The organism is Myroides sp. LJL116, assembly GCF_054871685.1.
This window is the reverse complement of record NZ_JBTXLR010000002.1, coordinates 115,344-173,014: the sequence shown is the minus strand read 5'-3', so window position 1 is coordinate 173,014 and position 57,671 is coordinate 115,344. Positions and strand designations below refer to the sequence as shown.

The window sequence follows — 57,671 nt, the reverse complement described above, 5'->3', positions numbered from 1 at the left end:
AGGATAATACTTTTGGAAGGGTTGGTATTGAAGGGGCGTTTTCTGAATATCTTAATGGGGTAGACGGTAAAAGAAAAATGCAAAGTCTAGGTAAGGATCAATGGAAGCCGATAAATGATGAAAACGAGGTTGAACCTATTGATGGTAAAGATATTGTTTCTACTATCGATGTTTTTATACAGGATATTGCCCATCATGCTTTACTTAAGGCCTTAGAGGATTTCAATGCAGATCACGGTTGTGTTATTGTTATGGAGGTTAAAACAGGAGCTATCCGAGCTATTTCTAATTTAGGAAAAAGCACACCTTCAGGAAATTATTTTGAATCAATTAATTATGCCATTTCCGAGAAACACGAGCCAGGCTCCACTTTTAAAGTGGCAGCCTTATTAGCTTTATTGGAGAAACAGAAAAGTGATACTGCCCGAATCTATGATACAAATGGAGGGGTAGTTAAGTTTTATAATGCTAGAGTTCGTGACTCTAAATGGGGAGGATATGGAAAAATCTCCTTAGCAAGAGGGATAGAAGTATCTTCCAATACGGTAATTACTCAAGCTGTTAATGAAGCATTCAAGGATAATCCTTCCGAGTTTACCAATTACTTAGGAAGTCTTTGGATGGATAAACCTTTAAAATTGCCATTAAAAGGAGAAGGTATACCTTATATCCCACAACCTGGTCAAAAAGGTTGGAGTGGATTAGCCCTGCCTTGGATGGCATTTGGTTACGGTTTATCTGTTACACCAATGCATACACTTACTTTATATAATGCTATTGCAAATGATGGGGTTATGGTTAAGCCTCAATTTGTATCTGAAGTAAAAGAATTTGATCAGACCGTTTTAGAGTTTGAACCAGTTGTTTTAAATCCACAGATTGCTTCTTTAGATGTAATTAAGCAAGTACAAGATATTTTAGTTAATGCTGTTATTCGTGGAACTGGTAGAAAGGTAAGTTCTAAGAACTTCACTATGGCGGGTAAGACCGGTACAGCTCAGGTTAACTATGGTGGAGGAAAAGGAAAAGATATGTATTACTCCTCTTCTTTTGCAGGGTTTTTTCCTGCGGAAGATCCTAAGTACTCTTGTATTGTAGTTATTCATCGGCCAGATCGTACTAAAAGCTATTATGGGGCGGATGTTTCTGGACCAGTATTTAAAAAAATCGCTCAAAAAATTTATACAGATGTTCCTGTTAGTACACAAGTAGATGATTTTGGAGATATCCCAAGTCTAATTGTGGATGATTATATGTATTACGATACTTTAGTTGAGCAAGACAATCAAGATATAATGCCTGATGTTAGAGGTATGTATGTTATGGATGCTTTACCACTGCTTGAGAATATGGGATTAGAGGTAGAAGTAAAAGGAATTGGCAAGGTTAAAAAGCAATCTATTCCAAAAGGAAATAAAATAGAAAAGAATAAGAAAGTCATATTAGAATTATCGTGAAGTTATTAAAGGACATATTATATAAAGTTACTATAAAATCTATAGTAGGTACAACTTCTCTACCAATAGAGTCTATTGTTATGGACTCTAGACAGGTACAAGCAAGCACTTTGTTTGTTGCAGTAAAAGGTACTCAAATCGATGGACATGAGTTTATAGAGCAATCTATAGCAAAGGGTGCAACGGCTGTGATCTGTGAAGATTTACCTACACAGCTAAATCCTGGGGTTACTTATGTTTGCGTGGAAGATACCAACGAAACTCTGGCATTAATTTCAGCCAATTTTTACGATAATCCTTCTTCTAAACTTAAATTAGTTGGAATAACAGGTACTAACGGAAAAACTACTGTTGCTAGTTTGCTCTATCAATTATTTACTAACCTTGGTTATAAGGTTGGTTTGTTATCTACTGTTAAGATAGTCATAGGACAAGAAATCTATTCTGCTAGCCACACCACACCGGATAGTCTTACTATTAATTATTTTTTAAATAAAATGGTTGAGCAAGGATGTGAATATTGTTTTATGGAGGTTAGTTCTCATGGTATTGTGCAAAAAAGAGTATGGGATTTAAAATTCCAAGGTGGTGTTTTTACAAATCTAAGTCACGATCATTTAGATTACCACAGTACTTTTGCCAATTATAGAGATGCGAAAAAAAGTTTTTTTGATCATTTAGATGCCAATGCTTTTGCCTTGACTAATAGTGATGACAAGAATGCTAGTATAATGGTGCAAAATACCAAAGCAAAAAAATACACTTTTGCTTTGAAAAATATAGCTGATTTTAAGGGAGTTGTTCTAGAGAGTCAGTTCACAGGAATGTTGATGAAAGTTAATCAACAGGAGGTTTGGGTACAATTAATAGGGGAATTCAATGCTTCTAATTTATTGGCTGTTTATGGTTGTGCTATCAATCTTGGACAACAAAAAGAAGAGGTTCTTGTTGAATTGAGCAAACTAAAGAGTGTTAGTGGTAGATTTCAATATTTTATATCTAAGAATAACATTACTGCTATAGTAGATTATGCTCATACTCCGGATGCATTGAAAAATGTATTAGAGACAATTAATTCCATTCGTTCTGGAAATAATAAATTAATTACTGTAGTAGGTTGTGGAGGTAATAGAGATGCTACAAAGCGACCTATAATGGCCCAGATTGCAACTGAATTAAGTGATAGGGTTATTTTAACCTCAGATAATCCAAGATTTGAGGAGCCTAGTAAAATATTGAAGGACATGGAGAGTGGTGTTCCTATGCAATATTCAATGAGAGTAATTTCTTTAGAGGATAGAAAGCAAGCTATCAAATTAGCTTGTCAACAAGCTCAAGATGGTGATATCATTTTAATTGCAGGTAAAGGGCATGAGACGTATCAAGAAGTTAAGGGGGTTAGAACCGATTTTAATGATCTTGAGATAGTAACGGAATTTTTAGAAAATTAGAAATAGCAGAGAAAGATTATGTTGTATTATTTATTTCAGTATTTAGACCAATTTGTTAATATCCCTGGAACAGGTGTGTTTCAGTATATTACATTTCGTTCTGGTTTAGCCGTTATTATGTCTTTGTTATTCTCTATTATATATGGAAAGAGAATAATTAATTTCTTACACCGTATGCAAGTGGGAGAAACAGTAAGAGAATTAGGTTTAGAAGGACAAAAGGAAAAATCTGGAACTCCAACTATGGGAGGAGTGATTATTATTTTAGCCACATTAATTCCTGTGCTATTATTAGCTAAGCTAGATAATATCTATGTTTTACTTTTAATACTTACCACTTTATGGATGGGGGCAATAGGATTTTTAGATGATTATATAAAAGTATTTAAGAAAGATAAAGACGGTTTAAAAGGTCGTTTTAAAGTAGTGGGACAAGTAGGTTTGGGATTAATTGTAGGCTGTGTTCTATATTTTAGCCCTGAGGTAACCGTGAGAGAGGCGCCTAGTAAAGATGCATTAGTTGAAACTGTTGTTAGTAAATACGATGTGAAATCAACAGCTACTACTATACCTTTTTTTAAAGATAATGAATTTGATTACAGTATGTTAATTAGTTGGATGGGGCCTGGAGCGAGTAAATATACTTGGCTTGTTTTTATTCCAATCGTTATTTTTATTATTACGGCAGTTTCTAATGGAGCGAATTTAACCGATGGAATAGATGGGTTAGCAGCAGGAACTTCCGCCATATCCACCTTTGTCCTAGGTATTTTTGCTTTCGTATCAGGTAACGTTATTTTTTCTACTTATTTAGATATTATGTATATACCTAATTCGGGAGAAATGACTGTATTTATTTCCGCCTTTATGGGGGCATTGATCGGGTTTTTATGGTATAATACTTATCCTGCTCAAGTTTTTATGGGAGATACAGGAAGTTTAACTATTGGGGGAATTATTGCTGTAATGGCATTTGCTGTTAGAAAAGAATTATTGATACCAGTATTATGTGGAGTGTTCTTAGTAGAGAATCTTTCTGTAGTATTACAGGTTTCTTACTTTAAGTATACAAAGAAAAAATATGGAGAAGGTAGGCGTATATTTTTAATGTCACCTTTACATCACCACTTTCAGAAGAAAGGATATCACGAGAGTAAAATAGTTACCCGTTTTTGGATTATTGCAATTCTATTAGGGGTGTTTTGTTTAGTTTCTTTAAAACTTAGATAGTTATGAAATTAGCCATTTTAGGAGCCGGGGAATCTGGTGTTGGTTCAGCTATTTTAGCCAAAACAAAGGGCTATGATGTTTTTGTAAGTGACTTTGGAGCTATAGCTTCACGTTACAAAGAAATATTAGATAAAGAAGGTATTTCATGGGAAGAAAACGGCCATAGTTTAGATAAGATATTAGCTAGCGATTTAGTGATAAAGAGTCCAGGAATCTCTGATAAAACACCTATTGTAGTTCAGATTAAAGCAAAAGGTATAGCCATTATTTCAGAAATTGAATTTGCTAGTTCCTTTAATAAAGAATTATCTATTGCAATTACGGGAAGTAATGGTAAAACAACAACTAGTTTATTGACCTATAAACTGCTAAAAGATGGTGGTTTAAATGTTGGGTTAGCTGGGAACATAGGCTTTAGTTATGCTCAACAAGTGGCAGTAGATCCTGATAAATGCTATGTATTAGAACTGAGTAGTTTTCAATTGGATGGAATAGTTGACTATAGGCCTAATATTGCGGTTTTAACCAATCTTAGTCCAGATCATTTGGATCGTTATGATTATAAATATGAAAACTATATTGATTCAAAGTTTAGAATCACTATGAATCAAACAGAGAGTGACTATTTTATCTATGATTACGATGATAAAGAAATCCAGAAATGGCTAAGTAACAATCAAATTAAAGCAAAGACAATTCCATTTTCTTTGACCCAAAAATTGTCAGAGGGAGCTTATGTGGATCAAGATAATATAGTGGTAGCTATGGAAACAGAAACATTTGTAATGCCAATCAAAGAATTAGGAGTTGAAGGGCCACATAATGTGAAGAATGCAATGGCAGCTACTACCATTGCGCAATTAAAGCGTATTAGAAAAGAAAGAATTAGAGAAAGTCTTTCTGAATTCCAAGGAGTAGAGCATAGGTTAGAAAAAGTAGCTAAGGTGAATCAAGTACAATATATAAATGATTCTAAAGCTACTAATGTAAATGCTACCTTCTTTGCCCTGGAAAGTATGAAGAATCCAACGGTTTGGATCGTTGGAGGTGTAGATAAAGGAAACGATTACTTAGAACTAATGCCTCTAGTAAGAGAAAAAGTAAAAAGTATTATTTGTTTAGGATTAGATAATGAAAAATTAAAGCAGACTTTTATCAATGTAGTCGATGAAATGGTAGAAGCCAATAGTATGCAAGAAGCCATTGTTTTCGCTCAAGAATTAGCAGAGCAAGGTGATACTGTATTATTGTCTCCTGCTTGTGCAAGTTTTGATTTATTCAAAAGCTATGAGGATAGAGGTAATCAGTTTAAAGTATTGGTAAACAATTTATAAATAGGATAAAAGATGATGCAGATTTTTAGTACAAGTAAGAAATACATGCAAGGGGATTTTACCATTTGGGCCTTAGTAGGACTATTGGCTTTATTTTCCTTTATGCCTGTATATAGTGCTAGTACTAACTTAGTGTATACTGTAGGAACAGGACATAATACTAGTTACTATTTATTTAAGCATTTTTTGCATGTAATGGTAGGTTTTGTTTTTTTTCTATGGGCTGTACATCGATTAGATTATAAATACTTTCGAAGTATAGGCGTCTTTGGCTTACCTATTGTAGTTGCATTGTTAATTTATGCTCTAACAAGAGGAACTACCATTGGGGGAGCAAATGCCAGTAGATGGGTTAGCGTAATGGGAGTTCAATTTCAGCCTTCTTCTCTAGCAGCGGTTATCCTTTTGATGTATGTCGCTCAATATTTGGTGAAAGTTAAAGATCATATAGGTAGCTTCAAGGCTTCATTTATAGAATTATGGATTCCAGTGTTTCTTGTTGTTGGTTTAATTTTCCCTGCGAACTTCTCCACTGCAGCACTGATTTTCTTTATGGTATGTCTACTTGTATTTGTAGCTAAATACCCTCTAAAGTACCTTTTTAAAGTATTGGGGATTGGGGCAATATGCGTGAGCCTATTTGTTAGCTTAGCGTTGCTATTTCCTGGATCTTTCAATAATAGGGTACATACTTGGGCGAGTCGTATAGAACGATATACAAAGAATGATGGCTCACAAGATCTATATCAAGTAGAGAACGCAAAAATGGCAGTAGCTCTTGGGGGGATCTTCGGAGTTGGTCCGGGTAAGAGTGTGCAAAAAAACTTTCTTCCTCAGTCTTCTTCGGATTTTATTTATGCCATCATTGTAGAGGAATTTGGGATTGTGGTTGGCTTAGCAGTTTTAGGAGTGTATTTACTACTGTTTATACGGTTTTTAATAGCAGCCCATAAAGCGCCTACTTTATTTGGAAAGCTATTGGTTATTGGTCTTGGATTTTTATTTACTTTTCAAGCATTAATCAATATGGGGGTAGCAGTTTCTTTATTACCAACAACTGGGCAAACCTTGCCACTAATTAGTAGTGGAGGAACGGCCATTTGGATGACTTGTTTTAGTCTAGGAGTAATCCTTAGTGTAACTAAGAAGGAAAAGGAAATACAAGCTCATAATTTGGCACAGGCTTTACTTAAAGAGAAGGAGCAAGAGGAGTTGGCAAGAATGGAGGCTGTTCGTTTACAAGAGCTATCCCAAAAAGAACAATAGACAAAGAAAAGTATTGAATTGTAATAAAAACAAAAATGAAGAAAGCAATGCGTGTAATTATTAGTGGTGGAGGAACAGGAGGACATATCTATCCTGCTTTAGCTATTGCTAATGAGATTAAATCACGAGATCCTTTAGCCCAAATTTTGTTTGTAGGGGCCAAAGGACGTATGGAGATGACAAAAGTACCTCAAGAGGGGTATGCCATCGAAGGTTTGCATATTTCTGGTTTACAGCGAAAATTGACATGGAAAAATTTAAGTTTTCCATTTAAAGTTATTGGAAGTTTGATTAAATCGTGGAAGATACTTAAAGAGTTTCGTCCCGATATTGTTATAGGTACAGGTGGTTATGCAAGTGGAGCAGTAGTAAAGGTAGCCAATTGGTTAAGTATCCCTACTGTAGTCCAAGAGCAGAATTCCTTTCCAGGGATTACTAATCGCCTTTTAGCTAAGAAAGCTAAGTTAGTGTTTGTTGCATATCCTGGTTTAGAGCAGTACTTTTCTAAAGAGAAGATAGTACTCTCTGGTAATCCAGTAAGACAAGATATTGTAGCAATTGGTGACAAGAAAATAGAAGCATTAGAGTATTTTAAGTTGGATAAAACTAAGAAAACTTTACTTGTTTTAGGTGGAAGTCTCGGTGCGAAGAAAATTAATGAATTAATTGACGAAAATATTGATTTTTTTACGCAAGAAAATTGGCAAATATTGTGGCAATGTGGTAAATTGTACTATGTACAATTTAAGGATAAAGACAGAGAGGGTATCCGTATTTTAGAGTTTATTGATAAAATGGATTTAGCCTATAGTTGTGCCGATATTATTGTCTCTAGAGCGGGAGCTTCTTCGGTGTCGGAATTAATGTTAGTTGGAAAACCAGTTATATTTATTCCGAGCCCTAATGTAGCGGAAGATCATCAAACCAAAAATGCGATGAGTGTTGTAGAAAGACAGGCTGGAATATTGTTAAAAGAGAAAGATTTGGATCAGTTTCAAGAGGTTTTTAGTTCTCTAAGTCAAGACCCACAGAAGATGGCACTTTTAGCAGAAAATATTAAGGCTTTAGCTAAACCATTAGCCACAAAAGAAATTGTAGATAAAATTCAAGAGTTAATAAAATAAAAATATGTTAGTGGATAAAATAAAGAGCGTTTACTTTATAGGAATTGGAGGTATTGGAATGAGTGCCTTGGCTCGATATTTTAAATTTTTGGGTAAGGATGTAATGGGGTATGATAGAACACCTACGCAATTAACTCAAGAACTTAATCAAGCAGGTATTCAGGTAGTTTTTGATAGTGAAGTTAAATGTATTGAACAAAACTTCACTAATCCAGAAGATACTTTAGTTGTTATAACGCCTGCTATTAAAAAGCAAGATCATCCACAATGGATGTATTTTGAAGAAAATGGGTTTACCATTAAGAAGCGCTCAGAAGTTCTGGGGATTATTACAAAGGACACGTACTGTTTTGCAGTTGCAGGAACCCATGGAAAAACAACTACAACTAGTATCTTAGGACATTTATTATTTGAAGCAGGACTTGATGTTACCAGTTTTGTTGGAGGTGTAGTTGAAAATTACCAAAGTAATTTAATAGGGACAGGAAAAACGATTACTGTAGTTGAAGCGGATGAGTTTGATCGTTCCTTTCTAAGGTTGTTTCCAGATACAGCTTGTATAACAAGTACGGAAGCGGATCACTTGGATATTTTTGGAGATGCACAATCTATGCTAAAGGCTTTTGAGGATTTTAGTGATCTAGTCGAAGATAAATCAAAGTTATTCGTAGTTGAGCAAGTTGGTATCCCTGGGATTAAGGTTGGATTTGGAGAAAATTGTGTTTATAGGATAGAAAATATTGTTATTCAAAATGGATGGTATATTTTTGATATTATTACACCAAAGCAGATCATAAAAGGAGTTCGTTTTGCCTTACCTGGAAGACATAATCTTTCTAACGCATTAGTTGCTTTTGCAATGGCGTATAATTATGGAGTTTCTCCAGATTCATTAGTTAAATCTTTGGAGAGCTTTAGAGGGGTTAGAAGAAGATTTTCTTATGTGCTAAGGAAAGATAATTTTGTTTATATTGATGATTATGCACATCATCCAACAGAAATCTTAGCAGTTAGTCAAGCGGTACATGAAATGTATCCAGATAAGGAGATTTTGGCGGTTTTTCAACCGCATCTATTCTCTAGAACCAAAGATTTTATGGGAGATTTTGCAAAGGCATTGTCTAGTTTTGAGTCTGTTGCTTTAATGGATATTTATCCTGCGCGTGAATTGCCAATTGCAGGAGTAACCTCTGAAGTACTTTTAGAGAAAGTAACAGCTAAGAACAAAGCATTGGTTAGTAAAGAGAATTTGATTCCGTTTATCAAGAATTCAAAAGCTGAGGTGGTATTAACCATTGGAGCAGGAGATATTGGAGAGATGGTAATTGACATAAAAGAAGCATTAAAATAAAAAGAATAAAGTGAGAAAGAGTCTTAAGTTTATAAAATGGTTGGATGTACGTCTATTTTTAATAGTAGTACTCGCTTTTGTTTTATATTCTTTTGCGAACCATAAGAATAGAAATAGGGATATTCAAGGCATTGAAATTAATTTTAAAGGGAATCAAAGTCACTTTGTTACTTCCCAACAAGTTAAGAAGGGCATTGAGGAACAATTAGCTTGGCAGGCAGGAGTAAATAAAGAACAAGTACAACTTAAACTTTTAGAAGAGTCGGTATTGGAAAACCTTCTAATAAAAGATGCGGATGTGTATTTAACTTTAGATGGAAAACTGCAAGTTGATGTATGGCAGAAAGATGCGATAGCTCGACTAGTTGAACAAGGTAATAGCTATTATTTAGATCAAGTAGGTAATCAAATGCCACTTAGTTCAAATTTTTCAAAGCGTGTGCCTATGGTCTCAGGTGAAATTACTGAGGATATAAGGCCTAAGCTAAAAGAAATGTTAGATATAATAGCCAAAGACGAATTTTTGAATAATGATATCACAGGTATTTTATTGTTGCCAGATGATTCCATTCAATTAATGAGTAGATCGAATTCTTTTGAAATTCACTTTGGAGATTTTGAAGAAATGCAAAGGAAACTAGATAATTACAAAGCTTTTGTTCAATATAGCTTACAAGATGGAGTTTCCTTGGAAAAATATAAGAAAATAAACCTAAAGTTTACCCAGCAAGTGGTATGTGCCAAATAAAAAAATAATATGGAAAAAGAAAATATAGCTGTTGGTTTAGATATTGGAACAACAAAGATTGTTGCAATGGTTGGAAAGAAGAATGAGTATGGTAAACTTGAAATTCTTGGGCTTGGCAAGGCCAAGAGTTTAGGAGTTAAACGTGGGGTAGTAAATAATATTACACAAACTATTCAATCTATTCAAAATGCTGTTGCAGTAGCTGAGTCAGAAGCAGAGTGTAAGATTAAGAAAGTTGTTGTTGGAATAGCAGGACAACATATACGAAGTATTCAACATAGTGATTATATAAGTAGACCTAACCCAGATGAGGTTATAGGTGATAAAGATATTGAACAGTTAATCCACCAGGTGCAGAAACTAAATATGTTACCCGGAGAAGAGATTATCCATGTTTTACCTCAAGAATTTAAAATTGATGGGGAACCAGGTATAAAGGAACCTATTGGAATGTATGGTAGTCGTTTAGAGGCGACTTTTCACGTAGTGGTAGGTCAAGCAGCTTTGATAAAAAACGCTGGACGTTGTATTAAAGATGCAGGGCTTGAGCTATCTGGAATTACCTTGGAACCTTTAGCTTCGGCAGAAGCTGTTTTAAGTCAAGAAGAGAAAGAGGCAGGGGTAGCTTTAATTGATATTGGTGGTGGTACAACAGATTTAGCTATCTTTAAAGATGGTATCATCCGTCATACTGCTGTAGTTCCTTTTGGTGGGAATGTTATTACAGAGGACATTAAGGAAGGTTGCTCTATAATCGAAAGACAAGCAGAGATTTTAAAAGTGAAATTTGGATCTGCTTGGCCAGGAGAAAATAAGGATAACGAAATCGTTATGATTCCTGGGCTAAGAGGTAAGGAACCAAAAGAGATATCTTTGAAAAATCTTTCTAAGATTATTCATGCTAGAGTAGATGAGATTATACAGTTAGTATTCTCAGAAATTAAGAGCTATGGTTATGAAAATCCGCAAAAAAAATTAATAGCTGGTATTGTTTTAACTGGAGGAGGTTCTGAATTAAAGCATATAAAGCAATTAGTAGAATATATTACAGGAATAGATACTCGTATTGGGTATCCAAATGAACACCTAGCTGGAGATTCCAATCCTGAAATTTCTAGTCCTCTTTATGCTACGGCAGTAGGATTAGTGATGGAAAGTGATCGTAACGCAGTTATGGGGGCAATTTCATTAGATGAATTGAAATTGATGATGGAACAAGAACTAGCAGAAAAGCAAGAACAAGAAAAGTTGCAAGCTCAAGCAGAATTGGAACTTAAAATGCAACATGAAGCTAGTTTGAAACAGCAGGAATCTTTGGAAAAAGATCAACAAGCTGCCAAAGAAGAAGAAGAGATGCAAAACACTACTTCAGAGACTTCTAAAGAAGAGGTGGAAGAACCTGAGGTTACTACTACGGTAGAGCGTTTTGAACGAAAGTTTTTAGGAAACTTCGTAAGAAAGATTAGAGAATTTATTGAAAAGCAAGAATAAAAACGATACGTATATGGAGAATACAGATTTCGGAGGAATACAATTCGATTTACCAAAAAATCAATCAAATGTGATTAAGGTAATTGGTGTAGGTGGGGGAGGTAGCAATGCTATCAACCACATGTTTAAACAGGGTATTAAAGGGGTTGATTTTATAGTTTGTAATACAGATTCACAAGCTTTAGATAATAGTACTGTACCAAATAAAATCCAGTTAGGGGTAAACTTAACGGAAGGACTTGGTGCTGGATCTAATCCAGAAGTAGGACAGCAATCCGCTTTAGAAAGTATTGAAGATATTGAGAAAATGCTAGATGGGAATACTAAAATGGTATTCATTACTGCTGGTATGGGTGGTGGTACTGGTACCGGTGCTGCTCCTGTAATTGCTCAACTTTCTAAAGAACGCGACATCTTGACTGTAGGTATTGTTACTATTCCTTTTCAATTTGAAGGGAAAGTTCGTATTGATCAGGCTTTCAAAGGAGTAGATAGATTGCGTAAGCAAGTGGATTCTTTAGTGGTAATTAATAATAATAAGCTAAGAGAAGTCTATGGTAACTTAGGTTTCAAAGCTGGTTTCTCCAAAGCCGATGAAGTATTATCCACTGCAGCTAGAGGAATAGCGGAGGTAATTACTCATCACTATACGCAAAATATCGATTTAAAGGATGCTAAGACAGTTCTTTCTGATAGTGGTACTGCCATTATGGGATCAGCAACTGCTTCAGGTGAAAACCGTGCAAAAGAAGCAATTGTTGCAGCTCTTCATTCTCCATTGTTAAATGATAATAAGATTACTGGGGCTAAAAACGTTTTACTTTTAATCGTTTCAGGTACAAGTGAAATTACTTTAGATGAAATAGGTGAAATCAATGATCATATTCAAACAGAAGCTGGACATAATGCTAATATCATTATGGGAGTTGGTGAAGATGAGAGTTTAGGTGAAGCTGTTGCAGTAACTATTATCGCTACTGGTTTTAATATTGAGCAACAGACAACTATTGCAACTCCAGGTAAACCAGATACCATTATTCACGTTTTAGGTGGAGACGAAACAAAAGTTCAAAGAGAATTAAACGTCGGGGGTCAAGCTGCAGTATTAGGGGCTTCTTCTCCTGATCAACCTTTACATAGAGCAGAGCAATCAAGTGAAGTACAAGTAGAGGAGCAAGAGCAAGTAAAAATTTACTATCCTTTTGCAGAAGATACTCCAAAAGAGAAAGAAATATTAACACAAGCAAGTTCAGAGGCTAGTGCTGAGGTAAAAGCGGTAGAGGATATTGAAGATCAACCTATCAGTGAATCTTTACCAAGCGAATCTTTAAATAATGCAGTAGATAATCCTAATGGATTAGATTCTTTTTTCAAAATTGTTTCACCTTCTAGTGAAGTTGAAAATGAAAGTAAAGAACAAACGATAGAGCAAGTTGTAAATACTTCTAACCTAAAGAGTAATGAAACTAGCGATATAAGAGATATAAAAGTAGTCGAGCCAGAAATTGTACTTGCTAATTCAGCAGCAGCAGCAGCAGAGGCAACTATTAATAAGCTTGATGTAAAGAAAGCTCCTATTCAACAAAACAACACTACAAGTGTTTTAGATGTTGAGCACAAACAAGATCATCAAGTGCAGTCTCTTGGAGCTAAAGTGAATTTAACAGAGGATGCTCCGGAACCAACAAAAACAGAGGATGTTGTTTATTTTACTTTAGAGGACAATCTAGAGAAAGAACAAGAAGTAGCTACAGCTAAGCCTACATCTCCTCATGTTGAAGATATTGCTCAAGGATTTGAATTAGGTGTTTCTTCTAAAAATGAGATTGAGCAAGCAAAGGAATTAGAAGAATTAGCGGCTAATTTTGATGAGTTTGAAAATGATGAGGTTAATCCATTAGAGATGAGTTTAGAAGAATATAGTCTTCGTTCTCGCACTGCAGAGCGCAGAAAGAAAATGAAAGACTTTAATTATAAATTCAATACGGATGCTAGCAATAGTTTAGTAGACAAAATGGATGCTGAACCAGCATACAAACGAACTGGGATTAGCTTAGAATCTACATCTACAGATAGCAGCGATAAATCTCGTCTAAGCGTTAGTGTAGATAGTAATAATGATACTAAATTAAGAAGTAATAATTCTTTTTTACATGATAATGTAGATTAAAGAAATCTTAAATATTAGAGATAAGCCTGAAAAAAATCTTTCTTTTTCAGGCTTTTTTATATATTTGCAAATCTAAAAATGGATGTCATGAGTTTACAATCTAAGATTACCGATGCGATAAAAAGTGCAATGAAAGCTAAAGATACTTTAGCATTAGAATCACTAAGAGCGATTAAATCTGAGTTATTATTAGCTCAAACTCAGGCTGGGGCTCAACAAGAATTAAATGATGAGCAAGAAATTAAAATACTTCAAAGATTAGTGAAGCAAAGAAGAGACAGTGCTGCTATTTTTACTGAACAAGGTAGAGCAGATTTAGCTGAGCCGGAAATTGCGCAAGCTGTAATTATTGAAGGGTTTTTACCAAAGCAATTAACACCTCAAGAAGTTGAACAAATTATAAAGACCATTATCTTAGAAGGTGATTTTTCTTCTATGGCTTCTATGGGGCAGGTAATGGGATTAGCTTCTAAAGAATTAGCTGGTAAAGCAGATGGAAAGACTATTTCAACTATCGTTAAAGCGTTGTTGACAAAATAAAAAAATGGACTGTCCGTGTAGTTCAACTGGATAGAATATCAGATTTCGGCTCTGAGGGCTGGGGGTTCGAGCCCCTCCGCGGACGCAAACGTAGGTTTATTAAAGTTTTAGCGATTTGTATTTAAACTAACACAAATCGCTTGTAACCTACAGTATCATAGAGTTTAATGAGTTCTCTAAAAAAATATCATCTCCTAAATTTTCAAAAGTATATTCTGGTACTTGCCAGAGCTCTTAATGAATTCTATAGGAAGCTAAGTAGAGTACTGAGCTTTTATAGTTCCTTTTTTAAAGGGAAATTTTCCTTTGGATTAAATCTATCCTTCTTTTACTGACTTTTCTTTGTTTATTTTTTACTCTATGTATAGTAAGCTAGAGAACAATGGTTAACAAAATGTCTCATAATCTTTGGTATTGTTTGAATTGACCATAGGAAGAGGATATTATAGTCGGTTTTTTTAGTAGGTGAGGGAATAAAAAAAAAAGGATTTTTTTTAAAAACTGATATTTATCATGTTTTTTACTTTTCTACTTACTTATATTTGTTTTTGAATTACTGAAAGATAGGATGCAATAAGGTACTAGAACCTTTTTTAGTATAAGTATTGCTGACTCATTTGATAGAATTTTTTATCCCTTTTCATAAGGTTAGTCTTCAATTGAGCTTTAGAGGTGGAGATCGCTAAAGAACAATAATAATAAGATTAATATTTTCATTATGTCCTGTGGAGAATTTTTGTAGTTTGTGAGTTTGACTACAACTATTCATATTGTTGTTAAAAAAGCACTAGTGTTAAGGCATTAGTGCTTTTTTTTGTGTCTGTTTATAGGTTATTCTTTACCTTAGATTATTATTAGCTAAATTATATAAAGAATTATGAATCAAGAATACCAAGTGCTATTACAGCAATGTATAGCAATTATAGAACAGGATAATAAAACTGTAGAACAGCGCTTATTGGATATTTGTACTATTTTAAATAAAGAATTAGAATATTATAATTGGGTTGGTTTTTATATGGCTGATCATTCTACTCGTACGTTACACTTAGGACCTTATGTGGGTGAGCCAACAGATCATACTGTTATTGACTTTGGAAAGGGAATTTGTGGACAAGTAGCTCTAAGTAATGAGACTTTTTTAGTGGAAGATGTTAAAGCTCAGGATAATTATATTGCTTGTAGTATTACCGTAAAATCTGAAATTGTTGTACCTTTATTTGTTGACGGTGTTAATATTGGGCAAATAGATATAGATTCAAACACTTTAAATGCCTTTACACAAGAAGATACTGTGTTCTTAGAAACACTAAACTCTTATATTGCAAGACTTTTTTAAAGTTTGGTAGCTTATGCTACGTTTTAATGTTCTTTGAAGATAAAAAAAAAGCTTAATGTGTGTTGTATTTTGAAAATAAAAATTACCTTTGCAACGAATTGTAGAAACACTGCAGTTCGCGCATAATAATTATTAAATCAATATTGGCATGTATTTAACTAAAGAAAAAAAGGCTGAAATCTTCGCTCAACATGGTGGAGCTGTAGCTAACACGGGTTCTGCTGAGGGACAAATTGCATTGTTTACTTTCAGAATTTCTCACTTAACAGAACACTTAAAAAGAAATCGTAAAGATTATAATACAGAGCGTTCATTAGTACTTTTAGTAGGTAAAAGAAGAAGACTTCTTGATTACTTAAAGAAAACTGAAATTAACAGATATCGTGAGATTATTAAGGTATTGAATATTAGAAAATAATCAATAGAGAAGAGGTGCCCTTGTGCGCCTCTTTTTCTTTTTAACCTTTTTAGCAGATAACGCTGGTTTTTCATTGGGTTTCATTCAACTACACAACAACACACACACACACACAACACAGAATTATTAAAGCCTCTTTTTTTAAAAAAGAGGCGAAACCCTAAAGTATTAAGTAATTATGATTCCTAAGGTAACAAAAGAAATTATCGATTTAGGAGATGGGAGAACTATCTCAATCGAAACGGGAAAATTAGCCAAACAGGCAGATGGGTCCGTAGTAGTAAGAATGGGTGACTGTATGCTTTTAGCTACAGCTGTTTCTGCACGTACTGCAAACCCTGGTATTGATTTCCTACCTTTAACTGTAGATTACAGAGAGAAGTTTTCTGCTGCTGGACGTTTTCCAGGAGGTTTTTTTAAGCGTGAAGCTCGCCCAAGTGATCAAGAGATTTTAACAATGCGTCTTGTAGACCGTGTTTTAAGACCTTTGTTCCCTGACGATTACCATGCTGAAACACAAGTTATGATTCAATTGATGTCATATGATGAAAATGTGATGCCTGATTCATTAGCTGGTTTAGCTGCTTCAGCTGCATTAGCAGTTTCAGATATTCCATTCTATAACTATATTTCAGAAGTAAGAGTTGGACGAGTAGACGGTAAATTCATTATTAACCCTACTAAAGCACAGTTAGAAGTGTCTGATATCGATATGATGATCGGTGCATCTAAAGATTCTGTTGCAATGGTAGAAGGAGAAATGAAAGAAATTTCTGAAGCTGAAATGATCGAAGCAATTAAATTTGCTCACGAGGCAATTAAATTGCAAGTGGAAGCTCAAGAAAAAATGCGTGCGGCTTTAGATTTAGAGTACCGTACTTATGAAGGTGAAGAGGAAGATGCAAATATCGAATCTGCTGTTCATACAGCAGCTTATGAAAAGCTTTACGATATCGCTTCGCATGCAAGTGCAAAAAGCGAGCGTGGAGAGAAATTTGCTGAAGTTAAAGAAGAAGTATTAGCGTTATTTTCAGAAGAAGAAATCGAAGAGAAATCAGAGCTAATTAATAAGTATTTCAACAAAGTTCAAAAAGAAGCAGTTAGAAATCTTATTTTAGATCAAGGTATTCGTCTTGATGGAAGAAAAACAACTCAAATTAGACCAATTTGGTCTGAGGTAGATTACTTACCTTCAGCGCATGGTTCTGCTATTTTTACAAGAGGAGAAACCCAAGCTTTAGCAACAGTAACTTTAGGTACTTCTAGAGAAGCTAATATTATTGATTTACCAAGTGATCAAGGAGAGGAAAGATTCTACCTACATTATAACTTCCCTCCATTTTCAACAGGTGAAGCTAAACCTCTAAGAGGTGTATCTCGTCGTGAGATTGGACATGGTAACTTAGCTCAAAGAGCTTTAAAAAATATGATTCCTGCTGATTGTCCTTATACAATCCGTTTAGTATCTGATGTATTAGAATCGAATGGTTCTTCTTCTATGGCAACAGTTTGTGCTGGTACATTAGCATTAATGGATGCTGGTATTCAGGTAGACAAACCAGTTTCTGGTATTGCAATGGGATTAATCAGCGACGCTAAAACTAACCGTTGGGCTGTTTTATCGGATATCTTAGGTGATGAAGATCATTTAGGAGATATGGACTTCAAAGTAACTGGTACAAAAGATGGTATCACTGCTTGTCAAATGGATATTAAAATTGAAGGTTTAGCATACGATATCTTAGAGCAGGCATTAAACCAAGCTCATGAAGGTCGTCTTCATATTTTAGAAAAATTAACCGATACAATTGCTCAACCAAATGTACAAGTTAAGCCTAAAGCTCCAAAAATTATTACTGTTGAAATTCCAAAAGATTTCATCGGTGCTGTTATTGGTCCTGGAGGAAAGAATATTCAAGCTTTACAAGCAGATACTCAAACTACTATCGTTATTAACGAAGAAGGTGATTTAGGTATCATTGAAATTTTAGGAACAGATCAAGAAGGAATGGATAAAGCTATTGCAGCAATTCAAAACACTACATTTGCTCCTGTAGAAGGAGAGGTTTACAAAGTTAAAGTTGTAAAAATGTTAGATTTTGGAGCAGTTGTAGAGTTTGTTCCTGGTAAAGAAACTTTATTACACGTATCTGAGTTAGATTGGAAACGTATTGAGAATGTTTCTGATGTTTTAGCATTAGGAGATGAAATCGAAGTGAAATACTTAGGTATCGATCCAAAGACTAGAAAAGCAAAAGTTTCTAAAAAGGCTCTAATGCCACGCCCTGCTCGTCCAGAGAAAAAGGCTGAAGCTACTCCTAATAAGGAAGAAGTAAATAAAGATAAATAGTATTTTTTATACTAAGTATTATAGAGAAAGCACCCTAATTTAGGGTGCTTTTTTTGTTAAAATTACTTTTTTTCCCTTTTTATGATAAAACCAATATTAGCTTTTATATATTGGTTTTTTGTTATTTTTGACTATTTAATTTTGAGTATATCCCCCTTGTTAGCTTTATCTGCTTGGGACATTCCAATTGTAAAATAATGGTTATAGTCAATTGTTTTTGGCTAACAGCATAATTTTTAGTATCTTAGCCTAGTTACGAAAAGGTGATGTGCATTTCTTAAGAGTAAATGCCCTCTATTATTAGAGTTTAATCATCCATCTCATATTGTAGTTTTTTTACTACACCTATTCAAGAAATCAGATAGTATTTCTTTCATTTTACACTCTTTATTTGATAGAGTGTCCTTTTTAGAACTCAAGTTATATGGTTCTATCTCGGCTGAGTGTTCAGTAACAATCTTTTTTATTAATTTCTTATAAGTTCGCTTATAAGGACAAAAATATTTTATTTAGTTATGTCAAATTTCAAAGTAGGAATTATTGGTGCTGGTCCCAGCGGATTAGCCATGTTAAGAGCTTTCGAATCGGAACAAAAGAAGGGTAATCCCATTCCAGAGATCAAATGTTATGAAAAACAAGATAACTGGGGAGGAATGTGGAACTATACTTGGCGTACTGGTGTTGGAAAATACGGAGAGCCTATTCATGGAAGTATGTATAAGTACCTATGGTCGAACGGTCCTAAAGAATGTTTAGAGTTCGCTGATTACACTTTTATGGATCACTTCAAAACACCTATTTCTTCTTTCCCTCCACGTGAGGTATTATTTGATTATATACAAGGTAGAATTAAGCAAAGTAATGCTCGTGATTTTATTAAGTTTAATACTGTTGCTAGATGGGTGGATTATAATGAAGAAACTAAACAGTTTAGAGTTATTTTTGACGACTTGGTAAAAAACGAAACATTTGAAGAAATTTTCGATTATTTAGTGGTAGGAACAGGACATTTCTCTACTCCAAATATGCCTTATTTTAAGGGAATTGACAATTTCCCAAATGCAGTAATGCATGCACACGACTTTAGAGGTGCAGATCAATTTGTTGATAAGGATGTTTTATTAATTGGGAGTAGTTATTCTGCTGAAGATATTGGAGTTCAATGTTTCAAACATGGTAGTAAATCTGTAACAATTGCTTACCGTACAACTCCAATTGGAGCTAAGTGGCCAAAAGGGATAGTGGAGAGACCTTCCGTTACTCATTTTGAAGGAAGTAGAGCTTTCTTTAAAGATGGGACTAGTAAAGAGTTTGATGCGGTTGTACTTTGTACAGGATACCAGCACAAGTTTCCATTCTTACCAGATAATTTAAGATTGAAAACTAAAAACTGTCTTTACCCAGATAATTTATACAAAGGAGTTGTATTCAATGAAAATGAGAAGCTTATTTTCTTAGGAATGCAAGATCAATGGTATTCATTTAATATGTTTGATGCTCAAGCATGGTTTGCTAGAGATTATATGTTAGGTAGAATTGAATTACCAAGTAAAGAGGAAAGAGAACAAGATATTGCAAATTGGATGGAAGGGGAGATTAAAGCTGAGACAAGCTGCGATCAAATTACTTTTCAAACAGAATATATTAAAGAGCTTATTTCTTTAACAGATTATCCGAGTTTCGATTTGGATAAAGTATCCGATATGTTAAGAACTTGGTTACAAGATAAAGAAAATAATATTTTAAACTATAGAGACCAGGTATTTACATCAGTTATGACTAATGTTACAGCTGAAGTGCACCACACTCCTTGGATGAGAGAGTTAGATGATAGTCTTGAGCGTTATTTAGATGAGGTAGAGGCAGATGAAGTTGAATTAAGTAAAGTTAGAAACTACTAATTATTAACCTAGTCTAGTTGCTAAATATTTGTTAATATTGAGTTTTATTTTAATTCCTTGTAACCTTTTGGGCTTTATCTACGTATAACTATATGTAACCTGAAGAAGAGTAATCTTAAAGGGTTAGTTAAACGAATAAAAGGATAGAAATAATATGAGACAACTTAAAATTACCAAGCAAGTTACCAATCGTGAAACTGCATCATTGGATAAATACTTGCAAGAAATTGGTAAAGTAGATTTGATTACGGCAGATGAAGAAGTAGAGTTAGCACAGCGTATTAAAGCTGGTGATCAAAGAGCTCTAGAGAAGTTAACAAAGGCTAACTTACGTTTCGTTGTATCTGTTGCAAAACAATACCAAAATCAAGGGTTAACACTTCCAGATTTAATTAATGAAGGAAATTTAGGGTTAATCAAAGCTGCTCAGCGTTTTGATGAGACAAGAGGTTTTAAATTCATTTCTTATGCTGTTTGGTGGATTCGTCAGTCTATTTTATCTGCTTTAGCAGAACAATCTAGAATTGTACGTTTACCTTTAAACAAAATTGGTTCGATCAACAAAATTAACAAGATGTATGCTTTATTAGAGCAATCTAATGAGCGTCCACCTTCTGCCGAAGAAATTGCTATCGAATTAGATATGACAGTAAATGATGTAAAAGAGAGTATGAAGAACTCTGGACGTCATTTATCTATGGATGCTCCTTTAGTTGAAGGGGAAGACTCTAACCTTTATGATGTATTGCGTAGTGGTGAGTCACCTAATCCTGATAGAGAGTTAATTCATGAGTCATTACGTACAGAGATAGAAAGAGCTTTAGAAACTCTTACTCCTCGTGAAGCAGATGTGGTTAGACTGTATTTTGGACTAGGAGATCAACATCCAATGACGTTAGAAGAAATAGGAGAAACTTTTGATCTTACTCGTGAGCGCGTCAGACAAATTAAAGAAAAAGCTATTCGTCGTTTAAAACATACTTCTAGAAGTAAAATATTAAAGACGTATTTAGGCTAAATAATATAGAATGCACTAAGTTGTATTTTACAAAAAAAACCAGTGAAATATTTTCACTGGTTTTTTTATGCTTAAAAAAATAAAGCCTTTTCATTTTTGAAAAGGCTTTATTTTTATTTATTGTGTAACAACATATTTAATATCTTGTTCTGTAATTACTTTAGTAATGTTATGAGAAGCTAGTGACTTCATAGCTTTATCCCATTTCTTACCACTTAATCCAGCTTGTTCTTTTAATTGAGCTAACTCTAATTTGTTTTCATTCTTTTCTAAGATAGCAAGAATATCTTTTTCTTCTTGAGTCAATTCTACCTGAACTTCATTTTTCTCTGGTCTCATTTGAGGGAAGAAAAGAACTTCTTGAATTGAAGGGTTATTTGTTAAGAACATAATTAGGCGGTCCATTCCAATTCCCAATCCTGAAGTAGGAGGCATTCCGTATTCTAAAGCTCTTAGGAAGTCTTGGTCAATAAACATTGCCTCATCATCTCCTCTATCTGCTAAAGCCATTTGTGCTTCAAATCTTTCTCTTTGGTCAATAGGGTCATTTAATTCAGAGTAAGCATTAGCAATCTCTTTTCCACAAACCATTAACTCAAAACGCTCCGTCAAATCAGGATTATCTCTATGCATCTTTGTTAGAGGAGACATTTCTTTTGGATAGTCTGTAATAAAGGTTGGCTGGATATAGTTCCCTTCACACTTTTCTCCGAAGATCTCATCAATTAGCTTTCCTTTACCCATTGTTTCATCTACAGCAATACCCATAGAAAGAGCTGCTTCTCTTAATTCCTCTTCTGATTTGCCTGTAATATCAAATCCAGTGAATTCTTTAATAGAATCGGCCATTGTAATGCGTTTAAACGGAGCTTTAAAGCTAATTTGGTGTTCTCCAAAGGTTGCTTCTGTAGTACCGTTTACAGCAATAGCACAATGCTCTAATAGCTTTTCTGTGAACTCCATCATCCAATGGTAGTCTTTATAAGCTACATAGATCTCCATAACCGTAAATTCAGGGTTATGAGTTCTATCCATTCCCTCGTTACGGAAGTTTTTTGCAAACTCATATACTCCATCAAATCCACCAACGATTAATCTTTTTAAATATAATTCATTGGCAATTCTTAAATATAAAGGAATATCTAAGGCATTGTGATGAGTAATAAATGGTCTTGCTGATGCTCCACCTGGGATAGATTGTAAAACTGGTGTTTCCACTTCCATATATCCAGCATCATTAAAGAACGAGCGCATAGCATTGAATAACTTGGTTCTTTTGATAAATGATTCTTTGATAGATGGGTTTACCACTAAATCCACATAACGCATTCTATAGCGTAATTCTGGATCTGTAAATGCATCATAGGTTTTACCCTCAGCATCTGTTTTTGGTAATGGTAGTGGTCTTAATGACTTACTTAAAAGAGTAAGGTTTTTCACTCTAATTGTTTTCTCACCTACTTGAGTAGTGAAAAGTTCTCCTTCAATTCCAATGATATCTCCTAAATCTATTAACTTTTTGTAGATTTCATTGTAAAGTGTTTTATCTTCTGTAGGACAAAGTTCATCTCTATTGATATATAGTTGAATCTTTCCTTGGCTGTCTTGTATAGTTGCAAAAGATGCTTTTCCTTGAATTCTTGAGGACATTAGACGTCCTGCTACAATTACCTGTTTACCTTCTTGAAAATCGTTCTGTATCTGCTTCGATGTTTGGTCAACAGGGAATAGGTTTGCAGGATAAGGATTTACACCAAGCTCTTGTAGTTTGCTCAGCTTTTCTCTTCTGATGATTTCTTGTTCTGAAAGTTGCATAATAATTGATTATTAATTTTATAAGGCAAATATAGTTAATCTTTGAAAATGCAACAATTACAAAGTCTTTTAAAACACTTAAATTAGCAAAGAATTAGGTAATTTGAGATAAAATAAATCTATTGTACTAAATTTATCGGCGCATAGTAAAAAATGTCGAAATTTGTCTGTCGTTATTAGGTTTTAGTAAAAGGCTAAATAGATTGATATTAAGACAAAACAGGGCCAATTAACCAAGTAACTAATTTTTTAGATTAGTTATATTATCACTATTTAAAACCAGAAAAGAAAATACTTATGAATAATAAAATTCAACTCATCGATTTAGGGTTAAAGGATTATAAACAAACATGGGATTATCAAGAAGAGTTGTTTCAGTCTATTTTGGACACTAAAGTGCAGAATCGCCGTTTAAATACCAATCATATTACTAATAATTATTTTCTTTTAGTCGAGCATCCTCATGTCTATACGCTAGGAAAGAGTGGTAACGCATCTAATTTATTATTAAATCAAGAGCAATTAGTACAAAAAGGAGCTAGTTTTTATAAGATAAATAGAGGAGGGGATATCACTTATCACGGTCCAGGTCAACTTGTAGGATACCCAATTTTAGATTTAGAGAATTTTTTCACAGATATACATAAGTACCTTAGGTTGTTAGAAGAAACAATTATTCTTGTTCTTAAAGACTATGGAATTCATGCCAGTAGAAGCCAAGGAGAAACAGGTGTTTGGCTAGATGTTGGTACTCCATTTGCACGTAAGATATGTGCTATTGGTGTAAGGGCTTCACGTTGGGTAATTATGCATGGATTTGCATTTAATGTCAATGCAGATTTAGGGTATTTCGACAATATTATTCCATGCGGAATTAAAGAAAAAGGTGTTACTTCTTTACACGTAGAGCTTGGTGTAGATCAAGTAGATATGAAGGAGGTTACCGATAAAGTATTGTTTCATTTTAGCAATCTATTTGAGAGTGAATTTTTTAAATAATATAATTCTGAGCAATCGCTTTTATTGTCTTATATAATAATGGTAAATTTGCATGGATAACATATACACAACAACACTATGAAAAATACAATAATTGCTCCTTCTGTTTTAGCAGCTGATTTTGCAAATTTGCAAAGAGATGTTGAAATGATTAATAATAGCCAAGCAGATTGGTTTCATATCGATATTATGGATGGGGTTTTTGTACCTAATATCTCTTTTGGTATGCCAGTTCTAGAGGCTATTGGTAAACATGCTAATAAGACTCTTGATGTGCATTTAATGATTGTTGATCCAGATCGTTATATTACTACTTTTAAAGAATTGGGGACAGATATTCTAACGGTTCATTACGAGGCTTGTAATCATTTACATAGAACTATACAGGCTATTAAGGCACAGGGAATGAAAGCTGGTGTAGCTTTAAATCCTCATACTAATGTTAATGTGTTAGAGGATGTAATTAAAGATTTAGATTTAGTACTTATTATGAGTGTAAATCCTGGTTTTGGTGGTCAGAGTTTTATAGAAAATACTTTTGATAAAGTGCGTAAATTAAAAGCAATGATTCAAGAGAAAGGATCTAATGCTCTTATTGAAATTGATGGGGGAGTAACTAGTAAAAATGCAAAAGAGCTTGTAGAGGCAGGAGCTGATGCGTTAGTTGCTGGTAGCTTTGTTTTTAAATCAGAGAACCCAACCCAGACTATAGCAGAGTTAAAAGAAATTTCCTCAAAATAGAATTTTATATTCTTAGATATTATCAATAAAAAAAGCGGTTTATAAAAACCGCTTTTTTTTATTTATATAAGGTTTGATCTTACATCATCCCTGGCATAGCTCCACCCATTGGCATAGCTCCTTGACCTTCTTCTTTAATGTCCACTAAAGCACATTCAGTAATAAGAATCATTCCTGCAACAGAAGCTGCATTCTCTAAAGCTACTCTTGTTACTTTCTTAGGGTCAATTACTCCTGCTTGAAGCATATCAACATATTGATTTGTTTTAGCATTGAAACCTTGGTTTCCTTCTACTTCTAAAACTTTAGCTACAACAACTGATCCTTCTAGACCTGCGTTTTCAACGATAGTTCTAAGTGGTGCTTCAATTGCTTTTGCGATAATTGCAATACCTGTTTCTTCATCTGCATTTACAGGCGTTAAAGTAGATAAAGCAGCTTTTGATCTAAGTAAAGCAACTCCACCTCCAGCTACAATTCCTTCTTCTACTGCCGCTCTAGTTGCATGTAAAGCATCATCTACACGGTCTTTTTTCTCTTTCATCTCTACCTCTGAAGCTGCTCCAACAAATAAAACTGCAACTCCACCAGCTAATTTAGCTAAACGTTCTTGAAGTTTTTCTTTGTCATAGTCAGATGTAGTAGCTTCCATTTGAGTTTTGATTTGATTAACTCTATTCTTAATCATTTCAGCATCTCCATCACCACTAACAATAGTAGTATTATCTTTATCAATGTTTACTCTTTTACAAGTACCTAACATCTCTAAAGTTGTATTCTCTAATGTATATCCTTGCTCTTCAGAAATAACTACTCCACCAGTAAGGATAGCAATATCTTCTAACATTGCTTTTCTTCTGTCTCCAAAACCTGGTGCTTTAACAGCAGCAATTTTTAAAGCTCCTCTTAATTTATTAACTACTAAAGTAGATAAAGCTTCTCCATCTACATCTTCAGCAATAATTAAAAGTGGTTTACCACTTTGAGCAATTGGCTCTAAAATTGGTAATAATTCTTTTAAAGAAGAAACCTTTTTATCATATAATAAAATGTATGGAGTCTCTAAGTCTACTTCCATTTTATCTGAATTTGTTACAAAGTAAGGAGATAAGTATCCTCTGTCAAATTGCATTCCTTCTACAACGTCCACATAAGTTTCCGTTCCTTTAGCTTCCTCTACAGTGATAACACCTTCTTTTCCTACTTTTTCAAAAGCTTTTGCAATTAACTCTCCAATAAAGTCATCGTTGTTTGCTGAGATAGAAGCAACTTGTTTGATTTTGTCCATTGAACCTCCAACCTCTTGAGATTGTTTTCCAAGTTCAGCTACAATAATTTCAACTGCTTTGTCAATTCCACGTTTTAAATCCATTGGATTCGCTCCAGCAGCAACGTTTTTCAATCCTTCTTTAACGATTGCTTGTGCAAGTACAGTAGCTGTAGTAGTACCATCTCCTGCTAAATCATTGGTTTTAGAAGCAACTTCTTTAACCATTTGAGCACCCATGTTCTCAAGAGTGTCTTCTAATTCTACTTCTTTAGCTACAGAAACTCCGTCTTTAGTTACAGTTGGCGCACCAAATGATTTACCAATGATAACGTTTCTTCCTTTTGGTCCTAATGTAACTTTAACTGCATTTGCTAAAGCATCCACACCACGTTTTAATCCTTCGCGTGCTTCAATGTCGAATTTAATATCTTTTGCCATTTTCTTTTCTTTATATTATTTGTTATTCAATTATTATACGATTGCAAGAATGTCTTCTTCTCTCATGATTAGGTAATCTTTACCTTCAAATTTAAGATCTGTTCCTGCATATTTTCCGTATAAAACAACGTCCCCAACTGTTACACTCATCTTATGGTCTTTCGTTCCATTTCCAACAGCTACCACTGTTCCTCTTTGTGGTTTTTCTTTTGCAGTATCAGGGATAAAGATACCTGAAGCTGTTTTTGTTTCTGCTGGTAGTGGTTCAATAAGAACTCTGTCTGCTAGGGGTCTAATATTTAGTGCCATATTGTATAGTTATTAAATTGAATTTTAGTTTTGTTAAAATTAAAAACGCATAAAGTATGCCAAAGATAAGCTTTGTCATATATAGCAAAAAAAAATGCCAGCTTGACAGCTAGCATTTTTTTATTTTATATGTAATAGTATACTAATGAACTTATTCTTGAATAGTTTCATTTGTAGCCTCTTCAGGTTGATCTGTGTTTGAAACCGGTAACGTCATTGTTGGCTCTGCAACAGCATTAGGGTCAAGTAATTTTGACTCACCACCTACGCCTCCGCTAAAACTTAAACTAGACATTAAAATTAATATAATTAATATTCCTCCTAATACCCAAGTACTTTTATCTAAGAAATCATTGGTGTTTTTTACTCCTCCTACAACTGTTGAACCACCAAAAGAAGAATCTAAACCTCCACCTTTTGGATTTTGTACCATTATAACTACAATAAGTAAGAAGCAAACGATTGCCATTAATACTAGGAATATTGTAAATTCTGTGTTCATAATTATTAATTATTATGTTGTTGTAATACTTTTATATCTGATATTTGGTCTGCAAAGAAACTACTTTTTTCTGGATATTTCAAAATTAAAATCTCATAAGCTTGGATTGCTTTTTGATATTTTTTTTGATCTAGATAAATTTTCGCCAAGGTTTCAGTCATTATACTATTGTTGTCTACTAGTGAATCCTCAATGTTTATGCTAGTTAAGGATGGTTTTTTAGTTGGGACAATTTTAGGATTTGTTTCTATGAATTTATCAATTAAACCTTGTTTTTTTTGTTTTTCTGCCTTGTTAATTTTTTCATTTGTCTCTAAAAGTTGCGTTTCTAGAGGTATGTTAGCTTCTTTTTCAACAGAATTTAACCTTTCTTTTAAAGGTAAGGAAGTGTTTTTTTCTATTTCAAGTTGTTTAGCAGCTTTTTGATTATTAGAAAGGCGGTCAAAACTTTCTATTAAATCATCAATAGTACTAGTAGGCTTTAATTGGATTACTTTTAAGGCCTGTGAAGCTTCTTGAGTTGCTTCTTGTGAAAGCATCCCTTTGTAAGTTTGAAAATCCTCTGATGTGATATACTCAAATAAAACATCTCTATCCAAAGTATAGCAAGCTGTTTTTTTCAAAGCAGCATTATAAGATTTACTGTTTTGTAAATACAACGTTTTCAAATGTAAACATCGAACACTTTGTAAATAGGGATATTTATTCAATATCTTTTCAAAAGCAAGTGTATCCTCTTTTTGGATCTCCTTTGGATTATGCAATAGGGATATTAGTTGTTCTGTATTCAAAGCTTTTGTGTTATAATTACCATTTTGCTAGGGAGTCGTTGAATATATCTTGAGTTATTCTTTCATAGATAACGTCAAGAGCTTGTGATAATGAAGCCCCCATAAGAATTTCATTTGCCCCATAATCGTAGTAAAAAGAATATCTTTTTTCAAAATCATCCTCTGGTTTATTAACATTAATAAATCTCACATTAATGGCAATATAAAGTCTGTTTTGTGCGGCTCTTTGATCTGCTGTAGCCGTTATAGGACTGATTCTATACTCTACGATTTCTCCTTCATAGATTAAATCTCCTCCCTCATTGGTTAAACTTAAGCTTGTTTGATTCTGTATTAAATCCTGCAAACTAGTAGTAAAGGTACGCTCAATTCCAGGTTCAACTAAAACAGCATGATTCTGAAAATAGTTAACTTGAAAGCTATTGGCATCAATCTTACCTGTTCCAGTGAAGTTATAATATTTACAACTAACCATCGAAAAGGCTACTGTAAGTAGAAGTAATAAACTTTTTATATGTTTCATTATAGATTATACTGTTTTATTTTACGATACAAAGTGCGTTCAGAAATACCAAGTTCTTTTGCAGCTAACTTTCTTTTGCCTTGACTTAGATCTAAAGCTCTTTTTATTAAGCCAATCTCATTTTCTTCGATGTTTAAGTCTTCCTCTTCCACCGTTTCTGCTAAAAGGTAGTCGTCCTCCTCTTCTTCGTCTAATTGCTCTATATTTTGAACGGCATGTTCTAAAGTAGAGGCAATAGAGCTCTGATTGTGCTCCTCGAAAGGAACAAGGTCAACATTCGTTAAATTAGTTGAAAGATCTTGTGTATCTGTTTTCTTTTGACCGTATATTTTTTGAATAAGAACTTGATTAGATTCTACTACTTGTTTGTTGTCATGCTTAAGTAATTCAAGGGTCAATTTTTTTAAGTCTGTTAGATCACTCTTCATATCAAAGAGAACTTTATATAAAATTTCTCTTTCAGTGGAAAAGTCAGACTCTGCCTTTTTATTATTTACCACGGAAGGGACTTGTCTTTCCCACTGTGGTAAATAAGATTGTAAGGTTTTTAAAGAAATTAATCGATCTGTTTCTAAAACTGAAATCTGCTCTGCGACGTTTCTTAATTGACGTATATTTCCATCCCACCTATATCTCAATAGATAAGAAATAGCTTCAGGTTCCAACTTAATTGGAGGCATTTTGTATTTATGAGAAAAATCTGAAGCAAACTTTCTAAATAACAAATGTATATCTTCTCCTCTTTCTCTAAGAGGAGGTAAGGTAATATCTACTGTACTTAATCTATAGTAAAGATCCTCCCTAAATTTTCCTTTTTCAATAGCTTGCAGCATATTAACATTAGTAGCAGCTATAATACGAATATCTGTCTTTTGTACTTTAGAGGAACCTACTTTAATAAACTCTCCATTTTCTAAGATTCTAAGTAACCTTACTTGGGTAGTTAAAGGTAATTCTCCAACTTCGTCTAAAAATATTGTTCCCCCATTGGCTTCTTCAAAATAACCTTCTCTAGTGCTTATCGCTCCAGTGAAGGCACCCTTCTCGTGTCCAAATAACTCACTGTCTATGGTTCCTTCAGGAATTGCACCACAGTTAACTGCTATGTACTTTCCGTGCTTTCTATGGGACAAAGAGTGGATGATTTTAGGAATACTTTCCTTTCCCACACCACTCTCTCCAGCAACTAATACAGAGATATCAGTAGGAGCTACTTGTATAGCTTTTTCTATTGCACGATTTAATTTGGGATCATTTCCTATTATTTCAAAGCGCTGTTTAATTGCTTGAACGTTTTCCATAGACTTCGTTTATCAAACCTTAAATTTAGAAATTTTTATCTTATTGCATAGCAGAATATCCTACTGCTTTTCCAATTAGAGTTGCAGAAGTACAATCTAGAACTTCTACCATTACAAAATCTCCTACTTTGTAGTCTTCTTTTGGGAATACAACTGTGGTATTTTGTGAATTTCTTCCTGCCCACTCTTGTGTTGAACGTTTAGACTCTTTTTCAATTAGAACCTCTACAGTTTGCCCTAAGAAACGTTGGATTCTTTCTAGACCTATTCTTCTTTGCGTTTCTATAACTTCTGTTAATCTTCGTTTTTTAACTTCTTCAGGAACATCATCTTCTAGCTTTCTAGCTGCTAGAGTACCTGGTCTCTCTGAATAAGCAAACATATAACCGAAATCATACTTTGAGTATTCCATTAAAGATAGTGTTTCTTGGTGATCCTCTTCTGTTTCAGTAGGGAAACCAGTAATCATATCTTGAGACAATGAAATTTCAGGAACCATTTTATAGATGTTATCTACCAACTCCATGTACTCCTCTCTAGTATGTTGTCTGTTCATCTCTTGTAAGATTCTAGTACTTCCAGATTGTACAGGTAAGTGGATATACTTACAAACATTATCATATTTGGCAATCACTTGGATTACTTCCATATGCATGTCTTGAGGATTTGACGTTGAAAAACGGAAACGCATTTTAGGATACGTAACTGCACATTGTTCTAGTAACTGTGCAAAGTCTACGGCTGTCGCTTTTTGCATTTCACTTGCTTTGTCAAAATCCTTTTTAAGGCCTCCACCGTACCATAGGTAACTATCCACGTTTTGTCCTAATAAAGTAATTTCTTTAAAGCCTTTTTCATTAAGGTCTTTGATTTCTTCTAAAATACTGTGTGGATCACGGCTTCTTTCTCTTCCTCTTGTAAAAGGAACAACACAGAAAGTACACATGTTGTCACATCCTCTTGTAATAGAAACAAATGCCGTTACTCCATTGCTTTGTAAGCGAACAGGTGCAATATCTCCATATGTTTCATCTTTAGATAAAATAACGTTGATAGCATCACGTCCTTCATCTACTTCTTTTAAAAGATTAGGAAGGTCTTTATATGCATCTGGTCCAACAACCATATCAACAATTTTTTCTTCTTCTAGAAATTTACTTTTAAGACGTTCAGCCATACAACCTAATACTCCAACTTTCATTGAAGGGTTTTTTTTCTTTATTTGGTTATATTGATCTAGACGTTTACGAACGGTTTGTTCCGCTTTGTCACGTATTGAACATGTATTTACTAATACTAAATCAGCTTCTTCTAAATTATCTGTTGTATTATACCCTTCTTGGGATAAAATGGAAGCTACAATTTCACTGTCTGAAAAGTTCATTTGACAACCGTAACTTTCAATGAAAAGTTTTTTAGTGTTCTCTGCCTTATTTTCTAATTGTAAGCTTGTTCCTTGTTTGTTTTCTTCAATAACCTTTTCCATAACTTTGTTAAAAGGGAGTTTTGTGTTTTAAAGTGCAAAGATACTTCTTTTTAAATAACTGACAAGATGGCATATTTTTTTTAACCTTAATTTTTTATAGGCTAAAAATAAAAATGTCGCGTTAGAATAAAGATTGCTTTAGATTCAATTTTTAAATTAATGTATATTTTTTATGTTAATAAATTAATGTATGTTTATATTTACTAGGGGAAAGCGTAGTGAATATATCCTATAGAATGGTCCGCGCTTAGGAAAATTTATACAGAGTATTCCTTATGGGGCTTAAAGGTTAATAAAGAGTAGGTTGAAGGGGATTTTATGCCTTAGGTTAACCTTAAAAAACGCATTAATAGTATTAGGTAAGCATAAATTGGAAAAAATCCTATATTTTTGCTTTCAAATTAAATGAAGTATGGCAAAGAATTTAGTGATTGTTGAGTCACCTGCAAAGGCAAAAACTATAGAAAAATTTTTGGGAAAAGATTATCAGGTTGAATCAAGTTATGGGCATATAGCGGACTTACCTTCTAAGGAATTAGGGGTAGATGTAGAACATAATTTCAAACCTAAGTATGAGGTTTCTGCAGATAAAAAAGCGGTTGTTAAAAAGCTAAAAGATCTAGCCAAGAAAGCTGAAATGGTTTGGCTAGCTTCGGATGAGGACCGTGAAGGGGAGGCTATTGCTTGGCATTTAGCTGAAGAATTAGACCTTACTAAAGAAAAGACAAAACGAATCGTTTTCCACGAAATTACTAAAACTGCTATATTAAAAGCTATTAATAATCCAAGGCAAATAGATTATAACTTAGTAAGTGCACAGCAAGCAAGAAGAATTTTAGACCGTTTAGTAGGTTATGAATTATCACCTGTTTTATGGAAAAAAGTAAAAGGAGGTCTTTCGGCTGGACGTGTACAAAGTGTTGCTGTTCGATTAATTGTTGAAAGAGAGAAGGAAATTATCGATTTTAAAGTAGATTCTTCTTATAGTGTTACTGCGGAGTTTAAAACTAAAGAGGGGAAGATTGTAAAAGCTAAATTAGCTAAGAATTTTCCTAGTCAGCAGAAGGCAAAAGATTTCTTAGCTTTAAATATAGATGCTAATTATAATATCTCTGATTTAGAAACTAAGCCAGCAAAGAAATCACCAGCTGCTCCATTTACTACTTCTACATTACAACAAGAAGCTGCTAGAAAATTATATTTCTCAGTTGGTCAAACCATGACTTTAGCTCAGAGATTATACGAAAGCGGACTTATTACCTATATGAGAACCGACAGTGTTAATTTATCGCAAGATGCTATGAATGCTGCTGCGCAAGAAATTACTAATTCTTACGGTGCTCAATACTCAAAACCTCGTAATTATACTACAAAGAGTAAAGGAGCACAAGAAGCTCACGAGGCGATACGACCAACAAATATGGCCATGCATAGCGCTCCTGTGGACCGCGATCAGGCAAGATTATATGACCTTATTTGGAAGCGTACTTTAGCTTCTCAAATGAGTGATGCTCAATTAGAGCGTACTAATGTTAAAATTGCTTCGGATAGATTTCAAGAACTTTTCTCTGCTAGTGGAGAGGTATTGCTATTTGATGGCTTCTTGAAAGTTTACTTAGAAGGACATGATGATGAAGAAGAAGAAGTAGAAGGAATTTTACCATCTTTAAAAGTTGCCGATGCATTAACGCGTAAGTCATTAGTTGCAACGGAACGTTTTACTAAGCCAGGAGCACGCTATACGGAGGCTTCTTTAGTTAAAAAGTTAGAGGAGTTAGGTATTGGACGACCATCTACTTACGCTCCAACTATTTCTACTATTATAGCTAGAAATTATGTGGAAAAAGGAGTTAGTGAAGGAAAAGAGAGAAGTTACACTATGTTAGTGCTAGATAATAATGCTATTGGCGAAAGAAGTCTAGTTGAAAAAACTGGTTCCGATAAAGGAAGGCTTGTGCCAACAGATATTGGTATTATAGTAAATGATTTCTTAGTTAAGAATTTTAAAACTATTTTAGATTACAATTTTACTGCTAAGGTAGAAGAGGATTTTGATGCAATTGCCGAAGGAAACGAAAATTGGTCAAAGATGATGAAAGAGTTTTATGATCATTTTCATCCAAATGTAATCGATGTTGAACAAAATGCAGAACGTGAATCAGGAGAGCGTATTTTAGGGGTGGATCCCAATAGTGGAAAGCCAGTTCTAGTTCGCTTAGGGAAATTTGGCCCAATGGCTCAAATTGGAGATGCGGAAGATGAAAATAAGCAATTTGCTAGTTTAAAGCCAGATCAAAATATTGGTACCATTACTTTGGAGGATGCTTTAACTCTATTCCTTTTACCTAAGTCTTTAGGACAATACAAAGAGGAAGAAGTGGAAGTGAATAACGGAAGATTCGGACCATATGTTCGTTTTGGTAAAGTGTTTATCTCCTTACCAAAAGGAGAAGACCCATTAGATGTGACTTATGAAAGAGCTTTAGAATTAATTAAAGAGAAAGAAATCGCTGATGCTCCTATTGCTACTTTTGACGATTTACCAGTTCAAAAAGGAGTAGGTAGATTTGGACCATATCTTAAGTGGAATAATATTTTTATTAATGTTAATAAAAAGTACGATTTCGATAACTTATCTGCTGCTGATATCAACGAATTAATTCAAGATAAAATCCAAAAAGAAATCGATAAGGTTATTCATAATTGGGAAGAAGAAGGTATTAGAGTTGAAAAAGCTAGATGGGGTAGGTCAAATATCTTACAAGGCAAGATAAAGATTGAATTAAGTAAAGATATCGATGCTGCTGCTTTAACCTTAGAGCAGGTAAAGGCTATGATAGAAGAAAAAGCTCCAGCAAAGAAGGCTACAGCTAAAAAATCCCCAGCTAAAAAAGCAACGGCTAAAAAGACGGTAGCTAAGAAAAGCACTGCTGCAACAAAAAAATAATACAGTATGTACGAATTATTAAAACCTCTATCTAAAGATTTTCTTCATTTTGTAGAAGACTTACCCAAATTTACGTTGGGAAAAAGTACCGTTTTTTTTCAAGGTGAAAAATATTTGGACTATTCTGCCTATGATATTGCAATTATTGCTGTAGGGGATAATAGAGGTTTTAGTGAGGAGTTGCCTATTGTTGATGTAACAGATATACGCAAAGAATTTTATCAGCTTTATCCAGGGAATTGGTTGACTCGTCTTGTAGATTTGGGAGATATCATACCTGGAAATACACTAAAGGATACTTATTATCTGTTAGAGCAAATAACCGCGGATTTAATAAAAAACAATATACTACCCATTGTTTTAGGCGGGTCGCAAGACCTTACTTATGCTCTTTATAAGGGAGTTGCAAAATTAGGGAACCTTGTTAATCTAGTGAGTATTGATTCAAAATTGCATTTAAAGAGTCAAGAAAATTTGATTGCGGATAGTTTTATGGGTAAGATAATAATGGAGGAACCTGTTCGATTATTTCATTATACCAATCTTGGCTATCAAACGTATTATAACACCCAAGAGGAGATTGATTTAATGCATAGTCTTTATTTCGAAGGGATTAGGTTGGGAGAGTTAGTGGGAGATATTTCGCGATCAGAACCATTTTTACGAGAAGCAGATATTGTAAGCTTAGATTTATCCAGTATTAAATCTAGTGATTCAGGTAGATTTATACCATTTAATCCTAACGGATTTGATGGGAGAGAGATTTGTAGTTTATCCCGTTATAGCGGTTTAAGTGACAGAGTCAAAATTTTTGGTGTATTTAATTATAATAATAACAAAAGTGAAGCGTTATTAATTGCACAAATACTATGGTATTATATAGAAGGTGTTAATTATCGCACTAAGGAGGATCCTTTCATCCCAAGGGATAGTTATACTAAGTATATTGTACCTGTAGAAGGGGTGGAAGATTTTATTTTTTATAAAAGTGACCTCTCTAATCGTTGGTGGGTTCACTCACCAAAGCTAGATGACAGGCAAAAGGGCATGCAATTTGTTATTGCCTGTAGCTATGAAGATTATCAGCAAACCTTAAATCAGGAAATTCCTGATAGATGGTGGCGAATGTTAAAAAGAAGTTTATTGTAATGAGTGGTAAAAAAAGAAGAAATATATTAAATAATATCTAAATTAATATTTAGATTTGTTTTGGTATTTTTACAAAAAAATTAACTCATTAGTCATTTTAGATTATAGTAAAAAAAAAACCTAAAATTATATGAAGAAGATAATTACGTTAGGAGCAATAGTAGCTTTAATGTTCAGTTGTGGTACTGGAGGAGATAGAGGAGAGTTGCTAGGTGGTAATCCAGGAAAAGATTGGCGTAACTCTAAACCACATGGAATGTCACTAGTTCCAGGTGGGACATTTACCATGGGACAATCTAATGAGGATATCCTAGGTACATCAGATGCTCCAATAAAAATGGTTACTATTGGGTCATTTTATATGGACGAAACAGAAATTAGTAATAATCAATATAGAAAATTCGTAGACTGGGTAAAAGACTCTATTGTACGTACTAAATTAGCTATTGCAGCTGATGATATGGGTATGGGCAAAGATGCTGGAGGGATTGGAGCTTTTGCTTTTCTTGATAGCGAGGAGGATTTAGATAGAATGACTCCTTATGAGCGCTATATGTATGATAATTACTATAGCTTACAAATGAGCGATGATATTTATGCAGGAAGACGTTTAAATAAACGAATCCCTTTAATTACGCAACACAGTAGATTCCCTGATGAGTACTATGTGGAAGTAATGGACTCTTTATACATTCCTGCTAGTGAAACTTATAATGGTATGACAACTTTTGATGCTTCAAAGTTAAAATTTAGATACACTTATGTGGATGTAGAAGGAGCAATGAAAGATCAAGGAAGTGATCCAAGAGGAAAACGTCAGCGTCACTTGAAAACGGAAACGTTATTGATTTACCCTGATACAACACGTTGGATTAAAGAATTCCAATATTCTTATAATGAGCCAATGCACAATGATTATTTCTGGCATGCTGCTTTTGGAGACTATCCAGTAGTGGGTGTGAATTGGAATCAAGCTAAAGCTTTTGCTGCTTGGAGAACAATGTATAAGAATGAAAACTTAAAAAATACGCGTCAAATGCAAGAAGTACACGAGTTCCGTTTACCAATGGAAAGCGAGTGGGAATTTGCAGCTAGAGGTGGTCTAGAAGGAGCTATGTATCCTTGGGGAGGTCCATATACAACAGATGAGCGTGGATGTTTCTTAGCAAACTTCAAACCAACGCGCTTTGATTACGCTGCTGATGGAGCTCTTTATACTGCAGATGTACGTTCTTATCCTCCAAATGGATATAATTTATACAATATGGCTGGGAACGTTGCTGAATGGACTAGTTCGGCGTATGATGAGTCATCTTATGATTTTATGTCAACATTAAAACCTCGTAATAGACCTACAGATAATCCATTAAAAGTTGTTAGAGGAGGGTCTTGGAGAGATCCAGCTTACTTCTTACAAGTTGCTATGCGAGACAAAGAATATGCTGATTCAGCTCGTAGTTACATTGGTTTTAGAACAGTACAATCTGTATCAGGTTCTATGTCTCGTGTGAATGCTAGTAGAATGGCTCGTTAATTTTAAAAAAAAAGATTTTATAGCTATGGTGTTATCTAAAAAAGTAATGAACTTCTGTTACGGAATGGGAGCTTCAGTTGTTATTATCGGTGCGATGTTTAAAATTACACACATGGAATTTGGTGTGTTCAACGGTAATAATATGTTAATTGTTGGTTTATTAGTAGAGGCATTTATTTTTGCATTATCTGCTTTTGAACCTGTAGATGAAGATTTAGATTGGGCAAAAGTATATCCTGAATTAAAAGACGGTGTTGCTAGTGAACAACGTAAAGGTAAAAAGAGCGAAGCAGTTGCTGAGCTTGCTGATGAGCAAGGTTTATTGTCTAAAAAATTAGATCAATTATTAAAAGATGCTAAGATTGATGGGGCTCTAATGAATAGCTTAGGAGACAGTATTCGAAATTTCGAAGCAGCTTCTAAAGGTATGGGGTCAGCTGTTGATTCAGTAGCATCTACTCAAAAATATGCTCAAGAAATGACTTTGGCAGCAACTCAATTGGAGTCTTTGAATAAAATGTACGCAAGTCAATTAGAAAGTGCTACAGCAAATGCGGATATTAATAAAGCAGTTGCTGAAAACAACCAAAAATTGAACGTACAAATGCAAGCTCTAACATCTAATTTAGCATCTTTGAACAACGTATATGGCGGAATGTTATCTGCTATGGGTGGGGGAAATAGAAATGCTAATTAATTTATAATTTTTAAGGTATTATAGAATAATGGCAAAACAAAAACTTACCCCTAGGCAAAAGATGATTAACCTGATGTATCTGGTATTCATCGCCATGATGGCTTTACAAATGTCTCGTGAGGTACTATCTGCTTTTGGTATGGTAAATACAAAATTCGAGCAGGCAACTGCTACTATCGAAAGCAATAATAAGAATGTTTCATTGGCCCAGCTTAAAACAAGAGCTGAGGATGATCCAACTAGATATAAAGAAGCTTATCAAACTGCTTTAAAAACAAAGGATATCACGGATTACTTTGTAAATGAAGTGGAAAAAAGTAAGGACTTAATCACTAATACTTATCGTGCAGAGGACGGAACCCTTCCTTTTGAAAGTATGGATCAAAGTTCTGTAATTGATAATGCTTGGTTTGTTGGAGATAAATTATCTGATCAAGGACAAGCGTTTTTAACACTTATAGAGAAGTATAAGGATTCTATTACCAATGTTCTAGGAGTAGATGTTTCTTATAATAATGTCAAACAAGAAATCGATGAAAATTTCAATTTGGCTCCTATTGTAAATAAAGACGGAAATAGCGAACAATATTTAACCTACAACTTCTATGGTTTTCCTGCGATAGCTTCATTGACAAAGTTATCTGCAATGCAAAATGATGCTAGAATGATTGAAAGTGATATCTATAATTTACTTTTAGGTAATACTTTAATTGAGGCGGCTTCAATGCGTAAATATAAACCATTAGTGATTTCAGATAAGACTACTTATTTCGCTGGTGAAATGTTTACAGGAAAAGTAGTTTTAGGACGTTATGACGATTCTACTGTACCTACAGAAGTTGTTGTAAATAATAAGAAAATAGATTTAAATACTGCTTTGAAAAATGGGGAGGTTAACATATCATTCCCTGTTGGAAATGTTGGTGAACACGACATTAGAGGAAAGTTTGTTTTTAAAGAAAATGGAGAGTTGGTTCCATTGGATATCGATGGTAGTTATGTGGTGGTTTCATCGCCGAACTCTGCTACGATTTCTGCCGATAAAATGAATGTAGTTTATCGTGGAATTAGTAATCCAATGACTATTTCATTTGCTGGTATTCCTTCGGATAAAGTAGTTGCTAGTGCTCCTGGATTAACTAAAGGAAGTAAAGCTGGACAGTACTTTTTAAACCCTCAAGCTGGAAGAGAAGTTACTATAAAAGTTAGTGGTACTTTACCAGGAGGAAAAGTAGTAAGTGATAGCCAAGTTTTCCGTATTAAAGATATTCCTGCTCCTAGAGGAACAATTAGAGGAGTATTTGCTGATAGTGGTCCTAAAGCGAACTTAGAGATTGCAACGGTTGGTGCTCAATTGGAAGATTTTGATTTTGAAGTTAAGCTTAGTGTAACTGGATTTGTTCTTCAAGTACCAGGACAGCCAAGTGTTGTAGTTCAAGGTAATCGTATGAGTGATCGTGCTAAGGCTGCCATTAGAAGAGCTAGAGTTGGAGATATAGTTGTTATATCAGATATCAAAACTCGTTTAGATGGTGCTGGTAGCTACCAATTAAAGCGTACAGCTCCGGCTACATATGAAATTAGATAAGGAGAGTAATTTAAAAGAAAGAAAATTTTGAAAAATATGAACTGGAAAAAAATCTCAACATTAGCAGCATTATGTTTATTTTCCGTGGGTGCATTTGCTCAGGCTAATATCCTAAATGCTAAGTCAGCTAGTGAGATTGGTATAAAATCTCTAGAGGAGATACTTACAAAAGCTGACGGGCCTATTCCTTATGGAAATATTAATGAATTAGATATTTTATTTGGAATTAAAGTTTGGGAGTCTATCTCTTTAGATGAACAAGCAAATGAGGCATATTATTTCCCTATTAACGAAGTAACAAGCGAGGGGGATTTAAAGCCATTATTCCAAGTTATAATGGAAGGAATCCAATCAGGAGCTATTACAGAAGTATATGATGATTCGGATTTTAGAACTATTCGAAACCTTAGTGATATTGAATCTTCTTTTATGAAAATCGATACTACTGACGCAGGAATAGAATACTATAATGCAGGAGAGGAAGTTCCAGCGGAATTTATTCAAAAAACAGTTTTGCGTCCTGCAGATGTTAGTGCTTACCATGTTATGGGAATGTGGTATTTTGACCGAAATGAAGGACAATTAAGATATAGACTACTTGGAATTGCTCCAGTTGTTAGTGATTTATATAGTATAGAGAGTGGAATAGAGAACTACGTAGAGTTATTCTGGATCTTCTTCCCGGATGCTAGAGAGGTATTGTATCAAAACTATGCTTTCAATCCAAAGAATCCTCAGAATCCAATTAACTTTGACCACTTGTTAAACTCTAGACGTTTTAGTTCTATAATTTATAAAGCTGACAACCAATATGGAGGTAGAGCAATTGATGAATACATCACCTCTAACCCATTACAAGAATTATTTGAAGGGGAAAGAATCAGAGAAATGATCAGAAACCTTGACGATGACTTATGGAATTACTAATTTTGTAGTCACTAATTTATTGAGCTCTTATCTATCAAATTAGATAAGAGCTTTTTTTATTCGCACACGTATGTATGATTATATAGTAGTTGGAAGTGGATTGGCAGGAATTTGCTTCTGTGAAAAGTTGGCAAGTGAAGGTAAAACCTTTATTGTGATTGATTCTCAAAGTAGATCTTCCTCGCTAGTTGCTGGAGGAATGTATAACCCCGTTGTACTAAAGAGATTTACTCAGGTTTGGAAAGTAGACGAGCAATTAGAGATTGCAAATAGTTTCTATCCAAGCTTAGAAAATAAATTAGGAATTAAGTTCTGGCATCCTTTACCTTTGTATAGAAGATTAGTAGATGTTGAAGAACAAAACAATTGGTTTGTAGCAAGTGATAAGCCAAGTTTAGAGCAGTATTTACAGAGCGATTTATCTAGAGAAAATTTTCCAGGTATAAGTTCTCCTTTTGGATTTGGACAGGTAAGTTCAACAGGATATTTAGAGACAAGTGAGCTAATTGGAGCTTATCGCTTATATTTGCAAGAAAAAGGAGTATATAAAAGGGAAGTTTTTGATTATGAGGAGCTTACTTATGATGAGCATGGTGTTGCTTATAAGGGTATTCAAGCTAGAAATATTGTTTTTGCTCAAGGCTTTGGGCTTAGTGATAATCCTTACTTTAATCAATTGCCTTTAGATGGAACAAAAGGGGAATTATTAATTGTAAAGATTCCAGGTTTAAAGATTGATTTTATTCTTAAAGCTGGGGTGTTTGTTATTCCTTTAAAAGATGATTTGTTTAAGGTGGGTGCTACTTATAATTGGCAAGATAAAACGGATAATACTACAAAAGAAGGACTAGAGGAATTAATTGCTGGACTAAAAGAGGCAGTTTCTTTAGACTTTGAAGTTATAGAACACAAAGCGGGTATTCGTCCTACTGTAAAAGATAGACGTCCTTTGCTAGGTAGAAGCCTAGAATCGGATCGCATTTTTGTTTTAAATGGCTTAGGAACTAGAGGGGTTTTACTTGGACCTTTTTTAGCCAATAAGCTGTTCAACTTTATTGAGAAAGCAGAACCTTTAGAAGAGGAGGTTTCTATACACAGATATAAAAAATTTAAAATTAAGAAGAAATAATATATGTTAAACGTACATAATCTTTCTGTTTCATTTTCGGGTGAATATTTATTTGAAAGCGTTACTTTTCGAATTGGCGCTGGAGATAGAGTTGGTTTAGTCGGTAAAAATGGAGCCGGGAAGTCCACTATGCTTAAACTTCTATCGGGAGAAATGGAAGCAGATACAGGTGGAATTGCTTTCGAAAAAGATTTAAGTATTGGCTTTTTACGTCAAGATATTGACTTTATACCAGGGCGTACTGTTTTGGATGAAGCTTACCAAGCATTTGAGGAAATTAAAAAAGTTGAAAGTCAATTAGAACAAATCAATAAGGAGTTAGTAGAACGCACGGATTACGAGTCGGAATCTTATAGTTTACTTATAGAGAAGTTAAGTGATTTAACGCATCGATTTGAGATCATTGGAGGATATAATTATGTAGGAAATACAGAAAGAGTTTTACTTGGTCTAGGGTTCCGTAGAGAAGATTTTAATAATCTTACGGAGACTTTTTCTGGTGGGTGGAGAATGCGTATAGAATTAGCAAAATTATTACTACAAGATAATGATGTGTTGCTTCTAGATGAGCCTACTAACCACTTGGATATTGAGAGTATCATCTGGTTAGAGTCCTTTTTGAAAACTTATGCAGGAGCTGTTGTGATTATTTCCCACGATAAGATGTTTTTAGATACAGTTACAAATCGCACTATAGAAATTTCTTTAGGGAAGATATATGACTTTAATAAGCCTTACTCTGAGTATTTAATAGCTCGTGAGGAACAAAGAGAGATCCAATTAGCTTCTCAAAAGAATCAAGCTAAAAAGATCGAAGAAACTGAAAAGCTAATTGAGAGATTCCGCTATAAAGCTAGTAAGGCAGCCATGGCTCAGTCCTTAATTAAACGTCTAGATAAGGTAGAGCGTATAGAGGTTGATGAGGATGATAAGGCTGTAATGAATATTTCTTTCCCAGTGAGTTTAGACCCTGGTAGAGTTGTTCTTGAAATCGACGGGGTTACAAAGAAATTCGGGGATAAAGTAATTTTTGAGAATATCGATCTTTTAGTAGAACGTGGAAGTAAGATTGCATTCGTTGGACAAAATGGACAAGGGAAGTCAACTTTAATCAAAGCTGTTATTGATGAGTTTGAATATGATGGGAGTATTAAGATTGGGCATAATGTTCAAATCGGTTATTTCGCACAAAATCAAGCGGATTATCTAGATGGAGAGAAAACCGTTTTAGATACTATGTTGGATGCTGCCACTGATGGTAATAGAGTCAAGGTAAGAGATATGTTAGGTGCATTCCTTTTCCGTGGTGATGATGTAGAGAAGAAGGTTAAAGTGCTATCAGGAGGTGAAAGAAACCGTTTAGCGCTATGTAAAATGCTTTTATTACCCATTAATGTCTTATTGATGGATGAGCCTACAAACCACTTAGATATTAAGAGTAAGAATGTTTTAAAACGCGCTTTAGAAAATTTCAAGGGTACTTTAGTATTGGTTTCGCATGATAGGGATTTCCTTCAAGGCTTAACGGATTTGGTATATGAATTTAAAGACAGACAGATTAGGGAGTATCTAGGAGATATTAACTATTTCTTAGAGCAGCGTAATGTAGAGAACATGCGTGAGATCGAAAAGAAGACAGTCGTAGAGAAAAAGTCTGCTGATAAAGTAAAATCTACTAGCAAAAACGAAAGTCTTAGTTATGAAGATCAGAAGAAGCAAAAGACTTTACAAAATAGAGTTAGTAAGATAGAAAGTGAAATCGCCAAATTAGAGAAAATAATCGCTAAAGACGATTTATTATTAGCAGAGGATTATCAAAAGATGAGTAGTGATACTTCCTTCTTTACTAAATACGAAAAAAATAAAGCTAAGATAGATGAACTAATGGTAGAATGGGAGCAAATCCAAGAAGAACTGATGTAATCTAATTTTACAAATTAAAAATAAAAGGACTATTCTAATTTTTAGAATAGTCCTTTTATTTTATAGACAAAAAAAAACCACTTCGATTTGAAGTGGTTTACTTTGTAGCGGGAACAGGACTCGAACCTGTGACCTTCGGGTTATGAGCCCGACGAGCTGCCTACTGCTCTATCCCGCGATATTGTAGTACAAATGTACTACCTTTTATTGAATAAACAAGCATATTCTGTGTTATTTTTATTAATATTTCTTATTTAACTATGATTCAGTGTGTTATATTTTGTTTTTCTTTTATATTAAAAGTAATAATGCACCAATACGTAATAAAAAGCAAGAGGGAGGTACTTTCGAAAGTCAGGAGTATTGTTTTTAAGATAACAATCATTGGAAGTTTTTTAATAAGTAAGAATTACTTATTAAATCTAGACAGAGTTAAAAAAAATAGGCATAAAAAAAAACCACTTCGATTTGAAGTGGTTTTACTTTGTAGCGGGAACAGGACTCGAACCTGTGACCTTCGGGTTATGAGCCCGACGAGCTGCCTACTGCTCTATCCCGCGCTATTGTGGTACAAATGTACTACCTTTTATTGAACAAACAAACATATTGTACATTATTTTTAAATTAATGTGTAATATGTTGTAATGCAGTATATTATAAATTGGTTTTTTATCGAATAAAATTATAATTGTCAAGATCAAGTTAGATTATGTAAAAATAATATTCTAAGAAGTATTATTTACTAGGTAGTGGAGGAGATAAAAAGAGTGTAAAGTATAAAAATGTATTATAGAATATACCTCAACTTAGAAGAATTTAAGTAAAGAAAGAGTTGAAGGAACTTCTTTTATATAAGCTGGGTTGTTGATAGATCTTATTTGCCTAAAAGTATTGACAAAAAAAAACCACTTCGATTTGAAGTGGTTTTACTTTGTAGCGGGAACAGGACTCGAACCTGTGACCTTCGGGTTATGAGCCCGACGAGCTGCCTACTGCTCTATCCCGCGATATTGTACTGCAAGAGTACGACCAATATTTTTCATACACAAGTATTTGTGAGTTTATTAGCATATGATGTAAGGCTGTTATTTAGGGTTTAGGTGCTTAATGTTTGTTGAATCAGTTGCTTACTTTGTTTTTTGTCAAATGGAGTTTAACTTTATATTTGGTTTCTTTTGTTCAAGATGTATTCTATGTTTGGCTTTAAGGTCTAAGAAAAAAAAGTGCTATTAATTTCTATTTTTGCTATTTAGTCTTTATCTTTAATATAATTGAGAATTTTAGTTATCCTAGTACTTGTATTAAAAACATGAATATCTTGTGTAATTTTGGTAATACTAATGCTTAATTATAATCTACATATCAAGGATATACCTTATCTTTGTTCTGATAAAAAAAAAGAAACATTATGACACATAAAGCAGGTTTTGTAAATATTATCGGTAATCCAAATGTCGGTAAATCTACTTTAATGAATGCATTAGTAGGAGAGAGGTTATCTATTATAACTTCTAAGGCTCAAACTACTCGACACAGGATTTTAGGGATAGTTAATGAGGAAGACTATCAAATTGTTTTCTCTGATACCCCTGGTATTATTAAGCCGGCCTATGAGTTACAGGAATCTATGATGGATTTTGTGAAAACAGCTTTCGAAGATGCCGACATTTTAATCTACATGGTAGAGGTTGGTGAGAAGGAATTAAAAGATGAAGCCTTTTTTAATAGGATTTCAAATAGTAAGGTTCCTGTTTTACTATTGATAAATAAAATAGACAAATCCAATCAAGTACAGCTGGAAGAGCAAATGGACTTATGGCATGCGAAAGTTCCTAACGCAGAGATTTTTCCAATTTCAGCTTTAGAACACTTCAATACGCAAGCAGTTTTTGATAGAATCATTGAGCTTTTACCTGTTAGCCCACCTTATTATCCAAAAGATGCATTAACGGATAAATCAGAGCGATTTTTTGTGAATGAGATTATTCGTGAGAAAATTTTATTGAATTACGATAAGGAAATACCTTATGCTGTTGAAGTAGAAACAGAAGAATTCCTTGAAGAAGAAATGATTATTCGCATCAAATCTGTAATCATGGTAGAAAGAGATAGTCAAAAAGGTATTTTAATTGGACATAAGGGATCAGCTCTGAAGAAAGTAGGAACTTCTGCAAGGGAAGAAATGGAAAAATTCTTCCAAAAGAAAGTACATTTAGAGTTATTCGTTAAGGTAAATAAAGATTGGAGATCTTCCGAATATCAATTAAAACGATTCGGATATAATCAAAAAAAATAGAAAGTAAAATAAATTCTAAAGTTTCGCGGGTAAATAGTAACTTTGCGTACGATTTATATAAAGAAATATGAGTAATATAGTAGCCATAGTTGGAAGACCTAACGTAGGTAAGTCGACTTTTTTTAATAGACTAATTCAAAGAAGAGACGCCATCGTAGATTCGGTTAGTGGTGTAACACGTGATAGAAACTACGGTAAAGCAGATTGGAACGGTCGTGAATTTTCTGTAATCGATACAGGAGGATATATTAAAGGTTCTGATGATATTTTTGAAGGAGAAATTAGACGTCAAGTTGATTTAGCTATTGATGAGGCGGATGTAATTATTTTTGTTGTTGATGTTGAAGAAGGTATTACACCTATGGATGCAGAAGTAGCAAGATTACTTCGTAAAGAAACAAAACCAATTTTTGTTGCAGTTAATAAAGTGGACTCTGCTAAGAGAATGGAGGATACTTTTGAGTTTTATAATCTTGGACTTGGAGAGATTTTTCCGATTGCTGGAATGAGTGGAAGTGGTACTGGAGATTTATTAGATGCAGTAGTTGCAGCTTTACCAGAAGAGGATAATTCACCAGAGTCAGAGGAAGAGCAAATTCCTCGTTTTGCTGTAGTAGGAAGACCTAATGCAGGAAAATCAAGTTTTATTAATGCTTTAATTGGAGAAGATAGATATATTGTAACTGACATTGCAGGTACTACAAGAGATGCTATCGATACGCGTTTTAATCAGTTTGGATTCGACTTTAATTTAGTTGATACAGCTGGTATTCGTCGTAAAAGTAAAGTAAAAGAAGATCTTGAATTTTATTCAGTAATGCGTTCTATTAGAGCAATCGAACATGCGGATGTTTGTATTCTAATGGTTGATGCTACTAGAGGATTTGAAGGACAGGATCAAAATATTTTCTGGTTGGCTGAGAAAAACCGTAAAGGTATTGTAATCTTAGTTAACAAATGGGATTTGATTGATAAAGACACGATGACTGCTGCACAATTTGAAGCATCTATTCGTGAGCAAATCGCTCCTTTTACTGATGTGCCAATTATTTTTACTTCTACCGTTACTAAGCAACGTCTTTTAAAGGCTTTAGAGACTGCAGTAGAAGTATTTGAAAATAGAAAACAAAGAATTTCAACTTCTAAATTCAATGAGGCTATGCTTCCTGTTGTAGAGCATACGCCACCTCCGGCTATTAAAGGTAAATACATTAAGATTAAATACTGTATGCAATTGCCTACGCCTACGCCTCAATTCGTATTTTTTGCTAACTTGCCACAATATATTAAAGACCCATATAAGCGTTATATTGAAAATAAGTTACGTGAAATTTATAATTTTCAAGGTGTGCCTATTGACATTTATTTCCGTCAAAAATAATTTTGCGGCTAGATAATACTAAAACGGTCTTTGTATATACAAAGACCGTTTTTTTATGAAAAAATATATTATTTTATTTTTGGTGATTTTCTATTCTAGTAGTATAGGAGCGCAAAATACCTATAGTCTTAAAGGAAGGCTCGTTGATTCTTTACGCAGCCCTATAGAAGCTGCTACAGTCTATGTTTCTAAACAGAAAGATTCTACTCTAGTGGAATACTCATTAAGTGGTCAAGATGGAACCTTTGAGCTCAAAGTGCTACCAAATAAAGAGGAGTTGTTTTTTTCCACTAATTTGTATGGATTCTCCACTTTTGTTCAGAAGCTTAAAAATGGTGTAAGTCAAACTATAGATTTTGGAGATATTGTTTTACTCGAGCAAAGTAATGATTTAGAGGAAGTGATTATTATTGCTCAAGCGGCCCCAATTCGAATTGTCAAGGATACTTTAGAATTTAATGCTGCTTCTTTTAAAGTAAGGCCAGATGCTAACTTAGAGACTTTATTAAAGGAGTTACCAGGGGTGCAGATGGACGAAAATAATAATATTACTGTCAATGGTAAACCAGTAGGTGAAATACTTGTAAATGGGAAGCCTTTTTTTAGCGAAGATGGGAAAATAGCTCTAGAGAATTTACCAGCTGATATCGTGAATAAAATACAAGTAACCGACAAGAAAAGTAAGACAGAACGTTTTACAAAGTCGGCAGCTGTAAGTGATGATGCAAGTATCAATATCACTATAGACAAGGATAAGAATAAAGGTTACTTTGGTCGTGTCTCTGCAGGATATGGTAGCGATGACCGTTATGAAAGTGCTTTGTTTTTAAATAGCTTTACTCAAAATACTAAATTTAGTGTAATAGGCTCTGCTAACAATATTAATGCTAGTGGTTTTTCTATGAACGATGTGTTTGATAATATGACTACTTCTAAGAGTAAAGGAGGTATAACAGAATCTCGACTTTTAGGAGCCAATATTAATCAAACTTTTAGCGATAAGTTAAGCCTTGATGGTAGTTATAATTATAGTTATGGTGATACTAAGAATTGGGATAAAAGAAGTATGACAAAGTTTTTGCCAGATGGAGAGTTTTCTAGCGATAGTTTTTCCGAGTACCACAATACTTCTCAAGGGCAAAGCGCTAATGTGTCCATGGATTATATCAGCGATAAAAATGCACTTTATATTTCTCCTAGATTCAGTAGAAATCATTCCTCAGGAGATCGTACATCACAAGAGGAATCCTTTGATGAAAATAGGGAATTAGTAAATAAAAGCAATAGTACTTCTCGCAATACCTCGGATAGTAATAGTTTTAGTAATAGTATCCGTTATATTAGAAAATTTGAAAAGGAAGGTCAATTTTTAAGTTTGGAATTCAGCAATAGTAATTCTTCCAATAATGGTGAGGCTTTTTATGAGTCCTTTACAGAATTTTTACAAAGTAATACACCAAACGACGATAGAAGGCAATTTAAACAGACTACTACCTCTAGTGACTCCTACACTACCACTTTAGCTTATAACTTAGCTGTAAATGACTCTTTAAAGCTAATTATAGGAGGTAAATGGAATTATACCCAAAGTATAAATGATTTACAAGTTTTTGACTTTGATGAGCAAACCGATACTTACTCTATACTTAATGAGAAACAATCTAATAGATATAAGACAGTAGAAAACCAACTACGTCCTTATGCTAATATTAGTTGGAACAAGAAAAAGTTTTCTTTCCAATTTCAAGCAGATGCTGTTATAACTAATTTAAAAGCAACAGGTCTGTATAATAGTCAGGATTATAGAGCGGATAAAAATTATGTTAGCCCTGAGTTATTGTCCATTTTTAGATATTATTTTAATAAGAATACCCAAGTTAACTTTAGGTATAACTATGGTTTAACTTACCAAAGTGCAGCCCAACTTTTAGCCATTACAGATTTGTCAGATCCTTTAAATACTATAATTGGAAATCCAGATTTAAAACCAACAGGTAATCACAATTTTAATATCGGCTTTAGAACGTATAATTTTCAGAAAAGGGATGGTTTTGTAATCAATATTGGTAATTCCATTCAAAATAATAGCATTGTAAATTATGTGGTCTATGATGCAGATAGAAAGAGTACATCAACCTATAAGAACATCTCTGGAAATTACCAAATAAGGTTAAACTCAGAATGGTTTAAAACGGCTAAATGGGAGCAACATACCCTTAAATTTGGTATAGGGTTAAGATATAATAATTCGCTTAAGAAAGGGTTTATTGACGCTCTTGCTTATAAAGCTTATGCTAATGTGTTTACTCCTAGGGTATATCTTAATTATCAATTAGGAGATGATTTAATTATTAAGCCATTTTATAACTACACCTATAATACTACTAGTTATAGAAATTTTAGAGTAGATAAAGCTACTAGTTTTGTGCATAATTTAGGTATTCAAACTACTACTTATTGGCCTAAGAATATAGTTTTTGGAAACGATATTTCCTATAATTACAATTCGCAAATAGCCAGTGGTTTTCAAAAGGATTATTATATGTGGAACGTTAGTTTAGCTTATGATTTTTATAAGAGTAAATTCCGTGCTAAGGTTAAGGTGTATGACTTACTTAATCAAAATACAAGTTCTATTCGAACTATTGACCCAACTCAGATCGTGGATTCAGAGTCCTTAGTTTTAAAGCAGTATGTAATGTTTTCTTTAGTGTATAATTTAAATGCCTTTGGAAAAAAACAAGCTAGAAGTGCTATGAGAAGCGTTAGAGTGATGTAAAAAATAAAGGCGCCCATAACTTATGGGCGCCTTTATTTTTTATTTTACCAACTTCCGCTGGATCCTCCACCAGAAGATTCTCCTCCTCCGAAGCCTCCTCCGAAGCCTCCAGAATCACCAGATCCTCCCCAGCCAGAACCTCCAGAGCTACCCCAGCCGGATCCACCACCATGGCTTCTTCCTAAACTACTAAGTATAATTATATTGGCTAAGTCGCCTAAAACACTTTCTCTTCTGCGTCCTCCTCGTGGGGGATTATGTCGATTGTTTTTATCTTTATTTTTGGCAATTACCACGATAATAAAAACTACTATACCGCCTAAAAGAAACAGTCCCATGGTGCTATCTCCTTGGTCTTGGTTGTTTTTTCTTGGTTTGTCTGCTTTATAGGAACCTTGAAGCATTTGCATAATACCATCTATTCCAAGGTCAAAACCAGCAAAGTAATCCCCTTTTTTAAATTGAGGAATAATTACATTACGTATCAATTCACCTCCTTGCCCAGCTGTTATCTGAGTCTCGGCTCCATAACCTGGATATATACCTATTCTACGGTCTTGCAGGGAAAAAAGTATTACTACACCGTTGTCGATGCCTTTTTGACCTATTCCCCATTGTTGTAGCCATTCAGGACCTATATAATCAATGTTCTCTCCATCTAAGGAGTTCACAGTAATTAAAACAATTTGCGTTGAGGTAGAGTCAGAATACTTTATGAGTTTATTCTCTAAGTATTTAGCTTGCTCTTTAGTTAATACCTTAGCGTAATCATACAAAGAGGTTTGTTCAGATAACTTAGGCTTAGGTGGGATTTGAAATTGGGCAAAAGTAAATTGTCCAATAAGCAGTACCACCACTATTGTTAAAGAATGAAAGATTTTATTAAGCTGGTTTATGCTCATAATTTAGCTTTTTGATATTTCGTTTGATATTTCATTGGTGCTTAGCTCATCTTTCGGAAATAAAGATTCTAGCTTTTTTCCTGCCTTAGTAATACCTGAAATAAGGCCATCTTTGAATTTACCTTGTCTAAAGTGATCAATGACAAGTTCCTTTGTACTTTCCCAAAAATGTTCTTTCTCCACTAAGTTATTAATGCCTTTGTCTCCTAATATTACAAAAGCCTTAGGCTCCATGCAGACATAGAAAAGGATAGCATTACGTTTTTGGGTATTGAACATACCTAGGTGCTCAAAAACATGAGTTGCCCTAGTATATGGTTCTACATCGGTTTTGGTTTCTATATGTACTCTAATCTCCCCTGAGGTGTTTTCTTCAGCTCTAGCAATTGCTTGAACTACCTCAGCTTCTTGATCAGAAGTTAGAAAGTTTTCAATGTGTTTCATCTCTAGAAGTTAAATTCCACTTCTACTGGTTTGCTTGCTGATTCTACTGCTTTGAAATAAGGTTTTTCTTTGTAGCCAAACATTCCTGCAAAAACGGAGTTAGGAAAACGCATTACATAATTATTGTATTGCTTTACTTTATCATTAAAACGAATTCTTTGTGTTTGAATTGTATTTTCTGTACTAGCTAATTCATCTTGTAATTTTGAGAATTGAGCACTTGCTTTTAATTCTGGGTAGTTTTCACTTGCAACTAATAATCGGGATAACGAAGAAGATAACTGGCTTTGTGCTTGGTTAAACATCTCTAAGTTTTCTGCGGTCATATTAGTAGGGTCAATTGTAATACTTGTAGCCTTAGCACGTGCATTTACCACTCCCTCTAAAGTGCTCTTTTCGAAATTTGCAGAACCTGCCACTGTATTTACTAAATTTCCGATAAGATCATTTCTACGTTGATAAGCTGTTTCTACATTTGACCATTGGCTTTGCTCATCTTGGCTTAATGTTAAAGCTGTATTATTAATAGAAATACCATAGGCGAAGATTCCACCAAATATAACTACTAGTGCGATGATAGGAAGTAGTGCTTTTTTCATTGTCTTTATATATATTTATTTATTAAAGTTCGTTTTTGATACTAATAAGTGTTTTTTTTACGTATTCTAGTCGTTTGATAATTTCGTAATTATCTTGCTTTTCTTTGGGATTGTTCTTGATATAATCCTTAGCCCCCTCTAGGGTAAAGCCTCTTTCTTTTAATAAATGATAGAGTAGTTCAAGGTTCTCTACATCTTTAGGAGAGAACATTCGATTGCCTTTAGCATTTTTCTTAGGCTGGATGAAATCAAATTCTTTTTCCCAAAAGCGTAAAGTCGATGCATTAACTCCTATGGCTTTGGCTATTTCACCAATACTATAATATCTTTTGGGTGGTAAATTAAATTTCATTAGTCTAGTGATTGATTTTCTTGGTTAGCTTCTTGAGATAATAATTCAAATTCTTTAGCAGAGATATCCCCATAATAATAATTAATTGGGTTTACGATATTGTTTTGATAATATACCTCATAATGTAAGTGAGGTCCAGAACTCCTACCACTGCTACCTACAAAGCCTATTACATCTCCTCTTTTTACGCTTTGTCCTTGTTTAACATTGTATTTACTAAGATGTCCATATCTAGTTTTATATCCATAGCCATGATCCACCTCAATTAAGTTACCATATCCAGATAGCTTATTATTAGCTATTGTTATCTTTCCATCTCCTGTTGCATATATAGGGGTGCCTAATTCTGCTGAGAAATCCATTCCATTGTGGAATTTTCGAATTTTGGTAAAAGGGTCACTCCTATAACCAAATCCGGAGGCCATTCTTTTAAGATCTTCATTTTTCACTGGTTGAATAGCTGGTATGGAAGATAAGAATTTTTCCTTTCCTTTTGCAAGTTCAATGATATCATCTAGAGACTCGGATTGGATAACGATCTGCTTAGATAGTTGGTCAATTTTTTTATTGGTGTTGACTAAAATTTTCTCATTGCTCAGACCTATGAATTCTCTATATCTATTAAAACCTCCTAAACCAGATTTTCTTTGTTCCTCTGGAATAGCTGCAGTATTGAAATAAGCACGATAAATGTCATTATCTCTTGTTTCTAATTCATCAAGTACTTGGGCTAGTAAATCAAGTTTTTTGTTTAAAAGAATATAATTGGTTTTATAGGCTTCTAGTTCCCTTTGCTGTAATTTTTCTCTAGGTGTCTCTAAGATGTCTGTATTAATTAGGGTAAATAGTCCAAGTACTCCAAAAAGTGCTGAACTACATAGAAATAAAAATACACTCCCAATAAATCTGAATTTTTTTGGACGTATTTTTAAGAATGCTAATTTTTCAGGGTCGTAATAATATTTTACCTTAGCCATATTTTAAAAAAACACTATTTTTGCATTTAGTTTTATTCCATTTAGGTAATAAAACCCGATAGCTAACAAAAATATAAAATGTTTTTGGTTTTTCTGGGGTTTTATCTCCTTAAAACAAGGGGTAAAAGTAGTATGAAAGTTAATTTAGCGATTATTTAACACCTTTAGACTGTTATAGATAATCCTTATAAAAAGTGAAATTTAGTTTCCATAAAGATATGAAATCACAAGAAGTTCGTCAGAAGTTTTTAAGCTTTTTTGAACAGAGAGGACATTTAATTGTACCATCTGCGCCGATCGTTTTGAAAGACGATCCAACTTTAATGTTTAATAACTCTGGAATGGCCCAGTTTAAAGAGTATTTTTTAGGCAACGCCATCCCTAAAAGTAAGCGAATCGCCGATACCCAAAAATGTTTACGCGTTTCTGGAAAGCACAATGACCTAGAGGAAGTTGGTATTGATACTTATCACCACACTATGTTCGAAATGTTAGGGAACTGGAGTTTTGGTGATTATTTCAAGAAAGATGCTATTGCCTGGGCATGGGAATTATTGACAGAAGTATATAAGATTCCAAAGGATATCCTATATGTTACTGTATTTGAAGGAAGTGAAGCTGAAAATGTACCTTTTGATCAAGAAGCTTGGGATTTATGGAAAGAGTTAATTCCAGAAGACCGTATCTTATTAGGTAATAAAAAGGATAACTTCTGGGAAATGGGAGAGCAAGGACCTTGTGGACCTTGTAGTGAAATTCACGTAGATATTAGAAGTGCTGAAGAAAAAGCTCTTGTAAGTGGTCGTGACCTTGTAAACATGGATCACCCTCAAGTGGTAGAGATTTGGAATAACGTTTTTATGGAGTTTAACCGTAAAGCTGATGGTTCTTTAGAAAAACTACCTCAACAACATGTTGATACAGGGATGGGATTTGAAAGACTTTGTATGGTTTTACAAGGGGTTCAATCTAACTATGATACCGATGTATTCTCTCCTTTGATTAAAAGAGTTGAAGAATTAACTAATGGAAAGTATACCATTGTAGCTGATACACCAGAGCAAGATAAAATTAATATCGCTATTCGCGTTATAGTGGACCACGTTAGAGCTGTTGCTTTTGCTATTGCCGATGGTCAATTGCCGTCTAATAATGGTGCGGGATATGTTATTCGCCGTATTTTACGTCGTGCAATTCGTTATGCATTTACTTTCTTAGATAAAAAAGAAGCTTTCATCCATCAATTAGTTGAGGTATTAAGCGAGCAAATGGGAGAATTCTTTCCAGAAATCTCTGCTCAAAAGAACTTTGTAATGAATGTAATAAAGGAGGAAGAGATTTCTTTCTTACGTACTTTGGAACAAGGATTACATTTGTTAGATAATGTTATTGCACAAAGCAATACAAAAGTGATTTCAGGAGCAAAAGCTTTTGAATTATACGATACTTTTGGTTTCCCAATTGATTTAACTGCTTTGATCTTAAGAGAAAAAGGATTAGAGTTAGATGAACAAGGTTTCCAAAAAGCAATGCAAGAGCAAAAAGATAGATCTCGTGCTGCCTCTGAGGTTTCTACAGATGACTGGAGTGTTTTAATTGGTGGTAATGTTGAGCAGTTTGTAGGTTATGATCTTTTAGAGAATAATGTTAAAATTACTAGATACCGTAAAATTGAGAGTAAAAAAGATGGAACTTTATTCCAAATTGTTTTAGATAAAACACCTTTCTATCCAGAAGGAGGAGGGCAAGTTGGAGACATTGGAGTATTAAGTAGTCCAAATCAAGATATAGAGATTATTGATACTAAAAAAGAAAGTAATTTGATTCTTCATATTGTAAGAGAATTGCCTTCTAATTTAGAAGCTGAATTTATTGCTAAAGTAGATGTACAAGCTCGTAGAGCCTCTATGGCAAATCACTCAGCAACACACTTATTGCACCAAGGGTTACGTAAGGTATTAGGAGAGCATGTAGAGCAAAAAGGATCTTTAGTAAGTCCTAGCTATTTACGTTTTGACTTTTCTCATTTCTCTAAAGTAACTACAGAGCAATTGCAAGAAGTGGAAGATTTTGTAAACCAAAGAATCCATGAGCAATTACCTTTACAAGAAAGTAGAAGTATTAGTTTTGATGAGGCTATTTCTCAAGGAGCAATGGCTTTATTTGGTGAGAAATATGGAGATTCTGTTCGTGCGATACGCTTTGGAGAGAGTATTGAGCTTTGTGGAGGTACCCATGTTCAGAATACTGCAGATATCTGGCAATTCAAAATACTTAGCGAAGGAGCAGTTGCAGCAGGTATTAGAAGGATAGAAGCTATTACTAATGTAAAAGCGATGGAATACTTCGATAATCAAGAGAAAACCTTAGATCAAATTAAATCGCTTTTAAAGAATCCTCAAGATGCAATCAAAGCTGTATCCTCTTTACAAGAGGAGAATGCTAAATTGAAAAAGCAAATTGAAGAGCTATTAAAGCAAAAGGCAAAAGGTTTAAAAGCAGAATTAAAGACACAAATTACTTTAGAAAACGGCATTAACTTTTTAGCTGCCCAAGTGGATTTAGATGCTAATAGCGCTAAAGACCTTGTATATGAGCTAGGAAGTGAAGTAGAAGATTTATTTGTGCTTTTAGCAAGCAGTGCAAACGACAAACCAATGTTGACTTGTTATGTAGCTAAGAGCCTTGTAGAGGCTAAAGGATTAAATGCTGGACAAATCGTTAGAGAGTTAGGTAAACACATCCAAGGTGGAGGTGGGGGACAAGCTTTCTTCGCTACAGCAGGAGGAAAGAACTTAGAAGGACTTCCACTAGCGGTGTCACATGCAAAAGATTTTTTAAAATAAAATAGAATAACAAAAAGATTCTCCAAATAAGGAGAATCTTTTTTATTTTTACTACTATGAAATTACTTACTGAAGTAGGCATTAAAGAGTTAGGTCGCAAAATCACTTATAACGATAAGATTTTGTCCATTGGATCCTGTTTTGCTGTTAATATGAGTACCAAATTGCAAAGTTTTCAGTTCCAGGTACACACTAATCCATTTGGAATTTTATTTCATCCTATAGCTATCAAAAATATGCTACAGTATGCAATCCAAGAAAAAGAGTTTACCCTTGATGAGGTATTTTGTAATCAAGAGATTTGGAGTAGTTTTGAGGCCCATAGTGATTTAAATGCTTTAGAAGCTCAGGATATTGTCGATGCTTTGAATGCTGCGATAATGCAGTTAAGAAAATCTTTAAAAGAAAGTAATTTCTGTATTTTAACTTTTGGTACAGCGTGGGTATATGAGCATGTCTCCACCCAAAGAGTTGTTGCTAACTGCCATAAGATGGACGGTAAATTATTTAATAAAAGAATGTTGTCCTATCAGGAAGTATTGGAAAACTTTCAAGAAACCCTTAACTTAGTTAGGCATTATAATAAAGATATACAGGTTATTACCACTTTATCTCCTGTTAGGCATAGTAAAGATGGCTTTGTTGAAAATCAAGCCAGTAAATCCTTATTGCACTTTGCACTTCAACAGGTAGTAGGGGAATACTCTCAAGGGGTGAGTTATTTTCCATCCTACGAGATAATGATGGATGAACTTAGAGATTATCGTTTTTATGGTGCTGATTTGCTTCATCCCAACGCTATAGCAATTGATTATATTTGGGAGAAGTTTGTTCGCTTTTGTATTGATCAAGATTGTCATGCAGTGATGAAGAAAGTAGATCAAGTGCAAAAAGGTTTAGGGCATATTCCTTTTAACCCAACTGCTAGGCAACACTTAGAGTTTTTAGATTCATTAATTAGTAAAATTGATGAATTATTAGACCAATATCCATTTATGAATTTTAGATAATTATGAGACAAATTTTCAAAGTACTTTTCTGCTTTTTTATCGTTCTGTTTTTTATGTTTTTAGGCGTTGTTGTGTATAAGTGGGTAGTAGAACCCAAAGACTCCCAAATGAATTACAATACAGCTATGCTACAGGAACAATTAAAAAATGTGAGTAAGCTTGTGGTGACTGAAGCCCAGTTTTCTCAAGTGATGACTTATAAAGATCAACAGAAATACTTTCTAAATTTAGTTTCTTTCAATAAAAAGGCAGTTGTAATTGTTTCTGCAAAGGCAAGTATAAGCTATGATCTAAGTCAGTTGAAATACCAAATTGATCAGAAAAACAAGGTGGTTCAACTTTTATACATACCAGAGCCAGAACTCAACATCATGCCTGAATTCACTATTTATGATGTAGAGCAGAGTACTTTCAATCCTTTTGTAGGGGAAGACTATAATAAGATTAATCAAAAGATTAGGTTAGATATAGCCCAAAAATTAGAAAAGTCCACTTTAAAGACAAATGCTGAGAATCGTCTTATAAGTGAACTTTCTAAAATTTTGATTCTAACTAATACTTTAGGGTGGAAGTTAGAATATCAAGGAAATATTATTGATCAAGAGCAAGATCTTATAAAAGGGTTTGCTCTTTAATTATCAAGGTCAATTATGGCAATACCATCTTTGATAAGATGAGCTACTTTTGGTCTTTCTGAACTCACTTTGTCTAAGTGCTTTCTTGTTTTATTACTTAGGGTTGTATTATTTGACTTTTTAGCCATTTCTAAGATTTCTACGCTTAGTAACCAGTCTGTAGGGTAATCTTGGATTAGCTGGTCTAAAATTA

At 34.0% G+C, this 57,671-nt stretch carries 46 protein-coding genes and 4 tRNA genes (2 of these 50 cut by a window edge); 33 read left to right on the top strand and 17 right to left on the bottom strand.

Features of this window, described 5'->3' with window-relative positions; genetic code table 11:
- The 17 genes from ACYSNM_RS02870 to ACYSNM_RS02790 form a co-directional block, all read left to right on the top strand.
- Nucleotides 1-1,457: the 3' portion of a penicillin-binding protein gene (locus ACYSNM_RS02870; protein WP_461755536.1), read on the top strand. The gene continues 553 nt to the left of window position 1, outside the view; only the last 1,457 of its 2,010 coding nucleotides appear in the window; its start codon lies off the left edge, out of view; the stop codon is at nucleotides 1,455-1,457.
- The gene (locus ACYSNM_RS02865; RefSeq protein WP_461755535.1) at nucleotides 1,454-2,908 is read left to right on the top strand and encodes a UDP-N-acetylmuramoyl-L-alanyl-D-glutamate--2,6-diaminopimelate ligase; all 1,455 of its coding nucleotides are present in this window, start codon (nucleotides 1,454-1,456) and stop codon (nucleotides 2,906-2,908) included. The genes ACYSNM_RS02870 and ACYSNM_RS02865 overlap by 4 nt, the downstream gene beginning before the upstream one ends.
- Nucleotides 2,909-2,926: 18 nt before the next feature.
- Nucleotides 2,927-4,138 (top strand): phospho-N-acetylmuramoyl-pentapeptide-transferase, encoded by a 1,212-nt coding sequence (gene mraY, locus ACYSNM_RS02860; protein WP_461755534.1) that lies wholly within the window; start codon nucleotides 2,927-2,929, stop codon nucleotides 4,136-4,138.
- 2 nt (nucleotides 4,139-4,140) lie between these two features.
- Nucleotides 4,141-5,472 carry a UDP-N-acetylmuramoyl-L-alanine--D-glutamate ligase gene (gene murD, locus ACYSNM_RS02855; protein ID WP_461755533.1) on the top strand — a complete coding sequence of 444 codons (1,332 nt, stop codon included), beginning with the start codon at nucleotides 4,141-4,143 and terminating at the stop codon, nucleotides 5,470-5,472.
- A 12-nt stretch (nucleotides 5,473-5,484) separates the two neighbouring features.
- On the top strand, nucleotides 5,485-6,738 hold the full coding sequence (locus ACYSNM_RS02850) for an FtsW/RodA/SpoVE family cell cycle protein (RefSeq protein ID WP_461755532.1): 1,254 nt from the start codon (nucleotides 5,485-5,487) through the stop codon (nucleotides 6,736-6,738).
- A gap of 35 nt (nucleotides 6,739-6,773) precedes the next feature.
- Entirely contained in the window at nucleotides 6,774-7,862 is a 1,089-nt protein-coding gene (gene murG / locus ACYSNM_RS02845) for an undecaprenyldiphospho-muramoylpentapeptide beta-N-acetylglucosaminyltransferase (protein ID WP_461755531.1), read from the top strand.
- A 4-nt stretch (nucleotides 7,863-7,866) separates the two neighbouring features.
- A complete protein-coding gene (gene murC, locus ACYSNM_RS02840; protein WP_461755530.1) occupies nucleotides 7,867-9,213 on the top strand; it encodes a UDP-N-acetylmuramate--L-alanine ligase in 1,347 nt (448 codons plus the stop codon).
- Between the two features lie 10 nt (nucleotides 9,214-9,223).
- Nucleotides 9,224-9,961, top strand: a complete 738-nt coding sequence (locus tag ACYSNM_RS02835) for a cell division protein FtsQ/DivIB (RefSeq protein WP_461755529.1) — start codon at nucleotides 9,224-9,226, stop codon at nucleotides 9,959-9,961.
- Nucleotides 9,962-9,970: 9 nt separating this feature from the next.
- Entirely contained in the window at nucleotides 9,971-11,452 is a 1,482-nt protein-coding gene (gene ftsA / locus ACYSNM_RS02830) for a cell division protein FtsA (RefSeq protein WP_461755528.1), read from the top strand.
- Between the two features lie 13 nt (nucleotides 11,453-11,465).
- Nucleotides 11,466-13,622, top strand: coding sequence for a cell division protein FtsZ (ftsZ, locus tag ACYSNM_RS02825; protein ID WP_461755527.1), 2,157 nt, complete (start codon nucleotides 11,466-11,468; stop codon nucleotides 13,620-13,622).
- Nucleotides 13,623-13,709: 87 nt separating this feature from the next.
- Nucleotides 13,710-14,162, top strand: a complete 453-nt coding sequence (locus ACYSNM_RS02820; RefSeq protein WP_461755526.1) for a GatB/YqeY domain-containing protein — start codon at nucleotides 13,710-13,712, stop codon at nucleotides 14,160-14,162.
- An 11-nt stretch (nucleotides 14,163-14,173) separates the two neighbouring features.
- A tRNA-Arg gene (locus ACYSNM_RS02815) sits at nucleotides 14,174-14,247 on the top strand.
- A 792-nt stretch (nucleotides 14,248-15,039) separates the two neighbouring features.
- Nucleotides 15,040-15,501: a GAF domain-containing protein gene (locus ACYSNM_RS02810; RefSeq protein ID WP_461755525.1), complete on the top strand. Its 462-nt coding sequence runs from the start codon at nucleotides 15,040-15,042 to the stop codon at nucleotides 15,499-15,501.
- A gap of 148 nt (nucleotides 15,502-15,649) precedes the next feature.
- Nucleotides 15,650-15,919, top strand: coding sequence for a 30S ribosomal protein S15 (gene rpsO / locus ACYSNM_RS02805; protein ID WP_461753483.1), 270 nt, complete (start codon nucleotides 15,650-15,652; stop codon nucleotides 15,917-15,919).
- A gap of 178 nt (nucleotides 15,920-16,097) precedes the next feature.
- On the top strand, nucleotides 16,098-18,269 hold the full coding sequence (locus tag ACYSNM_RS02800) for a polyribonucleotide nucleotidyltransferase (RefSeq protein WP_461755524.1): 2,172 nt from the start codon (nucleotides 16,098-16,100) through the stop codon (nucleotides 18,267-18,269).
- Between the two features lie 515 nt (nucleotides 18,270-18,784).
- Nucleotides 18,785-20,170 (top strand): NAD(P)-binding domain-containing protein, encoded by a 1,386-nt coding sequence (locus ACYSNM_RS02795; RefSeq protein WP_461755523.1) that lies wholly within the window; start codon nucleotides 18,785-18,787, stop codon nucleotides 20,168-20,170.
- A 154-nt stretch (nucleotides 20,171-20,324) separates the two neighbouring features.
- On the top strand, nucleotides 20,325-21,188 hold the full coding sequence (locus ACYSNM_RS02790; RefSeq protein ID WP_155092115.1) for a sigma-70 family RNA polymerase sigma factor: 864 nt from the start codon (nucleotides 20,325-20,327) through the stop codon (nucleotides 21,186-21,188).
- A gap of 117 nt (nucleotides 21,189-21,305) precedes the next feature.
- Here the strand turns inward: ACYSNM_RS02790 and lysS are convergent, their stop codons facing one another.
- Nucleotides 21,306-23,003, bottom strand: a complete 1,698-nt coding sequence (gene lysS / locus ACYSNM_RS02785; RefSeq protein WP_461755522.1) for a lysine--tRNA ligase — start codon at nucleotides 23,001-23,003, stop codon at nucleotides 21,306-21,308.
- Between the two features lie 297 nt (nucleotides 23,004-23,300).
- On the opposite strand from lysS, the gene lipB reads away from it, so the two are divergent.
- Both lipB and rpe read left to right on the top strand, forming a co-directional pair.
- Nucleotides 23,301-24,002 carry a lipoyl(octanoyl) transferase LipB gene (lipB, locus tag ACYSNM_RS02780; protein ID WP_461755521.1) on the top strand — a complete coding sequence of 234 codons (702 nt, stop codon included), beginning with the start codon at nucleotides 23,301-23,303 and terminating at the stop codon, nucleotides 24,000-24,002.
- A 78-nt stretch (nucleotides 24,003-24,080) separates the two neighbouring features.
- A complete protein-coding gene (gene rpe / locus ACYSNM_RS02775) occupies nucleotides 24,081-24,743 on the top strand; it encodes a ribulose-phosphate 3-epimerase (RefSeq protein WP_461755520.1) in 663 nt (220 codons plus the stop codon).
- A 79-nt stretch (nucleotides 24,744-24,822) separates the two neighbouring features.
- Here rpe and groL read toward each other — a convergent pair whose 3' ends face one another.
- The 7 genes from groL to miaB form a co-directional block, all read right to left on the bottom strand.
- On the bottom strand, nucleotides 24,823-26,451 hold the full coding sequence (gene groL, locus ACYSNM_RS02770) for a chaperonin GroEL (RefSeq protein ID WP_461753477.1): 1,629 nt from the start codon (nucleotides 26,449-26,451) through the stop codon (nucleotides 24,823-24,825).
- A 33-nt stretch (nucleotides 26,452-26,484) separates the two neighbouring features.
- On the bottom strand, nucleotides 26,485-26,760 hold the full coding sequence (locus ACYSNM_RS02765) for a co-chaperone GroES (RefSeq protein WP_461753476.1): 276 nt from the start codon (nucleotides 26,758-26,760) through the stop codon (nucleotides 26,485-26,487).
- A 151-nt stretch (nucleotides 26,761-26,911) separates the two neighbouring features.
- Nucleotides 26,912-27,262 carry a preprotein translocase subunit SecG gene (gene secG / locus ACYSNM_RS02760; RefSeq protein WP_461755519.1) on the bottom strand — a complete coding sequence of 117 codons (351 nt, stop codon included), beginning with the start codon at nucleotides 27,260-27,262 and terminating at the stop codon, nucleotides 26,912-26,914.
- Between the two features lie 5 nt (nucleotides 27,263-27,267).
- On the bottom strand, nucleotides 27,268-27,885 hold the full coding sequence (locus tag ACYSNM_RS02755; RefSeq protein WP_461755518.1) for a tetratricopeptide repeat protein: 618 nt from the start codon (nucleotides 27,883-27,885) through the stop codon (nucleotides 27,268-27,270).
- 184 nt (nucleotides 27,886-28,069) lie between these two features.
- On the bottom strand, nucleotides 28,070-28,576 hold the full coding sequence (gene lptE, locus ACYSNM_RS02750) for an LPS assembly lipoprotein LptE (RefSeq protein WP_461753473.1): 507 nt from the start codon (nucleotides 28,574-28,576) through the stop codon (nucleotides 28,070-28,072).
- The gene (locus ACYSNM_RS02745) at nucleotides 28,576-29,877 is read right to left on the bottom strand and encodes a sigma-54 interaction domain-containing protein (RefSeq protein WP_461755517.1); all 1,302 of its coding nucleotides are present in this window, start codon (nucleotides 29,875-29,877) and stop codon (nucleotides 28,576-28,578) included. Before ACYSNM_RS02745 ends, lptE begins: the two co-directional genes overlap by 1 nt.
- 40 nt (nucleotides 29,878-29,917) lie before the next feature.
- The gene (miaB, locus tag ACYSNM_RS02740; RefSeq protein ID WP_461755516.1) at nucleotides 29,918-31,363 is read right to left on the bottom strand and encodes a tRNA (N6-isopentenyl adenosine(37)-C2)-methylthiotransferase MiaB; all 1,446 of its coding nucleotides are present in this window, start codon (nucleotides 31,361-31,363) and stop codon (nucleotides 29,918-29,920) included.
- Nucleotides 31,364-31,775: 412 nt separating this feature from the next.
- On the opposite strand from miaB, the gene topA reads away from it, so the two are divergent.
- From topA to ACYSNM_RS02700, 8 genes are all read left to right on the top strand, one after another.
- Nucleotides 31,776-34,310, top strand: coding sequence for a type I DNA topoisomerase (topA, locus tag ACYSNM_RS02735; RefSeq protein ID WP_461755515.1), 2,535 nt, complete (start codon nucleotides 31,776-31,778; stop codon nucleotides 34,308-34,310).
- A gap of 6 nt (nucleotides 34,311-34,316) precedes the next feature.
- Nucleotides 34,317-35,459 (top strand): formimidoylglutamase, encoded by a 1,143-nt coding sequence (locus ACYSNM_RS02730; RefSeq protein WP_461755514.1) that lies wholly within the window; start codon nucleotides 34,317-34,319, stop codon nucleotides 35,457-35,459.
- Between the two features lie 130 nt (nucleotides 35,460-35,589).
- Nucleotides 35,590-36,993: a T9SS ring complex lipoprotein PorK/GldK gene (gene porK, locus ACYSNM_RS02725; protein WP_461755513.1), complete on the top strand. Its 1,404-nt coding sequence runs from the start codon at nucleotides 35,590-35,592 to the stop codon at nucleotides 36,991-36,993.
- Between the two features lie 25 nt (nucleotides 36,994-37,018).
- The gene (porL, locus tag ACYSNM_RS02720) at nucleotides 37,019-37,690 is read left to right on the top strand and encodes a type IX secretion system motor protein PorL/GldL (RefSeq protein ID WP_461753467.1); all 672 of its coding nucleotides are present in this window, start codon (nucleotides 37,019-37,021) and stop codon (nucleotides 37,688-37,690) included.
- Between the two features lie 28 nt (nucleotides 37,691-37,718).
- Entirely contained in the window at nucleotides 37,719-39,278 is a 1,560-nt protein-coding gene (porM, locus tag ACYSNM_RS02715; protein ID WP_461755512.1) for a type IX secretion system motor protein PorM/GldM, read from the top strand.
- Nucleotides 39,279-39,314: 36 nt separating this feature from the next.
- The gene (gene porN, locus ACYSNM_RS02710; protein WP_461753465.1) at nucleotides 39,315-40,205 is read left to right on the top strand and encodes a type IX secretion system ring subunit PorN/GldN; all 891 of its coding nucleotides are present in this window, start codon (nucleotides 39,315-39,317) and stop codon (nucleotides 40,203-40,205) included.
- 70 nt (nucleotides 40,206-40,275) lie between these two features.
- The gene (locus tag ACYSNM_RS02705) at nucleotides 40,276-41,334 is read left to right on the top strand and encodes an NAD(P)/FAD-dependent oxidoreductase (protein ID WP_461755511.1); all 1,059 of its coding nucleotides are present in this window, start codon (nucleotides 40,276-40,278) and stop codon (nucleotides 41,332-41,334) included.
- Between the two features lie 3 nt (nucleotides 41,335-41,337).
- The gene (locus tag ACYSNM_RS02700; protein ID WP_461755510.1) at nucleotides 41,338-43,257 is read left to right on the top strand and encodes an ABC-F family ATP-binding cassette domain-containing protein; all 1,920 of its coding nucleotides are present in this window, start codon (nucleotides 41,338-41,340) and stop codon (nucleotides 43,255-43,257) included.
- 105 nt (nucleotides 43,258-43,362) lie between these two features.
- Here ACYSNM_RS02700 and ACYSNM_RS02695 read toward each other — a convergent pair.
- The 3 genes from ACYSNM_RS02695 to ACYSNM_RS02685 form a co-directional block, all read right to left on the bottom strand.
- Nucleotides 43,363-43,435 (bottom strand) — tRNA-Met (locus ACYSNM_RS02695).
- 309 nt (nucleotides 43,436-43,744) lie between these two features.
- A tRNA-Met gene (locus tag ACYSNM_RS02690) sits at nucleotides 43,745-43,817 on the bottom strand.
- 374 nt (nucleotides 43,818-44,191) lie between these two features.
- Nucleotides 44,192-44,264 (bottom strand) — tRNA-Met (locus ACYSNM_RS02685).
- Between the two features lie 401 nt (nucleotides 44,265-44,665).
- Between ACYSNM_RS02685 and era the strand changes: the two genes are divergently transcribed.
- From era to ACYSNM_RS02670, 3 genes are all read left to right on the top strand, one after another.
- Entirely contained in the window at nucleotides 44,666-45,553 is an 888-nt protein-coding gene (gene era, locus ACYSNM_RS02680) for a GTPase Era (protein WP_461754432.1), read from the top strand.
- Nucleotides 45,554-45,620: 67 nt separating this feature from the next.
- Nucleotides 45,621-46,934, top strand: coding sequence for a ribosome biogenesis GTPase Der (gene der, locus ACYSNM_RS02675; protein ID WP_461754431.1), 1,314 nt, complete (start codon nucleotides 45,621-45,623; stop codon nucleotides 46,932-46,934).
- Between the two features lie 55 nt (nucleotides 46,935-46,989).
- Nucleotides 46,990-49,713: an outer membrane beta-barrel protein gene (locus ACYSNM_RS02670; RefSeq protein ID WP_461755509.1), complete on the top strand. Its 2,724-nt coding sequence runs from the start codon at nucleotides 46,990-46,992 to the stop codon at nucleotides 49,711-49,713.
- Between the two features lie 44 nt (nucleotides 49,714-49,757).
- Here the strand turns inward: ACYSNM_RS02670 and ACYSNM_RS02665 are convergent, their stop codons facing one another.
- The 5 genes from ACYSNM_RS02665 to ACYSNM_RS02645 are packed head-to-tail and all read right to left on the bottom strand — an operon-like array spanning nucleotide 49,758 to nucleotide 52,987.
- Nucleotides 49,758-50,615: a TPM domain-containing protein gene (locus ACYSNM_RS02665; protein WP_461755508.1), complete on the bottom strand. Its 858-nt coding sequence runs from the start codon at nucleotides 50,613-50,615 to the stop codon at nucleotides 49,758-49,760.
- A 3-nt stretch (nucleotides 50,616-50,618) separates the two neighbouring features.
- A complete protein-coding gene (locus ACYSNM_RS02660; protein ID WP_461754428.1) occupies nucleotides 50,619-51,059 on the bottom strand; it encodes a TPM domain-containing protein in 441 nt (146 codons plus the stop codon).
- A 2-nt stretch (nucleotides 51,060-51,061) separates the two neighbouring features.
- Nucleotides 51,062-51,658, bottom strand: coding sequence for a LemA family protein (locus tag ACYSNM_RS02655; protein ID WP_461754427.1), 597 nt, complete (start codon nucleotides 51,656-51,658; stop codon nucleotides 51,062-51,064).
- A 22-nt stretch (nucleotides 51,659-51,680) separates the two neighbouring features.
- Nucleotides 51,681-52,010, bottom strand: coding sequence for a MerR family transcriptional regulator (locus ACYSNM_RS02650; protein WP_461755507.1), 330 nt, complete (start codon nucleotides 52,008-52,010; stop codon nucleotides 51,681-51,683).
- On the bottom strand, nucleotides 52,010-52,987 hold the full coding sequence (locus tag ACYSNM_RS02645) for a peptidoglycan DD-metalloendopeptidase family protein (RefSeq protein ID WP_461755506.1): 978 nt from the start codon (nucleotides 52,985-52,987) through the stop codon (nucleotides 52,010-52,012). Before ACYSNM_RS02645 ends, ACYSNM_RS02650 begins: the two co-directional genes overlap by 1 nt.
- 218 nt (nucleotides 52,988-53,205) lie before the next feature.
- Between ACYSNM_RS02645 and alaS the strand changes: the two genes are divergently transcribed.
- The 3 genes from alaS to ACYSNM_RS02630 are packed head-to-tail and all read left to right on the top strand — an operon-like array spanning nucleotide 53,206 to nucleotide 57,478.
- Entirely contained in the window at nucleotides 53,206-55,833 is a 2,628-nt protein-coding gene (alaS, locus tag ACYSNM_RS02640; protein ID WP_461755505.1) for an alanine--tRNA ligase, read from the top strand.
- 56 nt (nucleotides 55,834-55,889) lie between these two features.
- Nucleotides 55,890-56,843 (top strand): GSCFA domain-containing protein, encoded by a 954-nt coding sequence (locus tag ACYSNM_RS02635; protein WP_461755504.1) that lies wholly within the window; start codon nucleotides 55,890-55,892, stop codon nucleotides 56,841-56,843.
- A gap of 2 nt (nucleotides 56,844-56,845) precedes the next feature.
- Nucleotides 56,846-57,478 carry a DUF4230 domain-containing protein gene (locus ACYSNM_RS02630; RefSeq protein WP_461755503.1) on the top strand — a complete coding sequence of 211 codons (633 nt, stop codon included), beginning with the start codon at nucleotides 56,846-56,848 and terminating at the stop codon, nucleotides 57,476-57,478.
- Here ACYSNM_RS02630 and ACYSNM_RS02625 read toward each other — a convergent pair.
- A protein-coding gene (locus ACYSNM_RS02625) for an aromatic amino acid hydroxylase (RefSeq protein WP_461755502.1) crosses the window boundary here: on the bottom strand, nucleotides 57,475-57,671 show its 3' end. 1,555 nt of this gene lie beyond the right edge of the window; only the last 197 of its 1,752 coding nucleotides appear in the window; its start codon lies off the right edge, out of view; its stop codon occupies nucleotides 57,475-57,477. The two genes, ACYSNM_RS02630 and ACYSNM_RS02625, sit on opposite strands and share 4 nt — an antisense overlap.

What these genes read in the sequence shown, in the direction of transcription:
- ftsA (WP_461755528.1), top strand. Translation starts at nt 9,971, where the DNA reads ATGGAAAAAGAAAATATAGCTGTTGGTTTAGATATTGGAACAACAAAG.
- ACYSNM_RS02665 (WP_461755508.1), bottom strand. Translation starts at nt 50,615, where the DNA reads ATGAGCATAAACCAGCTTAATAAAATCTTTCATTCTTTAACAATAGTG.
- ACYSNM_RS02630 (WP_461755503.1), top strand. Translation starts at nt 56,846, where the DNA reads ATGAGACAAATTTTCAAAGTACTTTTCTGCTTTTTTATCGTTCTGTTT.
- ACYSNM_RS02810 (WP_461755525.1), top strand. Translation starts at nt 15,040, where the DNA reads ATGAATCAAGAATACCAAGTGCTATTACAGCAATGTATAGCAATTATA.
- ACYSNM_RS02790 (WP_155092115.1), top strand. Translation starts at nt 20,325, where the DNA reads ATGAGACAACTTAAAATTACCAAGCAAGTTACCAATCGTGAAACTGCA.
- ACYSNM_RS02705 (WP_461755511.1), top strand. Translation starts at nt 40,276, where the DNA reads ATGTATGATTATATAGTAGTTGGAAGTGGATTGGCAGGAATTTGCTTC.
- ACYSNM_RS02670 (WP_461755509.1), top strand. Translation starts at nt 46,990, where the DNA reads ATGAAAAAATATATTATTTTATTTTTGGTGATTTTCTATTCTAGTAGT.
- alaS (WP_461755505.1), top strand. Translation starts at nt 53,206, where the DNA reads ATGAAATCACAAGAAGTTCGTCAGAAGTTTTTAAGCTTTTTTGAACAG.
- ACYSNM_RS02635 (WP_461755504.1), top strand. Translation starts at nt 55,890, where the DNA reads ATGAAATTACTTACTGAAGTAGGCATTAAAGAGTTAGGTCGCAAAATC.
- murG (WP_461755531.1), top strand. Translation starts at nt 6,774, where the DNA reads ATGAAGAAAGCAATGCGTGTAATTATTAGTGGTGGAGGAACAGGAGGA.
- porL (WP_461753467.1), top strand. Translation starts at nt 37,019, where the DNA reads ATGGTGTTATCTAAAAAAGTAATGAACTTCTGTTACGGAATGGGAGCT.
- ACYSNM_RS02745 (WP_461755517.1), bottom strand. Translation starts at nt 29,877, where the DNA reads ATGGAAAACGTTCAAGCAATTAAACAGCGCTTTGAAATAATAGGAAAT.
- ACYSNM_RS02655 (WP_461754427.1), bottom strand. Translation starts at nt 51,658, where the DNA reads ATGAAAAAAGCACTACTTCCTATCATCGCACTAGTAGTTATATTTGGT.
- lysS (WP_461755522.1), bottom strand. Translation starts at nt 23,003, where the DNA reads ATGCAACTTTCAGAACAAGAAATCATCAGAAGAGAAAAGCTGAGCAAA.
- ACYSNM_RS02700 (WP_461755510.1), top strand. Translation starts at nt 41,338, where the DNA reads ATGTTAAACGTACATAATCTTTCTGTTTCATTTTCGGGTGAATATTTA.
- ACYSNM_RS02820 (WP_461755526.1), top strand. Translation starts at nt 13,710, where the DNA reads ATGAGTTTACAATCTAAGATTACCGATGCGATAAAAAGTGCAATGAAA.
- lipB (WP_461755521.1), top strand. Translation starts at nt 23,301, where the DNA reads ATGAATAATAAAATTCAACTCATCGATTTAGGGTTAAAGGATTATAAA.
- ACYSNM_RS02795 (WP_461755523.1), top strand. Translation starts at nt 18,785, where the DNA reads ATGTCAAATTTCAAAGTAGGAATTATTGGTGCTGGTCCCAGCGGATTA.
- ACYSNM_RS02765 (WP_461753476.1), bottom strand. Translation starts at nt 26,760, where the DNA reads ATGGCACTAAATATTAGACCCCTAGCAGACAGAGTTCTTATTGAACCA.
- ACYSNM_RS02730 (WP_461755514.1), top strand. Translation starts at nt 34,317, where the DNA reads ATGTACGAATTATTAAAACCTCTATCTAAAGATTTTCTTCATTTTGTA.
- murD (WP_461755533.1), top strand. Translation starts at nt 4,141, where the DNA reads ATGAAATTAGCCATTTTAGGAGCCGGGGAATCTGGTGTTGGTTCAGCT.
- mraY (WP_461755534.1), top strand. Translation starts at nt 2,927, where the DNA reads ATGTTGTATTATTTATTTCAGTATTTAGACCAATTTGTTAATATCCCT.
- rpe (WP_461755520.1), top strand. Translation starts at nt 24,081, where the DNA reads ATGAAAAATACAATAATTGCTCCTTCTGTTTTAGCAGCTGATTTTGCA.
- secG (WP_461755519.1), bottom strand. Translation starts at nt 27,262, where the DNA reads ATGAACACAGAATTTACAATATTCCTAGTATTAATGGCAATCGTTTGC.
- ACYSNM_RS02850 (WP_461755532.1), top strand. Translation starts at nt 5,485, where the DNA reads ATGATGCAGATTTTTAGTACAAGTAAGAAATACATGCAAGGGGATTTT.
- lptE (WP_461753473.1), bottom strand. Translation starts at nt 28,576, where the DNA reads ATGAAACATATAAAAAGTTTATTACTTCTACTTACAGTAGCCTTTTCG.
- ACYSNM_RS02660 (WP_461754428.1), bottom strand. Translation starts at nt 51,059, where the DNA reads ATGAAACACATTGAAAACTTTCTAACTTCTGATCAAGAAGCTGAGGTA.
- ACYSNM_RS02650 (WP_461755507.1), bottom strand. Translation starts at nt 52,010, where the DNA reads ATGAAATTTAATTTACCACCCAAAAGATATTATAGTATTGGTGAAATA.
- der (WP_461754431.1), top strand. Translation starts at nt 45,621, where the DNA reads ATGAGTAATATAGTAGCCATAGTTGGAAGACCTAACGTAGGTAAGTCG.
- porN (WP_461753465.1), top strand. Translation starts at nt 39,315, where the DNA reads ATGAACTGGAAAAAAATCTCAACATTAGCAGCATTATGTTTATTTTCC.
- rpsO (WP_461753483.1), top strand. Translation starts at nt 15,650, where the DNA reads ATGTATTTAACTAAAGAAAAAAAGGCTGAAATCTTCGCTCAACATGGT.
- era (WP_461754432.1), top strand. Translation starts at nt 44,666, where the DNA reads ATGACACATAAAGCAGGTTTTGTAAATATTATCGGTAATCCAAATGTC.
- ACYSNM_RS02645 (WP_461755506.1), bottom strand. Translation starts at nt 52,987, where the DNA reads ATGGCTAAGGTAAAATATTATTACGACCCTGAAAAATTAGCATTCTTA.
- porK (WP_461755513.1), top strand. Translation starts at nt 35,590, where the DNA reads ATGAAGAAGATAATTACGTTAGGAGCAATAGTAGCTTTAATGTTCAGT.
- murC (WP_461755530.1), top strand. Translation starts at nt 7,867, where the DNA reads ATGTTAGTGGATAAAATAAAGAGCGTTTACTTTATAGGAATTGGAGGT.
- miaB (WP_461755516.1), bottom strand. Translation starts at nt 31,363, where the DNA reads ATGGAAAAGGTTATTGAAGAAAACAAACAAGGAACAAGCTTACAATTA.
- porM (WP_461755512.1), top strand. Translation starts at nt 37,719, where the DNA reads ATGGCAAAACAAAAACTTACCCCTAGGCAAAAGATGATTAACCTGATG.
- groL (WP_461753477.1), bottom strand. Translation starts at nt 26,451, where the DNA reads ATGGCAAAAGATATTAAATTCGACATTGAAGCACGCGAAGGATTAAAA.
- ACYSNM_RS02800 (WP_461755524.1), top strand. Translation starts at nt 16,098, where the DNA reads ATGATTCCTAAGGTAACAAAAGAAATTATCGATTTAGGAGATGGGAGA.
- topA (WP_461755515.1), top strand. Translation starts at nt 31,776, where the DNA reads ATGGCAAAGAATTTAGTGATTGTTGAGTCACCTGCAAAGGCAAAAACT.
- ftsZ (WP_461755527.1), top strand. Translation starts at nt 11,466, where the DNA reads ATGGAGAATACAGATTTCGGAGGAATACAATTCGATTTACCAAAAAAT.